The sequence below is a fragment of the Sphingobacterium sp. UBA5789 genome, assembly GCF_002418355.1.
GTDB lineage: Bacteria > Bacteroidota > Bacteroidia > Sphingobacteriales > Sphingobacteriaceae > Sphingobacterium.
Genome location: NZ_DIDX01000003.1, coordinates 115,343 through 173,013 on the forward strand (window position 1 = coordinate 115,343; position 57,671 = coordinate 173,013).

A 57,671-nucleotide genomic window follows, 5' to 3' on the forward strand; every position below is an offset into this window, starting at 1 on the left:
CAGAATTGCATTGATACCAACAGATTTACCTTGTCCGGTAGCACCCGCTACCAATAAGTGAGGCATTTTTGCAAGGTCTGCAATATAGACTTCATTCGAAATGGTCTTACCCAGTGCAATAGGAAGATCCATATCTGTCTTCTGGAATTTCTCGGTTGCCAGTACAGAGCGCATAGATACCATTTCAGGTGTACTGTTCGGTACCTCTATACCAATAGTCCCTTTGCCGGGCATTGGAGCAATGATACGTATTCCCAGTGCTGCAAGACTTAATGCGATATCATCTTCCAGGTTTTTTATTTTTGAAATCCGGACACCCGGTTTTGGAATGATTTCATACAGTGTTACTGTAGGCCCGATTGTAGCTTTGATATGTTCGATCTCGATGCTGTAGTTACGAAGTGTATCTACAATCTTATTTTTATTAGCTTCCAGTTCTTGTTGGTTAATGGTAATCTTACCACTACCATAATCTTTCAAAAGCTCCAGTGGAGGGTATTGATAGCCGGACAGATCCAGTTTCGGATCATATTCCCCAAACTGTGCGACCAGATCATTGGCTGTTATAGGTTTTTCTTCTATCACCTTTTCTACCCGTAATACAGGACTTGCCGGGATATCCTCTTCCACTTGCTCTTCCTCAGCATCCGGATGATCTATCGTGAAGGAGATATGTGGAGTAGAATTCGAGACGACTTCCGGTTCTTCTTCAATAGATAAGGTAGGCTCCTCCCTGCGAGTGTTATTGTTATAAGTCTCTTCTGGTTCTCTGAACTGGTTGAACTCCTGTACCGGAGCTTTATCATTCAGATCGATCGGATCAATAACATACTCTTCGTCTTTGAGTATACGTGTGTTTTTTGGATGGCTTACAGGACTGTTCTCTACATCGTCAGTATCAAAAGCAAGATCTTCATCATATATTTTCTTTTTGGACTGGAAAGTGAATTTCAGATCCAGATTATAGATCAGAATCAGGACGGTCAGATATGCAAAGACGACAATTCCGGCTACACCTGCACTCCCGATCTGCGCTTCCAAAAGTCTGTTGGTCCAGAATCCGAATTTACCTTCCAGAATATGAGGAGTTTTAGCAATAAAGGACTGTAAAAAGCCTAATGTTACTGAAACATAAATAATGGCAATAGAGGAGTAGAGAATAGACTTACCTACAGGAAGTATATTTTTGCGGTATAATAATCTGTATCCCGTTACAAAAAGGATAAAGATAAAGATGAACGAAGCAATACCGAACCATTCGTAAATAAACTGATTCGCCAATAGCGCACCGAATTTACCTAGTTTATTTTGCACTACAGGCAGGTCAATAGCATCGCTGTCAATTTCCTCAGCTGTACTGAACAACGTACTCCAGCTTCCGTTGGATTTTGAAATATAACTCTGATCCTCTTCCCAGGTGAAAAGGTAAGAAACAAAGGCTATCGTGAAAGCAAAGCTCAGGATAAATAAAAATACACCCAATATTTTCATTATCTTCTCCTGTGTTTCACTTAACTGTACAGGTTCCGAAGGTTCTTTGTAACTTTTTGTTTTATAGTTTTTTGGAGAACTTTTAGAGGCTTTCTTTGATGAGTTGTCACCACCATAGTTCTTAAATGTATTTCCTTTATTTAGCATGAAAACAATAATAATGTTCTTAGTACAAACTTAACGATTTTATATAGAAAAAATCAGACCAAAAAACCAATTGTTTTGGTACTGTAGCATTTCCAATGTAATATACGTTTTAGTTATCAAAATGTGGTTTTTGAATAGATAATGCGGTATGAATAGCGTTAAATTTCTTTTAGGTAGTTTCCTTTTATGCTTGTTCTTTTTTGCATCCTGTAGTCTGGATAATGACGACTACGGATATGGTGAATTGTCAGGTACAGGAGCGATCAATGCTGTGCCTCTGGCACTCAAGTTAGATATTGGTCTGGATCAAAATAAGCTCAATCTTTCTAATGAAAGTTTTGATTTCGGAGATTATTTGCCTTATCGTAATGCTTTTCCGGGTAATCGTCTTGTAAGGGTTTTTGACCGTGATAGTATAAACAAAGGCGCACTTGTGTCTAAGCAGGTCGCTTTTGCTCCGGGCAAAATCTATTCTCTATTCGTTGTTGGAAATACAAAACTTGATGTAGTCAGTTACGAAGACAAATCGGATATTCCAGCAAAAGGAACAGCAAATGTACGCTTTATCAACCTCAGTCCGGATGCTCCTGCTCTTAATCTGGGATCTGAAGGGTCGGATACGTTGCTGGTGAAAAATAAGTCTTTCAAGGAAGCGAGTGCCTACCTGACTCTGCAGACAGGAAAAAAATATAAGCTTTTTATTACGTCAAATGTAAACAGGGAGCTCGTCAGTTTTGAGTTTGAACCCAAAGATCAGTCTATATACACCATATGGTCAAAAGGATTAATCAATGGAACTCCTGCAAATGAAAAATTTAAATTCGGATACAAGATTATCCAGCATTTAGAATAAACTTTATACATACAACTCAATACAAACGAAGAAGGGCTCCCAAAATTTGGATAGCCCTTCTTTTATTTTATAGCATTGATTACTCTGCTATGATAAGATAGTAATTCTTCTTACCTCTTTGAGCAATGATATATTTATCGTTGATCAGGTTCTCTGTAGTAAAGGTATTATCCGTTCCGGATACTTTTTCTTTATTTACAGATACACCGCCACCTTCAGTCATTTTTCGGGCTTCACCTTTTGAAGGAAAGATCTGTGTTTTTGTCGCTAACAGATCCAATATGTTGATTCCTTCTGCAAGTTCCCCCTTACTGATTGTAAATTGAGGTACTCCGTCAAATACATCTAATACCGCTTCATGCTCCAGATCGCTTAAGAAATCAAGAGAGCCGTTTCCGAAAAGGAATTCGGATGTTTTGAGTGCTGTCTCATAATCTTTTTCCGAGTGTGTACGGATCGTGATATCTTTTGCAAGTGCTTTTTGCACTGTACGGGTATGAGGAGCAGCATCATGTTCTGCGATGATCGCTTCTATTTCTTCTTTTGGTTTGAGTGTAAAGATTCTGATCCAGTTCTTGGCATCATCATCTGTTGCATTCAACCAGAATTGATAATATTTATAAGGAGTTGTTTTCTTCGCATCCAACCATACAGCACCTGATTCTGTTTTTCCAAATTTCTGACCATCAGATTTTTTAATCAGTTGTGTAGTCAGCGCAAATGCAGTTCCCTGATCCTGGCGACGGATAAATTCTGTACCGGTAACGATATTTCCCCACTGATCCGATCCGCCCATCTGTATTTTACAATTATGATGTTTCCATAGATAATAGAAGTCATACCCCTGGATCAGCTGATAAGAAAATTCTGTAAACGATAGTCCATTTTCACCTTCAAGACGTTTTTTGACAGAGTCTTTAGCCATCATGTAGTTGACTGTAATCAATTTACCGATGTCACGGATAAAATCCAGGAATTTGAAATCCTTAAACCAATCGTAGTTATTGACCATCTTCGCATCCAGTTCGCCTTCGCCAAATGTTAAGAATTTGCTCAGCTGGTGCTTAAGGCTTGCCACATTGTGATTTAAAGTTTCCTCATCAAGTAAATTTCTTTCTGCCGATTTGAATGATGGATCACCGATCATCCCGGTAGCTCCGCCAACCAGCGCAACAGGCTTATGACCTGCGTTTTGAAAATGAATAAGGGTCATGATCTGTGTCAGATGGCCAACGTGAAGAGAGTCACCTGTAGGATCAAAACCAATGTAACCGGATACTTTTTCTTTGTTTAACAACTCTTCTGTTCCAGGCATGATGTCTTGTAACATGCCTCTCCAACGTAATTCTTCTACAAAGTTCATAATAATACGGATAAGAAAATTTTAATTAAGTTGCAAAGATAGTAAGATTAGCTGTATCTTACGTCAAGATTTAAGATATTACACTTTTTGTGTGATTTTATTAAGATCACAATGAATTTTCTCTCGCATTTTTATTTCGAAAGGTATGCTACCCAGCCCGAACGTGTATTGGGCGGAATATTGCCGGATCTGCTGAAGAATGCGGACAAGAAGTATATGTTTCATCCCCAAAGGTTTGAAACTGTATTGCTGGATCATCCACAGTTTAAGCCTATTTATGAAGGCTGGAACAGACATCTGGAGGTGGATCGTATCTTTCACAACTTACCATTTTTTTTTGATCATACCCATCGTTTACGCATTCAGATTCAGGATAGCCTGAGTGGATTGCCTGTTCGCCCTTCATTTTTGGCACACGTTGCACTGGAGCTGATACTGGATCATCTCTTGTTAAAACATCAGGTAATTAATGTAGACCGCTTCTATGAGGATCTGGAAAAAGTACATCCGGATACGATTATTAAATTTCTGAAAATTATAGGGTTAGAAGATACAACTAAATTTATGTCGTATTATGAGCAGTTTGTAAACTCTAAGTACACATATGAATATGCAGATATTACCAGAATATCACATGCATTGTTTAATATTGCAAAACGAATCTGGGATTTTCAACCGGAAGCCGGACATCATCTCAAACTTACAGAAGAGTTGATTATGTATACAGATAAACAACTTACTGATTATAAAAGTGTCTATTTTGAGATTCAGGATAGACTTGCTTTAGCAGAATGATACTAATTAATAAACTTATAAAGTAACCTGAGGTTACCATCTTAAAATTTACAGACAGTATGGGAAATCAACTTTTCAGAAAGAAAAGCATAGATCAGATTATTAGTGATTCTGAACATGGAGGTTCGGGATTATCCAAGATCCTTGGTATCAGGGATCTTGTTTCATTAGGAATAGCTGCGATTGTAGGGGCAGGTATTTTCAGTACAATCGGACTGGCCAGTTTCAATGGCGGACCTGCGGTTTCGCTTCTTTTTGTTTTTGTGGCTTTTGCCTGTGTTTTTACAGCACTTTCGTATGCACAGTTTGCGAGTACGGTTCCGGTCTCGGGAAGTGCTTACACCTATGCCTATGTTGCCTTTGGTGAATTGTTTGCCTGGATTATTGGTTGGGCTCTGGTACTCGAATATGCGGTATCCAATATGGTTGTCGCCATATCATGGTCCCAATATTTTGTGTCCATGCTGGAAGGATTTGGCGTACATGTACCCCGGTGGCTCTCTATGGCGCCAGCCTATGCAATCGAAGCAAACCAGAAAATGCTGGATGTTGGAGTTGATAAACTGACTGGTATAGATAAGCTGGCATTGGAGGCGTATGAAACTGCGCCTCGTATCGGGGATATTCCTATTATCTTTGACCTTCCTGCAGGTATCATCACTTTTCTTGTGACTATACTTGTGTATGTCGGAATCAAAGAATCAAAACGGGCCAGTAATATTATGGTCATGATCAAGGTCGGAATTATACTGGCTGTGATCTTTGGAGGATTATTTTTTGTCAAACCGGAAAACTGGACTCCGTTTGCGCCAAATGGATTGGGAGGAGTTATGAGTAGTGTCGCTGCGGTTTTCTTTGCATTTATAGGATTTGACTCCATTTCTACCACAGCAGAAGAGTGTAAAAATCCACAACGGGATTTACCGAGAGCAATGATATACTGTTTGTTGATCTGTACGGTACTTTATGTCGCTATTGCTTTAGTCCTTACCGGAATGGTCAATTATACCGAACTGAATGTAAAAGATCCGCTTGCTTATGTATTTCAATATGTAGGATTCGATCATATGGCCGGGATTATCTCTGTCACTTCCGTGATCGCCATCACAAGTGCTCTTTTGGTATATCAGCTGGCACAACCGAGAATATGGATGACGATGAGCCGTGACGGACTTTTGTGGAAGAAATTTGCGACTATTCACCCTAAATATAAGACACCGTCATATGCTACAGTTGTGACAGGAATTGTCGTCGCTGTACCCTCTTTGTTTTTTAAAATGGATTTCTTTGTTGACCTGACCAGTGTAGGGACATTTTTTGCTTTTATTCTGGTCTGTGCAGGCGTGCTTTATATGGATCATTCCGGGCTTTCGAAAAAATCAAAATTCAGAGTTCCGTATGTAAACGGGAAATATCTTGTAGGTCTGGGTTTCCTGATTGCGATGGTCTTGTTATTTGTATATGGGCAGGATACGATCACCGAATGGAAATCTATGTCTGCACTTTATATACTGGAGCATAAATCTTTGGTTATTATTTTCTGGTTAGTGTGGATCGGTATGAGTTTTTACGCATTCCGGTTGAATTTTTCTTTACTGCCTACTACAGGTATTCTGATCAATCTGTATCTGATGACTGAACTTGGAGCCAGTAACTGGATTATTTTTATACTGTGGTTAGTGGCCGGATTGATCATCTACTTTATGTATGGTTACCGGCATTCCCGATTGAATAAAGAAGCAAAAGTAATAACTGAATAAAAAACTAAGGGCCTCCAAATCGGAGGCCCTTAGTTTTTTAGTTGATACGATTGATAACAACTTCATGTGTCCTTGGTATGCTGAGCGGTACACGTTCTATCGTCACAAAACTTGCATCCAGACCAAATCCTTTTTCTTCGGACAGACTGAATTTCTTGAGAATTTTATAGATCTCGAAGATAATACGTTCGTGCCATTTCAGATCATTGGTTTTGGATAACACTTTTTCAAGAATAACAAATCTGAAATCTCCGGGTATTTTATATTTTTTCAACGAATCATACTGACTTACAATATCGATCTCATTTCGCTGTACCATCTCTTCCACTACTTTTCTAAACAGCAAACTGATGCGTTGTTCTTCCCTGAATCCCAGTTTAAAGTCTATGCGGATCAATTTGCCCGGAATGATCTGTTCTACTGTATATTCCCGCGTATGTGGATTATCCATCACATCTACGTGCACCAGCCAGTAGACATCTGCTTTCTTAGGCTTTTTATTGATCATAGAATAAATGATCTTGTATTCTATCTCATTCCTGTTGTTTGCACTGGTCAGATAGACTAATTGTGATGCAAAAGTAGGAATAGTAGGATCTTTACTCATTTCTGAAATGATATCATTATAATCCCTGATATTAACAAACTTGACAAAGCGGTTTTTGATTTTTCTGGCATTGTACCAGGCATACATAACAGCTATAAGCGCCAGTGATAAGACGAGCGTCAACCAGCCTCCGTGTGCAATTTTTACAGAGTTACCTGCCAGGAATCCAAACTCGATAAAGAAATAGAAGCCTACAAATAAGAAGATCAGATACTTGTTTACGCGTTTCCATCTCAGGAAGAATCCCATAAGAATGGTCGTTGTGATAAATGTTGCATTGATGGCCAGACCATATGCAGCCTCCATATTGCTGGATTCCCTGAATACAGCAATAATCAGCATACATCCCAACCATAATATCAGATTGATGGATGGTACATATAATTGTCCTTTATGATCACTGGGATAGCGGATGGTGACTTTTGGCCAGATATTCAGACGTACAGCTTCAGAGATCAGTGTAAATGATCCTGATATCATCGCCTGGCTGGCAATAATAGCTGCAATGGTCGCAATAACAACACCATAACCCAGAAACCATTCCGGCATAATCGCGTAAAATGGATTTTTTTCACCAATCTGAGTCCCTGAATGTGCCAGTAACCAGGCTCCTTGTCCGAAGTAATTAAGTAATAAACATATTTTTACAAGTATCCAGCTTATTCTGATGTTAGCTTTTCCGCAATGTCCCATATCCGAGTAGAGTGCCTCAGCTCCTGTAGTACACAGAAATACTCCTCCAATAATAAACAACGCATTTGGTGTGCTTACTATTAATTTGAAAGCATAATAAGGGTTGATTGCTTTTAGCACCTGAGGAGCTTCATCTATGTAGCTTATTCCCAGTATCCCTATGGTCAAAAACCAGGTGAGCATAAGAGGTCCGAATACCTTTCCTACAATGGAAGTCCCGAAACGCTGAATAAGAAAGAGCCCTGAAATAATCACGATTACGATAGGTACCGTCTGAATAGTAGGATTGTTGATGGCCAGACCTTCTATTGCTGAAGATATGGTAATCGCTGGTGTCAACATACCATCGGCCAAAAGGGTGGAAGCTCCGATAATGGCCGGAATGATAAGCCACTTGGCCTGCCTCTTGACAAGAGAGTAGAGCGACAGGATACCTCCTTCACCATTGTTGTCCGCATTCAGCGCAATCAGTACATACTTAACAGTAGTTTGAAGGGTAATAGTCCATACGACACAGGATAATCCCCCGAGGACGAGGTCTGGTTCGATAGTTCCTTTGTTAATAATAGCTTTGAATACATAGAGCGGGGAAGTTCCGATATCTCCAAAGATAATTCCTAAGCTAATCAGTAAGCCGCCGAGGCTTAACTTTTGAACGTCGCTTGCGTTTTTTGTTGACATTCTAAATAAATTTAATGACTAAATCTTCAATTTTTCGCCTGTTAATCAGTATTCTTGATAACAGAATTGAACTGCCAAAGTTTGGTTTTTTTTGTGACAACGTCAAGAGTTGTTAAAAATTGTTAAAGCCATTAAAAATCGTCTGATTAATTAACGATCAGATAAAAAAAAATCTATTTTTGTATGAAGATAATTGAGAAAAAGGTTTATATTTGATTAAACCAATTAACAATACAACTGTCTCAGACATATGATGAAATTTTTTACTAAGATACACATTATTAAAACCCTTACGAACGCACTTGTGCTTATGGCAAGTCTGAGCTTTGCTTGGGGTTCCAATATGGTATTGGCGAGTGATAGTTCATCAAAAAAAATGGGCCATATGTATATGGCATCCAACGCCTCAAAGGCTGCTAAATATTTCAATAACGAATCTTCATACGACTTTGGTATGTCAGCAGCGAAAATTTTTTCTGCAGCAGAGTCTGACAAACTGATCAATAATGTAAAAGTATTCTACAATCCTATTGCTGAACAGGTAACTGTATCATTCAAATTGGGCAAACAGAATACGGTTTCCATAAAGGTAATGGATGCATTGGGGAATGAAGTATTGGGACTGATGAACAATACACTTGAGGCCGGCAATCAGAATCTTGCATTTGAAACCAATGGCAAATTATCCTCAGGCTTTTACTTTGTAAGAGTTGTAGCAGGAACTGAAACAGTCATTAAACGTATATCAGTCAGATAATGATCTGATTTTAGAAATAAGATATCAAGATATATATAATAAAAAAGCGGGACTTCATTTTGAAGTCCCGCTTTTTTATACTGCAGTTTCTTGTTCTTCGATCCAAAGACCGTCGCCTTTGATAATATCGATAAGTTCATCAAGAGCATTTGCTGAGCTTACATTTTTCTTGACCACTTCCTTACCACGATAGAGCGTAATTTTGTCCGGACCAGCACCAACATAGCCGTAGTCAGCATCTGCCATCTCACCGGGACCGTTGACGATACAACCCATGATGGCGATCTTCAACCCTTTAAGATGATTAGTTCGTGCACGGATCATCTGGGTGGTATCCTGTAAATCAAATAAAGTCCGTCCACAGCTTGGGCAAGAGATATATTCTGTTTTGGATATACGCGATCGGGTAGCCTGCAGGATTCCAAAGGATAAGGAAACCAGCTTGTCAAGAGGTGTTGCGGGCGAATCCACCCATATTCCGGAACCTAGTTTGTCAATAAGTAAAGCGCCAAGATCTGTCGCCGCATAGAGCTGAATCTTGGAAATAGGTTCTTCCGGATTCATAATATCCCCAATGGGACCTGAAAATTCTTCCGCCGGATAGGATCTTTTTATAATAACAGGGTTATCGAGTCCTATTTCCTGAAGATTGGAGAAAAACTGACGCTGATCTGCCATCCCGTGAATATGATCCGTTTCCAGAATAAATACAACAGTGTTATCGATGGCTGAATTACCAAAAATTTCGGAATCCAGGTCATTATTTTTTATATAGATCAGATTGAGTACAGGATCTTTGCGGGATGCTGTATTAAATTGCTCCAGATCAAAAACAGGATGTATATTAGTTGGATTAGCTATCGTTAACCAGGTATTGTAATTATAAAGCTGCTTCAGATTGCCTGGCATGGTAAAAGAAGGTAGCTGGTCTCCCAGAAATACAAAATCTACCGATTGTTCCCCCATATGATACTTGTCATTGAGGATATCATAGCGATATCCCGTAGCCGTCAGTATATTCGGGTCTTTCAGGTTAGCGGTGGAAATATCAACAATGACACGGGGAACGAGAGAACCACCGATAAAAGTGTTGACTTCTCTGGATTCGTAAGCTACTGTTTCGGCAGAAGGATTAAGCTGTATTATTTCCCGACTTTGTGTAGTTGCTTCCTGCAACATTTTAGCCCGTTTGCTGTAACGGTTTACGAGAGCTATAGCTACCGGAGCTTCTTTTTCCGGTTCTTCAGTTAATGATACACGTACTGTATCGCCCAGGCCATCTTCTAATAATGTACCAATACCAACGGCCGATTTGATACGTCCGTCTTCTCCGTCTCCGGCCTCCGTGACACCCAGATGGAGTGGATAGTTCATATTCTCGATGACCATTTTCTCAACCAGCATACGATATGCCTGTACCATTACCTGCGGATTACTGGATTTCATCGAAATGGTCAGGTTGTAAAAGTTAAGATCTTCGCAGATACGGATAAATTCCAGTGCAGATTCCACCATTCCCTCGGGAGTATCTCCATAATGGCTCATGATACGGTCAGACAGCGAACCATGATTTGTGCCTATACGCATAGCTGTACCATATTCTTTACAGATATTGACTAAAGGAGCAAACTTTTTATAGATGCGGTCTAGCTCGGCCTGATATTCATCTGCAGAATAAGAAAGCTGATCGAATTTCTTCTTATCCGCATAATTACCGGGGTTGATCCGTACTTTTTCTACGATTCTTGCCGCTACTTCTGCTGCATTGGGTGTAAAATGGATATCCGCAACGAGAGGGACATTATAGCCCCTGTTACGGAGTTCTTTTTTAATATTTGCAAGATTTTCGGCTTCTTTTATACTTGGTGCAGTGATACGGACATATTCACAACCAGCGTCTACCATGCGGATAGTCTGCTCTACAGAGCCCATCGTGTCCATGGTATCTATAGTGGTCATACTTTGGATACGTATAGGATTGTTTCCTCCCATAGGTATATCTCCGATATTCACTTCCCTGGTTACCCATCGGCTGTAATCTGTTTTAGAATTACAATATCCTCCGGGTAAGCTCAATAAATTACTTGTATCCATATTTACCACAAAGTTATGGATTCTGAAGTAATAATTTCGTAAGATTTAGTATTGAATAATCTTGAAAGAGGTAACGCCTGCATCAATTACAATGTTGTATTTTGAAGTTGCCTGTGGATAATTAGCTGTTTCACTGACACCGTCACCTTTTCTCACAAAACCGCTTCCCAATTCAATAGAGGATAGTCCGCTGTCTGAAGTAACCTGACAGGGTACATCTTTAGGGATTCGGATTTCGACAGAAGATGCTCCTGCATCTATATTGATCGTGGAGGTTTCTACAGGTCTTCCTAGTTTCATATTTACAGAGCTCGCTCCTGTGTCAAAATTGATGTTTCTGATTTTAAAAGGAGAGAGGTCCATCTGTACGTCTGAAGCTCCGATATCAAAGTTGAGATCCCAGACCACATCTTTATTCAATTTGAATAATGTTGTATTATTTTTGCTGCGTCCTTTTTTTCTCTTTTTTCCTGTTAAATCAACTGTTGCTGTGCCGTCTTCAGCTGAGTCTGAGGTGAGTTTAAGAAAATAAGAGTCCGAAGAATTTCCTGCTTCAAATAATAAACTGCTCGGCTGACTAGATAATTTCAGATTAGTCGTGCCTATATCAAAATTTGCTTTAGCTACGGAAAGGTTTTTAGGAAGTTGGATGGCGAGGCTCTTACTTGATGAGGAAGGAATTGAATCTTCTAACTCATCTGTGCTGATATGAATATTAGATCCTTTGAAAAATCTGGAAATCAGGCTTTCATTTGGAGTTGTAAAACCGATAAATACCAGAAATCCTAATAGCAGACAGGTAAACCCTAATTTGGCGATCTGTCCGGATTGTCCATTAGGCATAAGCATATTAATACCACCTAAGATAATCAATAATGGCCAGTAACGAATGATTTCAAGCCAGTTGAACTCAATGATGTCCAGGACATCAAGAAGCAATATAATCCCCACAAAAAGAAAGATAAGTCCTGAGGTAATTCTTTTATTGTTCATTATGTTTATATGTTATGTTGTCGATTCTAATTGTTTAACTGAATCAAAATTAAAGTGAAGATGATAAAAAAAACAATGTAATTAGGTTATTTCCTGCATTTATTCGGTAAATGTCTTAAATCTGTCGGTGAAAAATTAATATTCAGGTCTGTAACAGGAATGCCCTTTCAGTGTAACAGGTTTTTGTGGGATTATGCCTATATTCGTTTATATTTTGATATCGCAGGGCAACAGAGTATACGAATCCTTCAGCAGGAGGCGTTTTATAGCAAATAATGTACTAAAGGAAATATATGTTAATTTATCATATCGGAAAATACATTTTACTTTTAAAATCAGTTTTTAAAAAACCCGAAAAGGGAAAGATCTATTGGAAAGAAACCATGTTTGCAATGACAGATATCGGACTTGGTTCGTTAGGTCTGATTGTGATCATATCAACCTTTATAGGGGCTGTAATGACCATGCAGATTGCCTTCCAGCTGGTTTCCGATCTGATTCCGAATTCGATTATCGGACAAATTAACCGTGATTCCAATATTCTGGAATTGGGGCCTACAATCTCAGCGTTGGTCTTAATGGGTAAAGTCGGTTCGTCTATTTCTTCACAGATCGGTTCTATGCGTGTCACAGAGCAGATCGATGCATTGGAAATTATGGGGATCAATGCTCCCGGTTATCTGATTCTGCCTAAGATACTGGCTGGTATTACGATGATTCCGGCTTTAGTTATTGTTGCGATTTTCTGTGCGATATTGGGCGGACTTTTAGGAGGTGCATTATCCGGTGCAGTTAGCACAGCCGATTATATACAGGGTATTCAGGGTAGTTTTAATGGGTTTACAGTATCCGTTGCGATGGTTAAGGCTGTAGTCTTTGGATTTATTATTACCTCAGTGCCTGCTTATAAAGGTTTCTATGTGAGCGGAGGTGCTCTGGAAGTAGGAGAGGCAGGTACGCAGGCCGTAGTGATTGGCTGTATTACTATACTGGCTAGTGATTATTTGATCACAGCTTTAATGTTGTAAGGAAGATGATTGAAATTCAGAATATTCATAAAGCATTTGGTGAGAAAGAAGTATTAAAAGGAATAGATGCTATTTTCGAACCGGGAAAAGTAAGTTTGATCATTGGTGGTTCCGGTTCCGGAAAAAGTACATTACTCAAATGTATAGTTGGACTGCATAATCCGGAACAGGGGCGTGTGTTTTTTGATAAACAGGAATTTACCAAGATGAGTTTTGAAGAGCGCGTGCCTATCCGTAAAGAAATAGGTATGCTTTTTCAGAATTCAGCGCTTTTTGACTCCATGACAGTAGAACAGAATCTGATGTTTTCATTGGATATGTTTACGGAGATGTCAAAAAGTGAAAAAATAGACCGTGCAAATTTTTGTCTGGAAAGAGTCAATCTGAAGGGAACTAATAAATTGTTTCCGGCAGAATTGTCTGGGGGTATGAAAAAACGGGTTGGGATTGCCAGAGCAATCAGTATGGGACCTAAATACCTTTTCTGCGATGAACCCAACTCCGGCCTTGATCCTGAAACGTCTATTCTGATCGATGAATTGATTCAGGATCTGACCCAGGAATACCAGTGTACAACTGTTGTCGTGACGCATGATATGAATTCGGTAATGGGTATAGGCGAATATATTCTGTATTTGTATAAAGGTGAAAAATTCTGGGAAGGTACCAATCAGGATATTCTTCAGTCGGACGTCAAGGAGTTGAATGATTTTGTATTTGCAAGTCCGCTGATGCAGGCAGCCCGCAAAACGATGAAGCATGATGGTTAATGATCTTCGTGTTATAGTTTTGAATGATTAACCGTATCTTTGCTGCAAATTTTTGATTTTGAAAAATACTGAAATACAATTACTGACTCCTCAGCATTGGAAGGATTATGAACTCATCGATTGTGGTGATTTTGAAAAACTGGAGCGTTTTGGTCATCTGGTACTGATCCGTCCCGAACCTCAGGCCGTATGGCCTAAGACACTTTCTGATGCCGAGTGGACAAAAAGATATGATATTCGTTTTAAAGGTCGTTCTGCAACTTCTGGAGATTGGGTGAAAAAAAATCCGAAAGCGCAGGATCGCTGGCATATCGAATATAAAAATAAAGATGCTGCAATTAAATTCAGACTGGGACTTACCTCTTTCAAACATGTGGGTGTTTTTCCGGAACAAGCTGTTAACTGGGATTATATCTCGGAATCTGTACGCTCTTTTAAGACTGATAAACCTAAAGTGTTGAATCTCTTCGCATATACTGGTGGTGCATCATTGATTGCAAAAGCTGCGGGTGCAGATACTACGCACGTAGATTCTATCAAGCAGGTGGTGACCTGGGCTAATGAAAATCAGGAAATTTCAGGTCTCGATAATATCCGCTGGGTGGTAGAGGATGCTCTTAAATTTGTAAAGCGGGAACTTAAACGCGGAAATACATATAATGGTATTATTCTGGATCCGCCGGCTTACGGACACGGTCCGAAAGGGGAGAAGTGGAAACTGGAAGACCATATCATGGAAATGATGAAGGATGTGGTACAGCTACTTGATCCAAAAGAACATTTCCTGATTTTGAATACCTATTCTTTAGGTTTTTCTTCTGTTATTGTGGAAAATCTGATCAGAACTGCTTTTCCGAAAGTGGAAAATCTGGAAATCGGAGAACTCTACCTGCAAGCTACAGCAGGCCCTAAATTACCGTTAGGTGTATTTGGTAAATTCAGAAAAATCGCTAAAGACTAAGCATTTATCATTGTATGCAGCGATGGTGTCATAAATCGCTGCATACAAATACATACTCTTTGAACCTCAGATTGTATTTAACTAAAGGACAGGTTCTCAAGCTCCTGTTCGATCTCATCCAGCTGACTCGCAAATGCAGCTAATTCCGAAGCCTTAAACCCCGTTAAATCTTTTATTAAAGCCCTGTAGTAGTTGATACCCTCCTTTAACTGAGCCTTGAATTTATCCAGATATTTTAACTTTTTGTCCTCCATATCCAGCTTATTCACATCTATGTATTTTCGGATATGATCCATGTAGAGTCTAAGCTCATTGATAAAGAGAATGGGGCGTTCGGCGGATTGAATCAGATTGTCACGACCATAAATATGATTGACCATCTGATCTAATGAAAATATACCTTTGAACCAAAAAGTATTCGGCCCTGGACAAATAGCAACAGCGGCAGACTCTTTAGGCTTAAGGATATCATACTTTAAATATGCAGGAGTTGCAAGACCTTCGCAGAGACATGTTTTTGCTGTAATATCCTGGAATGCACGTTCGTATGCTTCAGTTGTCAATTCCTGCTGATCAAGCTCCTTTAATTTCATGTGCTGATATTCACGGGAAGCTGTACAGATTGGTTGTATAGTGTATGCCGTATTGGAAACGAGGTACTTTTTCTTACAAGGACTACCGGGACGACCTTTTTCAATCCGCTGTATCCGAAGTTTTTCGGCAGAACTTTGTCTGAAATTGTTGAACGGGACACCGAGAGGTGAAGATCCGCTGATGTAAAAATCATCTGCTTTGGATCTGACCAGCGCCTCTAGTGTGTCATCATCTACTGTAGTCGCATCAGGAACCAATAAAAAGGGTGATCCCCATCCAACAGCATCAAATTCATAATGACTCAATAAAAACTGATGTTCTGCAGCAGTACCCACCCCTCCCTGTACTGTATACCTGATATGTGGCGGTTGTTTGCAAATGATATTCTTTGCCTCCCAGTATTTGCGATACGTCTCAAATAACTCTTCTTTTAATTGTTGCTTTTTGTCTTTAAATTCAGCCAGTATGGGACCAAGTAGATAGCCATCTGTTGCAAAAGCATGTCCTCCGCAATTTAATCCGGATTCTACTCTGAACTCTGATACCCACAATCCTTTTTTTGCTAAAAATCTGGCTTGTATCATTGCCGATCGAAAGTCACTTACTTTGAGCGTAATCTTTTTCTCAAAATCCTGTCCCTCCTTTGGCTGGAAGACTTGCAGTTCAGACAAATAGCTATACAGACGGGGGTTCATACCTGCTGATAATACAACAGAAGAATGGAGATCTGAATTGGCAAAACCACGTAACGCTGCCAGAGCATCTGCATATTTTTCATCTAAAGCTTCACCATTAGGAGCATAATTGATCTTATCTACTTTAGACATGATATTGACGTCGATATCTCCAGGCTGAATACAGGAATGCAATTGTAGAGACAGTTGGTTTCTGGTCTTATCATCTGTTTCTTTCAGCATCTGATCGTACTGAGCCTTTATAGGATTATTATCTGGGAGAAGATTAAAGTAACGGGCAACTTCAGAATTGGCTTCCATTAGCTGGGCCCGCATGCCGGCCGTCTGTTCCCTGACAAGTTGTTTTACCAGATTAAGGTATGCTGTAATACGTTTTGCTCTAAAATCCTGATCTTTTTTAGTAATAGGAAGAAAGTCTATATTATTCAGTTTGCTGTAATATGCCCGGATACGTTCTATGAGTTCATCATCCACAATGGAAATTACAGATGAAATACCGTATCTGGCAACCTTGAGCGGGGAATCAATAGAAAAGGCCAATCCCAGTACAGGAATGTGAAAGGAGTGCGTCATTATTCAGTTCTTATTTCGATACGAAATAAGGGATAATTATGCAGGTAAAAAGTAACTGGGTTGCTTAGTAAATAGTGATGTTGGTCATATTTCCCCTGTCCCTATTCAAAAACAACTGTTTTATTACGGTCCAGCATCACTCTATCTTCCAGTAGCAGCCGGATTGTTCTGGCCAGTACAGCTTTTTCGATTTCTTTACCTGCAGTCATCATATCCTGTACAGTATAGGTATGGTTGACTCTTCTGGTATCCTGTACGATAATAGGTCCTTCATCCAAGTCATCTGTTACATAGTGTGCCGTTGCACCTATGATCTTCACGCCTCTGGTATGTGCCTGCCGATAGGGATTAGCTCCTATGAAAGCGGGAAGAAAGGAATGGTGAATATTGATGATTTTACCTTGATACTGCTGTACAAATGTCGGGGACAGAATTCGCATAAATTTGGCCAGGATAATATAATCAAACTCGTATTGATCAATTTGTGCAGTCAATCGGCGTTCAAACTCCTCTTTACTTAAGTTTTCATGTGAAACATGGTGATAGGAGATATCAAATTTTTGGGTAAATCCTTCCAGATCACTATAATTACCTATTACAGCCTGAATATCCGTGTTCCAGGTTTCGAAATGATGGCGAATCAGAATATCGGCCAGACAGTGATGCTCTTTGGTGACCAGTATGATTAATTTTTTTCGCTCTGAAGGATTGATTTTTATGCTGGCATTATCCGGAAGACTTTGTTTTAAAGCAGTAAATAATTCTTCTGTATTTTCGAGTACTCCTGTACAGACAACACGAACGAAAAACTTACCGGCTTCCTCATCCACAAATTCGCGCATCGTTACGATATTCAACCGGTACTGTGCCAGTGTATTAGCTATTTTTGCGACTAATCCAACGTCGTCCTGACATTGGATTAGAATCAATATGGGTTTAGTCATTAAGGTTAGGTTCGATTAGGACTTTACTATACTGCTTCTTTTGTCAACTCAGCTTCCAGATCAACTTCTACACGAAGATTGTTGACAATATGTTTCTGTCTGTCCGGCGTATTTTTTCCCATATAATATTCCAGCAATTGCTGAATTTTATTGTCTTTGGTTAGGATGACCGGATCCAGACGGATATCCTTACCTATAAACAAACCAAATTCGGATGGAGAGATTTCTCCCAAACCTTTGAAACGTGTTATTTCAGGTTTCGCTCCTAATTTTGCAATAGCCCGTTGGCGTTCTTCATCCGAATAGCAATATATCGTTTCCTTTTTATTCCGTACACGGAACAGTGGAGTCTGTAGAATGGCTACATGTCCGGCTTTGACAAGATCAGGGAAGAATTGCAAAAAGAAGGTAAGCAAGAGAAGGCGGATGTGCATACCGTCGACATCGGCATCTGTAGCAATAACAATATTATTGTAGCGAAGGCCGTCCAGACCATCTTCAATATTTAGAGCGTGCTGTAAGAGGTTAAATTCTTCATTTTCATAGACAATCTTTTTAGACATGCCATACGAATTTAAAGGTTTACCTTTCAGACTGAATACAGCCTGGGTCTGTACATCACGTGATTTGGTAATGGATCCGCTGGCTGAATCTCCCTCTGTAATAAAAAGGGTAGTCTCCTGGTTACGTTCATTTTTGTCCGAAAAGTGCACCTTGCAATCTCTTAGTTTGCGATTGTGTAGCGAGGCTTTCTTTGCACGTTCATTTGCCAGTTTCTTGATTCCGGCAATATCTTTACGCTCCCGTTCGGATTGCAGGATCCTTTTTAATAAAGCATCTGCTGTATCCGAATTGCGGTGTAAGTAATCATCCAATGCTTTTTTCAGGAAGTCATTGATAAATGTACGTACAGTAGGACCATCGGGACCAATGCTTTGAGATCCTAATTTTGTCTTTGTCTGCGATTCGAAAACAGGCTCCTGAACTTTTATAGCAATCGCTCCGATGATAGAGGAACGAACATCGGCAGCATCGAAATCTTTTTTGTAAAATTCACGGATCGTTTTTACTAAAGCTTCTCTGAATGCGGCCTGATGAGTACCTCCCTGTGTAGTATGCTGACCATTGACAAAGGAGTAATACTCTTCTCCATATTGCTGGCCGTGTGTCAGCGCTATTTCTATATCTTCACCCTTCAGATGTATGATAGGGTAACGCATAGATTCTGTATCTATATTGCGCTCTAAGAGATCTTTAAGTCCATTTTCAGAGATGAATTTCTGACCGTTAAAATTGATAACCAGTCCTGAATTCAGAAAGACATAATTCCAGATCATATTTTCTACAAATTCCATACGGTATTTGTAGTTTCTGAAGATACTGTCATCCGGATAGAAGGAAACTGCAGTACCATTTCGTTGAGTGGTCTCTTTCTTTTCATCAGTGACCAACTCGCCTTTGCTGAATTGAGCTATCCGTGTTTCACCCTGACGGTAAGATTGTACTGTGAATTGTGTGGATAGGGCATTTACTGCCTTAGTACCAACTCCGTTTAGTCCTACAGATTTCTGAAAGGCTTTACTGTCATATTTACCTCCGGTATTGATCTTTGATACGACGTCCACTACTGACCCGATAGGAATACCACGACCATAGTCTCTCACAGATACCTTGTTTTCATTGACCGATATGTCAATAATCTTACCTGCTCCCATTACAAATTCATCGATAGAGTTATCCACTACTTCTTTGAGTAGTACATAGATACCATCATCATACGCTGATCCATCTCCCAATTTACCAATATACATTCCGGGACGTAGACGGATGTGTTCCTTCCAGTCCAGGGATCGTATGCTGTCTTCGTTATATGTAGTCATAAGGTCTTGAAAATCTTGAAAGCAAAAATATAAAAAAATAAATCGAATACAGGGTAGTAAAGCTATAAATAAAACAGAGAAGACAGGTTGTCAAGTCTAATGATTAACTGACATCCGTTTAGTTTATCTTAATACCTGGATAAAAGTCCATCAATTCCTTATTCCTTAACGGAAATAAATGTCTCAACTTCGGCATTATCGCCATCATAGTATTTTTTGCCATGTATGGTAAAGTCAGCTTTATAAGCCCGTTTTGAATTAAGTTCTTTATAAGCCCAGATTTCCAGCCAGGTATTAAAGACCGCTTCAGGCATTTTACCATTTGAAACAAACTTCCGGTAAGATGCAGTTTCAATGGTCAGTCCCACAAAACCCTCCGGAATGGATTCCAAAGAGCTAACCGGTAATCCAATGATAGTGGTGTAAAGGCCGGTAAAGTCTGATTCATAATCTGTGTAAACAGCATAGATTTCTTCACTTACTCTGTTCGGAATCTGTTTTTGAATCTCTTCGTTCCAAAATCTGCCCCATAAAGCTTCGATATCTTTTGCAGCCTGTCCGTTTGCATTTGCCGTTTTTGTTGAAATACCGATTACATGAAATTGTGGAATTGTTTGGTCGTCCATAGTTTTAGAAATATTTGTTTGAATTTGAGATTGTGCAGTTCCTGATAGTACCATAAACGTTAAAATAAGGGTGCTGTAGAGATTTTTCATTGTTTTGTTGTTACAGCACAAATGTATAATGCACTATTGACAACACTATGTCAGTAGTCTCTGATATTTTTGTATTGAAAACTTTTGTATATTTAGTAGTTAGACATAATTTTATCCGATGACACTCGACGAACTGACTCTTGAATTATTAGCAGAAAGAGCATTGGCACCATTTGACAGTAAGGGGCTGGTTAATTGGGCTGTATGTGTTTTGGAATTGGGATACGAGAGTGAAAATCTATTTATTTTGGCTGGGTTAGATTTTGAGAACACAGAAGAAAGAGAAAAGTATTTTTTGAAAAGTATCGCAGATTTGAAACTTGATGTTGTACAACCGGATGATGAATTAATAGAAAAATATGCGATGACAATCGCAAAGAGAGCAATTACCGGAAAAATCAGTATAGAATATGCATTTGATCAAATGGTAAAAATTGAGATGGCAACTGAATACGATATTAAGTATAGAGCCTTCTACGAAATAGATGAAGATCTGGATTATTTGAAGTATGATAATTCCACTTTGTTTAATGCCGGGCTGACTATTGAAAACTCAAAAGAATTTATTTTAAAAGAGTTTGAGTTTTTTGTAAAAATGGAAAGCTTAAAAATTCCACAGGAAGAACAAAACAAGGTGTATTGCGAAAAGTGTAAAAAACTAACTATTCCGGCTACTAAAATTAAATATCAGCTCAGGCGCCCCTTTAAATACAAGGTTTGGGCATGCGGATTTTGTGGCTATCAAAATATAAAATTCAGCAATGATCATAAAGTAAAAAGGTTACTAATTGAAGAGTATGAGAGAAAGTGAAAAAATCCATTCCTATCCTAATCAGCTAAAAAACGCTAATAAGTGGAAGTAGTTAAAGCAATAAAAGTCCCAGTAATAGCAGATGCTGTTTCGAGTCCTGATGTTTATTACGGTGACGGCATTACGGGAATTTATTTTGAAACGGAAGATGAACAATTCGGAAGAATAACGTTTCATAACCTTGATGCAATAAAAATCTGTCGTGGAGAACTGATGCCCTACAAATACAATTATGAAAATAACGGGAGTGCTATCATCTGGATTTACAAAATAGAAAACTCACAATGGCTTGCGGAGCGGTATAAATATGAAAATCAACACTACTGCAGTTCATACGAGTTCGGGGGAAATGTAAACGAGATGTTAACAGATTTTGGTCATTACTTGTTTTTATTTCATGACGAATTTGTAGAAATTATCGCAAGAGGGTTCTGGTTTGAAAAAGCAGAAAACAGTTTGTTCAAACAACCGCTTCAGGCTGGGCATCCTTTTTGAATTTGCCTGAAACCGAAATTAAATTATTTGAAACTGCAGGTATACATTATAAAGTTATATTCAATACCTCTTCACTCGACCAGCTCATTAGTGACAGTCAATTTTGTGAGCAAAGGTTGATTGAAATTGCAACTGAATTTGCAGGAAAATATTCAATCAATTATACCTTGGTGCTTATGAAAAGACAAGGGACGTTGATAAGTGTATTGCGTCCGTGTTTCGGACATTCGGATTTTGAAAAAGAGGGAATAGCTACGTTTGAAGATATAAAACCATTTATTGATCAGGAGATGGTAAAAATCTCCGAACGCAGAAAATAAATGGCCTACAAAGGTACAGGGTGCAAAAAACCTTTTACTTTATTCAGATAAAAACGTATATAAAACAGCATTATATAGGTTATCAGAACCCAAACATTTTATAGCTACATTCAAAAGGCAATTTGGTGTTTCGCCAGGGATGATGAGAGGACTCTTTGTTAAGAGTTTTTTTATTCAAATGTACTTATCAACTTCTACCTTTCTTTTTCTTCATTCTTTTAGTTAACTATTCTTCTTCGCAGTTCTCGCCCTGTATTATTTTTCAGTTTTACTACTAAAGTCTGGCTATATGAATGTGACATTCAATGATAGGGCGTTGCGAAATAAACTGTAGGTAAGCCTAAAAATATTTATGATTTTCACGAACACTGCGGGCAAATCCCCGGAACGGTAAAATTTACTTCATTTACTTTATACTGTTGAGGTAATGTAAATGAGGGCTCAACATCTTCAATACAGGTTGCAGATTTACAGATCTGAGAGCTAAAGCGTATATGGTTATGATGATGTATTGTTTCGTGATGATGGCAACTTGCATTACCCCTCCGTCATTATTCACAACCTTATATACCAAATCTTCTTCTCCTAATCTATCCAATACATGATAAATAGTATCTCTGTCACACAGACCGTTCAGTACTGTTTGTATCTCGGAGTTTTAGCCGTCGTATTCCTTGTTTGTTTCACTTTATTGAAAATTTTATTGCAACAATGTTGCAATAATAAATATAAATATTATTTTAGCAACAACATTGCATTAAAACAGTGTTTGAATAACATCAAATTTGATACAAATATTTATGATAGCAATTGAAAGCACAAGCAAGTCATATAAAGGAAAGCAGGTTGTAAACGAGCTTTCCCTATCTGTAGCCGCTGGCGAAATCTACGGATTGTTGGGATCGAATGGAGCGGGAAAATCTACGACGCTGAATATGTTGCTCGGATTTCTTAAACCCGATAGCGGTGCAACTCTCATCAATGGTATAGACACGACCACCGATGCCGAACGTGCAAGAAAGCAGACCGGCTATATTCCCGAAAATGTCAGTCTTTATCCTTACCTCACAGGTCTGGAGAACTTAGACTATTTCTGCAAACTGGCGGGCATTGCGTACAACAAAGCTGAGCTTTCGGACATTCTTTCCATCTGTGGCTTACAGGCAGATGCTCATAATAAGAAAACCGAAACCTATTCCAAAGGAATGCGGCAAAAAGTGGGCATTGCCATTGCTTATGCCAAAAAAGCAAAAGTGTATTTACTGGACGAACCTGCGAGCGGATTAGACCCACTGGCAAGTAATGAGCTTTCCGCTTTACTCAAAAGACTGGCTGATGAGGGAGCTGCTGTACTAATGGCTTCTCACGATATTTTCAGGGTTAGGGAAACCTGCAACCGCATCGGTATACTCAAACACGGTGTGCTGGTCAAAGAAATGAACACCTCAGAAGTTACCGCCAATGAGCTTGAAAAAATTTACCTCGACTACATGCAGGATTAACCGCTAATACTTTATTATGAAACAGATTATTCTCAACGAATGGAAAATGTTGCTTCGTTTTCGGGTATTAGCTTACTTAACCCTGTTTTTTATTACAGGTATAATCGTAGTAACTTATTTGGGCGTTGTTCAGAACAATAAGCAGCAAGAACAGCAACGGGAAGCAAAAGAGCATATCCGCAAGCAATGGGAAAGTATTAATGCAATGAACACACACAGTGCAGTACACTACGGCTCTTACGCCTTTAAATCTCCTACCGCACTAAGTAATATAGACGAGGGTATCAATACCGTAACGGGCAACGTACTTCGTCTTGAAGGACACGTACAAAACGAAATTGCATATTCGGAGGCATCACAGTCTTTGTCGGTTTCAAAATTCGGAAAGCTAAAACCGGCTTTGCTATTGCAATACGTGATCCCGCTTTTTCTCATTTTCATTGCTTTTACATCCGTAAGCAATGAAAAGGAAAGTGGACGGCTTAAACTATTGGTGTTTCAGGGAACATCACTGCCCCGGCTTATTTTCGCCAAAGCCCTGAGTGTTTGGTTTTACGGGCTTTTGTTGCTTCTTGCAACGGTCGGCACACAGGCAATTATCAATGCAAAGGGTATGAATACAGACGGTATGGCAAGAGCAGCTTTGTTGTTGCTGACTTATACCATTTACTACTATATCATTGCCTTGCTGACCACGTGGCTTTCGGCAAGGCTGAAAACCAATGCTGCTTCCTTGTCGTCTATGCTTACAGTATGGGTATTATGGACGGTATTTCTTCCAAAGATCTGGGGAAATACGGTTGACAAGTTATACCCCTTGCCAAGCCGTCAGGAATTTAAAGCAGCAATGCAGGAAGACCGTTCCAAAGGACTGGACGGACACAACCCCTCTGACCAAAGAGCGGAAGAATTTAAAAACAAAGTGCTTGCTGAATATAAGGTTGATAAAGTGGAAGACCTGCCTATCAATTATGACGGACTGCGGATGCAGACAGATGAAGAGTACGGCAACAATGTTTGGGACAAGCATTTCGGGAATAACTATGCCATACTTCAAAAGCAGAAAAGCGCTTATCAGCTATCAGGTATTTTTAATCCTTTCGCTTCTCTGCAAAGTGCAAGTATGGGCATAAGTGGTAGTGATATGTATCATCATCTGGACTTTTTACAACAGGCAGAAAACTATCGCAGGGATTTAATCAGAACATTGAATGAAAAGCAAGCGTACGGCGGTTCTAAAACAGGTGACTGGGGCTGGAAAGAAAATAATGACTTCTATAAATCGGTAAAGGATTTTGAATACAGTACACCGGTTATCGGAAAGGCAGGTGATCACTACAGAGTTGATGTACTGTTACTGCTATTATGGGCATTACTGACCTCTTTAACCGTAGTATTCACTGCAAAGAAAATAAATCTGGTATGAGAAAATTCATCGCAATAATACAATATGAGTTCAGACATTTTGCCCGAAGTCCGTTCAAGATAGTTTCGCTGATATTATTCATGGGGGCAGCAGTTTATGGACTGCATAACGGTTATGCTTTGTTTGAAAGTCAAAATAAAGAAATTGAGAATATAGAGGTTAAAAACAAGAAAACCATAGCCGAAGTAACAGGTTGGTACGATGCAGGAAAAAAGGGCCCGGACGACCAACCGTGGATAGACGTTACTACGCCAGTGCAGGCGATATGGTATGCTCCGTCATCTGTTATCAAAAAACCTGCACCTCTTATGCCTTTCAGCACAGGACAGGCAGAGCAGTTCGGGTATTACAAGCAGGTAACGAATTGGAGCAGCACTTTTGATGCCGATCTTGCTGAAGAAATAGCCAACCCCGAACGCTTGGCAGTAGGTACAGTGGATTTCAGCTTTGTGGTACTTTACCTGTTGCCTGTTTTAGCCATTATCCTGTTGTTCAATATTGGAGGGTTGGAAAGAGATTTGGGGTTTGACAAACTGATACAGGTCAACAATTCCTCGTCCCGCAAATTGCTGGCGGCAAGGTTTAGTTTTTATTTTCTGTTGATTATCGGCATACTGTTCATTCTGATGCTGATATATGCCTTACGCACTGGTGCGTTATCAGGTATTTTTATATCCCTGTATTTATGGATATCAGGCTATTCGCTGCTATGGTTCCTTATATTTTACTTTATCAACCTGAGGGGGAAAGGAAGTTCCAATCAGGCTATAAAAATGGTGTCTGTGTGGCTGTTGTTCTGCGTAATCATCCCAGGTAGCCTGCATCAGGTAGTATCACTGAAATATCCGGGCAGCTATATGACGGATTACTTGGATGCAAGTCGGGAGGAAACGTATAAAATATACGACCTATCGGCCGTTACCATAAAGCAAAGGTTAGTGACTGCATATCCCGAACTTGCACAAACTGTACATGGAAAAGACACCGTAACCGATGAAAGCATTATTGGCAATTCTTCAAGCGGGCTAACCAATAGATTGATGAAAGAGGCTACCTTAAAGGTAGAAAACGATAACGAAAACAGGAACCGTTTTATACGGAATACAAGTTGGTTCAATCCCGTAAGTTGGTTTCAGAACAGGATAAACTCGTTATGCGGAACAGATTACTATGCTTACCGCCAATTCAGAGGCGATATACAGGCAATCATTGATAAGAAAGTCGAACTGTTATTACAGGACAGTTGGAATAGAGAAACCGTCAATAAAGAGAAATTCCTTGAATATGTAAACGCCTTAAAAAACAACAATTGAAAATGCGACTTGTAAAACTGCCAAACAACGTTTGCAAATAAAATATAAAGCGATAAAAATTTATAAAATCAAATAAAAATGGAGCAAAAAACATTCACTTCGGAAATGGTAGAAGCCACACTACAACTATGGTGCGATAATGTGGTAGCAGTAGGGAAAGTTCATGTTGAAAATGGCAATGTAGAAGAATTTGCCAATCAACTATTAACTGACAATTACGATTACGATAAGGGTAAAGTCTTGTTCAAACCTACATTGGCCTATGGGCAACATACTTTCAGACCGACAAAAGAGGGGGCGCTTGCATATTTTATTGGTGGGAACAGCAACTTTCCCGATGATAAAGGTTTCAAGTTAAAACCTTGGGTAAAAGTTTGGTATAACAAGTTCGACTACATCCTGCATAATGATATTGCAGTCGTTCAATGCAATATTCATTTTATAGGGGCGGACGATAGCCACATTTTTGTTAACAAAAGTTTTGTTTTCAAAATTTGTGAAGATGGTAAAACCCGGATAATCTTGCATCAATCTTCTCTGCCTTATAGTAGATGACAAATTTTAAATAATCAAATGGTAACATTTTATTTATGAGTAATATTTTATTTATGGTTTGTCCGACTGACCATATAGAAATGATTATCTCCAATAGTTTTAAGCGATATTTCTTTTATACATCATTAGGGAACAGCTTTGAATTTGACGATTATACTATCGGACAAATAAAACTCTTAATATCTGCAAATGATATCAGGGAGGTTATTTACATCTGTTGTAGCGACAATAGGATTGTCAAGGATGCCATAAGTAAACAACAATATCGTAATATATCAGGATTGAGAAATTTTTATAACAGGCTTAAAAGCCATAAAACCAAAAGCTTCTTGTTCGAAACGGAAAAAGACCATTTGCAATGGATTCTATCAGAACATTTAAACTTTCAGATTAACACATTGAAAGAGAAACTAAAAGGTGCTGATGATATAAAGATTAAAGGTTTAATATATGACAGAGAGCTGCAAAAAATCAAAAATATTCTTAATCCAATCTTTTCAAGACAATCTTTACATATGAATTAGAAGAAACTCAAAATTGACAAATAGAATCGCTTCTTCATTATTAGGTAAGATGAAAATTAGGCTTATAATAAATCGTGAAATCTATTTGTCAATATTTATAAAATAATAGTATGGAATAGATGACAAGAGATAAAAATGCTAAAAAAACATTCATATTTCCGATAAGACTATATCAAATCTTCATTTCTCCAATGTTAGGGAATAACTGCCGGCACACGCCCACTTGCTCACCATATACTAAAGAAGCTATTTCAGAATGGGGTGTATCAAAAGGAATAGGATTAGGAATAAAAAGAATAATCAGGTGTCATCCTTGGGGTACTCAAGGTTATGACCCTGTGCCTAAAAAATAATGAAATGGAAAATAGCTTATTAGAAAAATACGAAACAGAAGGGGATTTACACGCGATGACTTCTATTGAAACACCTTTGCGTCCTGATGCTTTTGAAAAATCAGATGATGAAAAAATAAAAAATATTCAACATCATTTCCAATGTATTATGGAAGAATTAGGTTTGGACATTAACGACGACAGCCTGTGTGGTACGCCATATCGTGTAGCCAAAATGTATGTAAAAGAATTATTTTACGGGCTTAATCCGACTAAAAAACCCAAGTTGTCTGTCTTCGATAACAAGTATCAATACAACAAAATGCTGGTCGAAAAGGATATTTCTTTTACTTCGACTTGCGAACATCATTTTCTTCCCATTATTGGAAAAGCACACGTGGGATATATTTCAAGTGGCAAAGTAATCGGTCTTTCAAAGATAAACCGTATCGTTGATTATTATGCACATCGCCCGCAAGTGCAGGAACGAATGAATATCCAGATTTTTAAAGAATTACAAAAAGCATTAGATACCAATGATGTAATCGTAGTGGTAGAAGCGGAACATCTTTGCGTGTCCACCCGTGGAGTGAAGGACAAAACCAGCAAAACCAGCACCATTGAATACGGAGGAGTATTTGAAAACGAGCAAATCAGAAACGAATTTTTTAAAATGATTGGATAAAAAAGTTGTATAGCATATTGCTTTTATAAATGCTTGTTCGATAGAGATATAGGACTCAATGACCCTTACCTCAAGCACCGCAAAAAACATCCGTTTAAAGATGCTTTTTTGCGGAGCGTTGATAATTGTAGCTTCAACTATTCTGACCAAAGGATTCTTTTAGTGAGTCAATCTTAAAACTTTAATTCCTTTTCAAGTCTGGATTTCAAAAGATCCCACCTTTTATCAACAAATTCAACAAACTGTTTGAAATCAGTGATCTTTGGCAAAATTTGTTTTTCATAATTGATCTCATTTGTACTTGCCCATTCTTGAAATGTTTTACTGCTTTTGGATTTATTTTCATTCCCATCAAGCATCTGCAGGTTTACAATTCCATTATAACACCAGTTATCTGTATAGTAATGAGCATTTTCCTGTGTCAGATCGATCTGGTGTTTCTTTAGATTTTTAGATAAAAACTGGCTTTGTGGGAAGATATGATCTTTATGGAAGTCATTATTCTTATAGTCTAAATGAGGGTAGAGCAAGGCAAGTATCGGGAAAGCATATCTGTCTTCATATGGGGTGTACAATAAATTTTCAATAGCTTCATCATCCATTGTAATTGACTTTCGTGTCTTAGCCAGCTTTTTGGCAATAGCCTGAGCAGGAAAAATTTGTGTTCCATTATTAACTTCTTCTTTAATAACATCTCTGATCTGTTTTAGAACGGTATCCGCCTGACCACCGAAAATGCGCTTTAATAGTACAGTATGAAACCAACGTTTTATAAGCTCCCGGTCTTCCTTGTAGACGACCTTTGAAATAAATTGTTTGGTACGGTTGCTGATAAACAGATAATGAATAATAGGTAATAAAGCATTTTTTGAAGTTAGTGTTCTTTCTGCATACCCAAAATCTTTTACGAGTTCTATAGCTTCTACAATAGCAGCTCTTATTTCTATCCAATTTTCTTTGAACTCTCTGGCATTTTCTATTGAGAAATTCGTCACTCTGAATTTAATATCATCGCTAAAAATTAAAAGATATGCCCGGATAATAATATCCTTATCAATTAAGATCTCCGTAGAATCCCATACTTCATCTATCAGGTTATTAAATTCATCGCGGGCTGAAACTGTATGAGAGGTCCATCCTGAGATAATGGTGGACATGATTAAATCTGAATATGATAATTTTTCTCCACCACTATTTATCCGGATAAAGATATTTAAAGCTTTGTCATAGTCCTGTTCCAGTTCGAGATAATAATTGATTAAAGTCTTTACATGGATTACATCCAATAGCTTCGTGAGTGTATTGATAATGTATTCATTGGTATCCCATTCTTTTTCCTTTAAAAATTGGTTAAGTTCATAAATGCCGTTAAGAGACAATATCTTCCCTGTTTCAAACCATATTTTATCTGAGTTCTGCAATTCTTCTTTTGTCAAAAATCGAAAATCATATACTGCGCCATCCTCATTGTCATCATCATCGACGGAATGTTCGTTAAGACATAAATACAGTTTTCTTGTAGGAAGAGAATGTTCGTTATCCTTCCATGCAAAATTTTTCTTTTTGTATGCATAAGAGCCTTTCAGGCCAATGTAAAGAGCCGTTAATCTCTGTTGTCCGTCAAGAACAGCCTCAAAGTCAGGAATAGAAGAAGTGTTTACCTCATCACAATGTGTATTATATTTTTCCCGATATGTTTTTAAGATACTGTAATATCTGTGATCAGTTTTGTTTTCGCCTTGTACTTTCCACATAAGCAATGAGCCAATCGGATAGTTCCTCATTAGACTATCAAAGAGCAATTCTATCTGTCTGGGATTCCACACAAATTCTCTTTGAATAGCGGGCAGTAAATACTGATTATAATCAATCTTATCGATTGCTTGTTTTATTGAGATAGGAGGGTAATAACTCATATTATTTTTATTTTCAACAAACCTACAATCCTTGATCCGGCTTTTTTTACGGGAATCCGTAAGCTATTAAAAAGCGTTAACTATCCTCACTTTATCTATCAATTTTTTACTGTAAGTTGTTCTTTCGAAAATAAATTTTACAACAGATAGCTTTAATTGTGTAAAAAAATTAAATGTAAACGCATGTAGATTTGTGACTGAGTCAATTGTTTGTTTCGTAACTTAAAAACAAGATAATGTTTTACAAATACAGTACACACAAATTAGGAATATTAGTTTCCTTGTTAAGCATTCTGATCACAGCATGTGAAAGCAAACCTAAAAAAGAAGAAGCTGCTGCTCCGGCTGCTGCCGGCAAGTTGCCTGTAGACGTAATTGTTGCACAGGAGCAGGAACTCGATCAACAGGAAATCTTTGTTGGTACCCTGATGCCTTATCGCGAGATTGCAGTTGTAAGTGAAATTGCACAAAAGATAACCAAAGTAGCCTTTAAAGACGGCAGCTATATCAGTCAGGGAGCGGTACTTTATACACTCAATGACTCTGATATCAGATCGCAAATCAGAAAGGTAGATGCAGAGCTCAAACTTGCCCGGCTAACCAAAGACCGGATGACAAATCTTCTGAAGACAGAAACTGTAAAACAACAGGAATACGACGAAGCGCTGATGCGACTTAGTTCGCTTGAAGCACAACAGGATTATCTGCAGACTGAGTTGGCAAAAACTGTTATTCGTGCGCCATTTTCAGGTAAAGTGGGTATTACAAAAGTGCATTTGGGTGCATATGTATCACCAGGTACATCTTTGGTCGATTTACAGGATCAAAGCAGTCTGAAGATAAATTTTACACTTCCTGAAAGATATCTGTCATTGATAAAAACAGGAACAGCTATTCAATTCAGTACGGGGTTGTCGGAAGAGCAATACAATGCCAGTATTACTGCTACTGAACCGGGAGTGGATGCAGAAGGTAGAAGCCTACAGGTACAGGCCATTACCAGTAATAATGGGGAGAAATTCCGTGCAGGACAATCCGTCAGGGTATATTTTAGTACTGAACAAAAGGGTACTACCGGTGTCATGATTCCTACTGAGGCATTGATGCCCGGTGAGAAAGGATATAATGCATTTGTGATAAAAGGTGGTGTAGCCAAACCGGTACCCGTGATTATAAGCAACAGAACTGAAGCAGAAGCCATTATTACCTCTGGTATACAATCAGGTGACAGCATTGTGGTCTCCAATATGCTGCGTGTCGGAGATGGTACTCCGGTACAGGCTGTCGTAAAAAAATAACCCATCTCAATTTGCAAAATCATGAGTATAGCATCTTTAAGCATAAAAAAACCGGTTTTAGCCGGTGTATTTTCCCTCCTTATCGTTATTCTTGGTATCGTGGGATGGAAACAGCTCGGTATCCGGGAGTTTCCGCTCACGGAACCACCCGTCATTTCCGTCGTTACGTTTTATCCGGGAGCGAGTCCCGATGTAATCGCTTCCAAACTGACCCGGCCTATGGAAGAATCCATTGCCGAGGCAAACGGAATACGTACCATTTCCTCTGAATCCAGAGAGCAGGTCAGTGTTATTTCTATAGAATTTAATCGTGAAATAGACATCGAAGACGCCTTGAACGATGTAAGAGATAAAGTGTCCAAAGCCCGGAAACAACTTCCGGCAGATGTGGATCCCCCCATTGTACAGAAAGCATCCTCACCCGATAACCTCGTCGCTTTTCTCGAAGTAGAAAGTGATACGAAAGATATAAAGGAAGTTAGCCATATCGCTTCTACCGTTATCAAAGATCGTGTTCAATCCATTCCGGGAATCAATAATGTAGCCATCGTTGGAGAACATAAATACGCTATGCGATTACGATTTGATCCCCTAAAACTAGCTGCCTATAAACTTACTCCGGAAGATATACGGCAGGCACTGCTGCGGGAAAATATTGATGTTCCGTCCGGACGTGTGGAAGGAAATAACAGTGAGTTGAGTATACGTACACTTGGCCGGCTGACTACAGAAACTGAGTTTGAGGACATGATCGTCAAACAGACCAAAAATACAGTGATCCGTCTGAAAGATGTAGGTTCTGCAGAATTAGGAGAAATGAACGAGCGCACCGCTATTATCAATGAAACCGGTAACCTCAATCGTGTAGGTATCGGTGTAGCCATACAGATACAGCGTGGTGCTAACGCTATCCAGGTGGTAGATGAGTTTTACAAACGCCTCGATCAGCTGCGCAAGGATATACCATCTGAATATCGTCTTATTGTGGGGTTTGACTTTACACAATCTGTACGTGATTCTATCAAAGAAGTAGAAGAAACCCTCTTTATTGCCTTTGGTCTCGTAGTTATCATCATCTTTCTGTTCCTCAGGGACTGGCGTTCGACTATTATTCCTGTCATTGCCATTCCGGTATCTATACTGTCTGCATTTTTCATTATGTATATTTCGGGCTTTTCTATAAATGTACTGACTCTTCTGGGGCTTGTGCTTGCTATAGGGCTGGTCGTGGATGATGCCATTGTTGTTCTTGAAAATATTTATAAAAAAATAGAAGAAGGCATGCCTCCCGTACAGGCCGCTTTCAAAGGCTCCAAGGAAATCTATTTCGCTGTAATCTCTACCACCATTACATTGGCAGCCGTATTCTTACCCATTGTCTTCATGGGCGGTATCAGCGGGCAGCTTTTTAAAGAATTTGCCATCGTTGTATCCGGTTCAGTACTGGTATCCGCATTTGTAGCGCTTACACTGACGCCTATGCTGAGTGCTTATTTTCTGAAAAAGAAAGAAGGACCAGGCTGGTTCCATCGGGTAACAGAACCTTTCTTCGTTAGTATGAACAATGGATATGCGCGATTGCTGACTGCTTTTATGCGGGTTCGCTGGATGGCATGGGTTTTTCTTATTGGTACCAGCTTGCTTATTTATTTTGTAGGCAAAAAACTGCCTTCAGAATTGGCTCCCATAGAAGACCGGTCCAACATGAATCTTATTGCTATAGCGCCCGAAGGTGTTTCTTTCGATTATATGAAAAAGCACATGATAGAGGTAGGTAAATATGTCAACGATTCTACAGATGGATTGTACCAGACTTATTCTATGGTGGCCATCTCCTTCATTCCGGCTCCGGCTCCTGTAAATGTGGCTGTACAGAGTATTTACCTTAAAGATCCGAAAGAAAGAAAGGCCAGCATACAGGATTTATATAATCAGTACGGAGCGGCATCCGCCAATTTCAGAGGATTCCTCTTATTTCCGTATCTGCCACCTACTATCGGTTCTCGCTATGGTGGAGGTATGCCCGTACAGTTTGTTTTGCAGGCACAGGATCTGGATACCCTTACTGCTGTACTTCCTAAGTTTCTGAATGCTGTACGTCAGAGTAAAAAACTGATGTTTGCAGATGCCGACCTGAAAATAAACAAACCTGAAATAAAAATAAACATTGACAGGCAAAAAGCAGCCCTGATGGGTGTTTCCATAGAAGAAGTGGCTCGCACTTTGCAATTGTCGCTATCCGGTCTTCGTTATGCATACTTTCTGCGTAATGACAGGCAGTACGAAGTTATCGGACAGATAAAACGCGAATTGCGGAATGATATCACTGATCTCAATTCCATCTATGTGCGCTCCAATACAGGGCAACTCATCCCGCTGAACAACCTCATTACCACCGAGGAAGCCGTAAGCCCGGCAGCTATATACCGTTACGACCAGTTTACCTCTGCTACGGTATCCGCAGCTCCTGCTCCGGGCGTGAGTCTTGCTGAAGGAATTGAAGAAATAGAACGTATTAAAACCGAGGTGTTGGGCGAAAACTTCAAAACGTCATTAGCCGGCCAGTCTCGTGATTATAGAGAAAGTCAGGGTAATATAGCTTTCACACTAATTCTCGCTCTGGTAATTATCTACATGATTCTGGCCGCACAATTTGAGAGTCTGCGTGATCCGCTGACCATTATGCTTACCGTACCGATGGCGGTTACAGGCGCCGTCCTCAGCCTCCATTGGTTCGGTCAAAGCCTTAATGTATTCAGTCAGATCGGGATCATTACGCTTGTAGGACTCATTACTAAAAACGGAATTCTGATTGTGGAATTTGCCAACCACCTCAAAGATACAGGATTGTCCAAATATGATGCAGCCATACAGGCAGCTGAACAGCGGTTCCGCCCTATTCTGATGACTTCACTGGCCATGATATTTGGTGCATTACCGATCGCACTAACGGCTAACAGCCGCCAGTCTCTGGGAATTGTTATCGCAGGTGGACTTGTGTTCTCAGGCATACTGACCTTATTTATTATTCCGGCAGTATATTCTTATTTATCCAGTAGTAAACGCAGAAAAGAAGTAATAGAACTGGATGAAGCTGAAATGGCAATTGTTGATAATAACGACAGATAAAATTGCCGGATTATCACCGCGCAGCTGATCCGTCATTCAGCTGTGCAGGGTGATACACATAAGATTTGACAAAATAATCGGTAGATCCATTATGACAATAAATATTTTCACCATGAAAAAAGCATCACATATACTTATAATGACGCTACTGCTGCTCACCGGCAGCACACCATTACTTGCTCAGAAAAAGGCGCTGTCTCTTCAGGAGGCGCTGACGATGGCAAGGGAGGGAAATAAAATACTACAGGTGCAGATACTGGAAGAGAAGAATGTTACCGAACAAACCCGCGAAAGCAAAGGGCGGATGATGCCCGATATTTCGGCAGGAGTGGCCTATTCTTATTATTTTGATCGTCAGAATATCTTTCTTCCGGGTTCATTTGCCGGAACAAGTAAACCTGTACAGGAGGTTGCTGTGGGAGGTAAAAATACCTTTAACGGATTTGTATCTCTGTACCAGCCTATTCTGGATCCGGTCTCACACAGATTGATCAAAGCATCGGAAATCAATGAAAAGATTCAGTCGGAAAAGACTGAAGATATAATGAGCCGGGTTGCACTTGGAGTTTCGACACGCTACTTGGATATATTAATGATGAAGCGTCAACTTATTCTTTTGGAACAAAGCTATGAACGCAATGTGACAGCACTGAAAGATTCACGTGCATTGCTGGCACAGGGCAGAGGTCTCAAGTCAGATACGCTACGTAGTTTTATTGCCGTAGAAAACCTAAGATCTTCTGTTTCATACCTTAAGAACAATATTGAAGTCTCAGGTATAGAACTTAAAAGACTGATCGGTTTGGAAGAACCAGAGGAGCTGGAGCTGACTGATGAACTGGAATCCAATGTGAAGGCAATCGGAACTGAGTTTCTGACTGTCAGCGAAGCACTAGATATTGCGGAAACTAACCGAAATGATCTGAATGTGCAGCAACTTGCCATAGATCTGCAAGAGCAGAAACTATCAGCTACCAAAGCCGAATTACTACCTAAACTTGCCGTGATCGGACAATATCAGGTACAGGCACAAGCGGATAATCTGAAATTTAATGATTATGTCTGGCCCAGGACTTCTTTCCTGGGATTGCAATTGAGTGTGCCAATTTTTAACGGGGGCCGTAGTAAATCCAGAATCAGTCAGTCCCGAATACTGGCAAAACAAGAACAGGTACGGCTCAATGACTTGAAGGACGAGGTGAAAACTACCCTTGCAAGCATTATCAGTAAATGGAAAGAGGCCTCTTCTCAGTTAGAAATCCAGGTAACAACGGTACAGTCAGCCGAATTAAACCATCAGATGACGGAAGACCGTTTTAAAAATGGATTAGGATCCCGCCTGGAACTGACAGACGCTGAGCTTGCACTCACGCAGGCTAAAATTAATTATCTGCAGGCCGTCTATAATCTGCGGATACTGTATACGGAGTTACAACATGCGTTGGGATTGCTGAGTCTATAAGGGTGATAAAACTTATAGTGAATAAAAAATGAATTGAAAGGTTAACTAAAAATAATATGAAAAATACGTATTCAACAGAACAACCAACACCTTACAGCAAAAGATGGGCTGCACTTTTCCTGTTATGTACCGCTCAGTTTTTAGTAATAATGGATACCTCTATTATTGGGGTAGCACTGCCTGCTATACAAGATGATCTAGGGTATACACAAACCGGATTGCAATGGATTTTTAATGCATATGTTATTCTGTTTGGTGGCTTTTTACTATTAGGCGGACGATTATCAGACTTGTTTGGAGCACGCAAAATATTTATGTGGGGTTTTGTCATCCTGACTTTAGCTTCTTTACTGGCAGGAGTGGCCTGGTCAGAAGCCACACTCAATATAGGCAGAGCTTTACAGGGAGTTGGTTCTGCGTTCATTGCTCCGGCAGCACTTACATTGGTTTTATCTAAATTTACAGACCCGAAAGAGCTTAATAAAGCACTTGGATTCTGGGGGGCATCTGCAGCGGCTGGAGGTTCTGCCGGAGTTTTTCTGGGAGGAGCAATTACCGAATGGCTTTCCTGGCACTGGATATTCCTTATCAATATTCCGGTAGGAATCATTGTTTTATTACGTAGCAAAAGCCTGTTATTTACCGGGCAAACGCGAAAAGGGAAAGTGGATGTGGCCGGAGCTATTCTCGCAACAGCCTCTCTGATTCTTATGGTCTATGCTATCGTCTCTTCTGAGAGTGAGGGATGGGGTTCGGTTCATACTATCGGCCTTTTAATATTGTCAATAGCATTATTATTTGCTTTTTATATCCTTCAAAAACAGAAAAACGATCCTTTGATGCCCTTATCAATTTTCAAAGTGCCAAATCTTTCGGCAGGAAATATTGTGATGGCTTTATTGGCTGCTTCATGGATACCACTTTGGTTTTTTCTCAATCTTTACTTACAGCAAATATTACATTATTCTGCTTTCAAGAGCGGACTTGCCCTGTTGCCAATGACGCTGGCCATTATGTTTCTGATGGTTGGCGTTACCGGAAAACTGGTGGCAAAATTTGGATTTAAATCCAATATGATTTTAGGTCTGCTAATACTTGCTGCATCGCTAATTCTGTTTAGTTTAGTGCCGGAGGACGGAACATTTGTTGCCAATGTGTTGCCCGCTTCTCTATTGGGAGCTGTAGGTATGTCACTTACCTATATTCCCGGAACAGTGGCTTCTATGTCGGGTGCAAAACCGGAAGAAACCGGTCTGGCATCGGGATTGGTTAATACAAGTTATCAGGTTGGCTCAGCTTTGGGGTTAGCTATTATCGTGGCTATTTCGGCAGCCAAGACAACAACTTTAAAAATAGCAGGTGAAACAGATGTCGTTGCACTGAATGTCGGTTTCCAAACGGCTTTCTTCTCAGCTGGAGCTGTGTGTATTCTCGCGGCCATTATCGCAACATTGTCCATAAGGACAATGAAGTAGGTATATGCCGCTACTGTATATATATTAGTTTTTTTATTGTTAATTATCAGCTTTAAACCCCACTTTGTTAGGTGGGGTTTTATTTTGAAATCTAGGCAAAATATGATAGATTTTTATTAAATAAACGATATAGAGTTACCAAACGAATAAAAGGCCAGGATAACAAATTGGAAGCTTTTTAAAGTTTTTCAAATTCAAATGACAGCATAGTGCTGTCTCCTGATACTAATGCATGGAGGTTTTCTCCGTTTTTCCAGTATTTTATCTGTTTCGGAAAACTCAGGGAATCGTTTTTGCATGTAAATGAATCCGTACTGATATCTGATACTCTAAACTTCGTAAACTCTTTTTCTTCAGGAGCTTTTACCAATAAATTCCAATTCCCGTTTGTTTTTATAAGTTGCATTTGTTCCTGACTGATGGTGTCTTTATCTCGTAATGTAAATCCAATACCGTGATATGCAGAGTCATCTAATTTTTCCCAGCTTTCTAATGTTGTTTTACCCTTTTCTTCATTTGTTCGCTGCCAGTTTCCTGAAATCCAGTCAAAGTTAACTGCCTTTGCAGGACTATTTTGTTTACTGACGCACATCGTAAAAACAAAGGCCGAAAGTATAATAGCTAAATATTTCAATGAAATTTTCATTTTTTATAACGTAATGAGTTCGTTTTCTAAAAGGTATTCTTTTCTGATTTTTTGGTTGATTTTATGCAAAAGGGAAGTTAACAGATCATTAGCCTCCTCAGGTTCTGTTTCCTTCAGTAGTTTAGCTTTTACCAAAGAAAAATAGATATGTTCGTCCGGTAATTGCTTTTTAATTTCAGAAAGAAGAATAAGAGCTTCCTTCGTTTTTCCGCTGCGACTTAAACAAAAGCAATAATTTAGTTTTACAATAGGTGATTGCGATACCTGAAGTATTGTTTCGTACAATTTGGCAATATCTGTCCAGTCATTTGAGGTTAAGGGATATGTTGACATATACTTGCTGATAATGACAGCCTCAAGATAAATCCGGTGGATAGCGTTTGGTTTTCTGAGATAATGGAAACCAGAGTCTATTAATTGCTTATTCCATTTGTTACGGTTCTGGTTAAAAAAAGAAATAAACTTTTGATTATCTATCCGTGCAGGTATGCGAGCAATATGAAAACAAAATAAAGCTAATAAATTGCTGGTTGAATCATACTGATACTGATTCAGTAACAATTTAGTCAGCGAAAATGCTTCTATACATAAGTCTTCATTCACTATATTGGCCGTTTTTTCATTAAAAGAATCAAATCCAATATTGAAGACTCCATAAAGAATTTCTTCTATAACCGGAATAGTCTGTTGCTGTGCTGTAACAGAGTTTACGTCAATTGTCCGGCTATAGAATTCCAGTTGAAGGATTTTTTTTGTCCGGTTTATACTTTTATAAATGGCTTCCTGATTGATCAATGTACTGTCGCTTATTTCAACTATGCTCAAACCAAAAATATTTTTAAGTATAAAAAGTATTTTGGTCTGGTTTGACACACTTTTCAATGACGCAATAAAGATTATCGTTTGGAGGCGCAGATCTTTTTCATTTCCGGTTGCTGTGTCTTCTTCACTATTTCCCGCAGAAGGAATATTGTTCGCTTTCTGTTGGTTCCTAATCTGATTCAGGACATCATTTCGGGCTACAATAAAAAACCAGTTCTCTTTATTATTAGGAATTTTGTTTTGCTCCCATATCTTCATAGATTTCAAAAATGAATTCTGAATCGCATCCTCAATTTCAATGACGTAATCAGTGCCAAATTGATATAACAATCCAGAGAACAGTTTTCCATATAATGCTCTGTAATTCGTTTCTTCTTCGGGGGGTAAATTATTCCTCATAATCTTCCATTTCCATGACAGGTCGTATTTCAGTAGTTCCGCCATACAGATGTGTAGGACACTCTTTGGCTAAGTCTACAACCGTTTGTAAATCGGCTGCCTGCAAAAGATAGTATCCTCCAATAATCTCTTTGGACTCCAGATAAGGCCCGTCTTTTATTACACAATCTTTTCCGGTAATCAGAATACCTTTTTCATGTAATCCGTCACCGGAAATTAAATGTCCTGCTTCAGCCAGTTTATTTGCCCAATTCATATGAGAATTAGCTAATTCCTGCATTTCTGTTGACGATAACTCACTGATTTTTTGAACATCTTCGTGAAGTAGTAATAAGAATTTTTTCATGATCAATTGTTTAGAATTTCATTAAAGACATTTTACCATTTCCGTTTTGGACATTTTTTGAAATATTTTTTTAGTATAATTCCGGAAAGCCTTTTGTGGCTAAAAAATAAGATGTTTTATTCATAATCGATATATTCAGGATGTCCGGAATCACCAATTAACGATGTGATTGGGAGGGTTGTTTCAATCCTCTGATTAATGAAGTGATTAGAACAATAGTATATGCCCACATCAGCCAGGAGCCAAATGTCGCCGCTCTGCTGGCCGGCATATTTGGAAATATACAATCAAAAAATTGAATTACAAAAGTGTCTATAAGCATTCCGGGCAATACTAAAAGTATTCCTGCAACTATGTTTTCAAATCCTGTTAATCGGAATCTTTTACAGGTAAGTACAGTGATCAATCCCAATACTGGTACTACTATAATATATAAAATGGTAAGTATTGTAGTGGATTCGGTAATAAAAAAGAATTGTCCGGCTACTCTGAAGGCAATAGTTGCAAGTAGCCAGATTAGAAATCCTATTCCGAGTACAGTGATGAAAGAGCGTTTTTGCAGAGATGTCATATTTTTTAATTTTTAGGATTGCTGTCATACACTAAAATGAAGCTTGAGTCAGACAGAATGAAAAGAGTTAAACCTGATTAATTCTCTCCTTAGAAAGGAGAGGTGCCCGCAGGGCAGAGAGGTTTACACCATTTAGTAAAGTCAGCTTAGCGCAAAGCATAAAAGCAAACATCCGCTTGCGACCTAAAAAAGTTTGCCTGTACTCTATTGTTTATTAATTATCTCCAATTCCTGATGAGTTGCAGCCTTATTCTATCTGTTTGGTATAAACCGTTCAAAGGATTGCCAATATTTGTCTTTATAGATGTTATATTTTACATCTAACTTATTTGAGTATTTTTTTGACTGTTCGTACAATACTTTGGAAGGTTTTCTGAAGTCATGACAGGCAAAGTAAATTTCTCTTGAATTGTCAGCCGTTTGCCTGCCGATATTCAGGTAACCGTCACTATCTTTTAGTTCTGATATTACCTGATCTTCAAATTGGTTGAGCAGTTCATAAGTGTTTTTATCTGGCATGCCGTTATTGTTACTCCCTTTGTAATTGATTTCAATTGTCAAAATCCATGGATGTGATGCTTTACTGTTCCACTGCAGTAAGGTCGAATTGACAATTGCTATCAAAGGTAATCCGTTATTAAGTTCAGCTTCCAGACTGGCATAACTGTCGTTTTCGGTATTGTAGCGAATTCCGCTATACTTTTCAACAAATTCTTTTTCTCTCCAAATCAGGTAGTCTTTCAGTTTGGTAATAGGAATAAGTTCTTTTTCTGCCCGTTCTTTAGAAATTACTATGGCATTGTCTATTGTAGTGACTGCATTTAATTCTCCGAGATAGTTATCAAGGAAAATAAATGTTCCATTTATAAGGATTGATTTGTCTCCTTCATTGTAATTGTTGTGAATGATTACAATGTCAACCTCATCAGGATAACTTGTATGGTCAATAGCGTAAAACGAAAGGTTTTCACTGTTAAATTCATAGCCACCCATTTTTATACCCAGGTTTTCGATGTCAACAGCCGGTTTTAGTGCGGTAAATTTCCAATGAGGTATTGTTGGTGCTGCATTTACAAGTTCTTCAACAAATACAATGTTTTGTATTATTCCGTCCGGGGTAAACACCAACTCTGCTGTATTATCGTTGAGCATCCCCGCTAAAAAGTAAAAACCATCTTTGACTTCACCTAGCTTTTGTGATAATTTGTCGAAAAAATCCTTTTCGGGATTTTTGCCGCTTTTGATAATGTTATGAAATGTCTGTTCGTTCGCTTGAAACCAGGTCCAAAACTCTTGATAGGTTTTAACGGTTTCTTTTTTGTTGCCGAATATGTTTTTTAGAAAACTCATTTGTGTTTGTTATTGCTGTGTATTTACTGTTCGCTTCGTCTTTAGGCCATCGTGATTATAAATACAATGAATTTACTCAAAATATTCAAATATACAGTTAAGTCGTTGTCTTTTTTATTTACGTCAATTACTTGGTTTTTGTTATTTTAAGATATATATGGTATTGTCTCATTCAATAAAATGGAGTGATGAATAATGCTGGTCAGTTCCTTTACTGGTATCTCGCGTATCGTGTTTAATTCTAAACGCGGACCTGTTTTCTTCTTCTGTTATTATCAGCTGTAAACTGTATAATATAAACAGGAAATAACGTAACATTCTGATAAATATAACTTTGCAACTTTGCGCTCTAAAAGAAACAAAAAACCATGAATGTAAATGTTAAATGGCGCAATGTGTATATTTTGTTTATATCACAGGCTCTATATCAGACGGTTTCGATACTGGTAATCACATTGTCAGGTATTATTGGTATGCAAATGGCTCCGGATAAAAATCTGGCAACATTGCCTGTTGCCATGACTACGATTGGTGCTGCGGTCATGATGATACCCGCTTCTCTGATTATGAAGAAAATTGGTCAGCGGAAAGCATTTATGATCGGTACAATACTTGGCGCTTTATCGGGAGTAATATCCTGGTATGGAATTATTCAGCAGTCCTTTTGGATATTCTCTGCGGGTAATATGTTGTTGGGAACTTATCAGGGATTTACACAATACTACCGTTTTGCAGCAGCAGATTCTGTTCCGGAACATGCGAAAAGTAAGGCTATTTCATGGGTAATAGGTGGAGGTATTGTTGCCGCTTTTGCCGGACCTAATCTGGCAAGATTTACGCAGGATATCGGTACGATACCTTATGCGTATTCTTACCTCTCTACTATCCTGCTGAGTATAGCAGCTTTGGGAGTAGTATCTCTTTTAAAAACCAGAAAGACAGCTGTTGTACAAAACAATAAGCCGTCAAAAACGGGACGCCCGTTAACTGAAATCATTAAAAATAAAAATACTCTACTGGCTTTATTTTCTTCTGCCACTGCTTTTGCCGTAATGGGCATGTCTATGACAGCGACTCCAATAGCTATGCATGGTTTTGGACATTCGTCTGCTGATACGGCAACTGTTATTCAATGGCATGTATTAGGTATGTTTTTGCCTTCTTTTTTTACAGGTACGCTAATTCAGAAATTTGGTGCATACCGTGTTATTATGGCAGGAATATTTATTCTGTTAATATACCTGATTGTTGCTCTTTCAGGAACACACTTTAACAATTTTATTGTTGGATTGTTTATTGTTGGCTTAGGTTGGAATTTTCTGTTTATTGGCGGTTCATCTGTTCTTACAAAAGTGTACAGACCTGAAGAAAAAGAAAAAACTCAGGCTTTCCATGATTTTACTGTCTTTACGGTAATAAGCATTACAAGTTTTTTTGCAGGGAGTCTGTTCAATCATTGGGGCTGGATGGGGTTAAATCTGGTACTACTTCCACTGCTCATCATTACTTTGGGAGTTGTTATTCGAGTTGTCAGAGGGAATGGTAATCCCTAAATATTATAACTCTATTCGGTAATATCGTAACAGTAAAAGTTCCTAATTACGGACATTTGTATGATAAGAAATGTAAATTATTAAATATGAATACACATCCGCATAAAGATCCGGCGAAAGTAAAGATGACTTTCGAACCTGAAATAATCGAGGCCAACAAACCCGCATTTTTTGTTATATCAATTACCGAAGATGGTAAGAATGTTCCTCTGGAAGTCGTTCATACGATGAAAATGCATCTTTTGGTTGTTAATGAAGAATTAACATGGTTTGATCATATTCACCCTGAAAAACAGGCCGATGGAACTTATTATATTGCAGAGACTTTTCCATCGGCAGGGAAGTATATTTTTTTTATTGATTACAAACCTGTCGGTCTTCCTGCAAGCGTGAGTATGAAACTTGTTGGTGTTCAAGGCAGGCGCCTTCATCAGGTTCTGGAGCAGGAACCAAAGTTGGTGTCAATAGTTGAAGGTTATACCATAACATTATTAAATGGGGAGAAGTTAAAAACGAATACGGCAATGAGTCTGCAATTTTCTATAGAAAAAGAAGGCAGAATGCTTACTGAAAAAGATATGGAGCCTTATCTTGGGGCAAATGCTCATATCGTAATGATTAGTCAGAAAGATAAGGACTTCCTTCATATCCATCCCATGTCCGACGATCGCTTCCCTATATATGCAAAAACCTATATTAAAAAATCAGGTTTGTATAGAATGTGGGTACAGTTCAAAATAGAAGGGAAGGTGCATACTGCTGATTTTACTGTATTGTCTTCAGAGGGTGATGAAGATGTGGATAGCAACAATAGTCATGTGGCTCATCATTGATGTATTCCATTTTTGATATAAAAATCTAACAATTTTCTATTTTAATAAATCAAATCCGGTATAATTCATGCCTGACATTGTGCCGGAAATAGACCGGGCTGAATTTATATTCAGCCCGCCTGTTTTTATTACCCGGGATAATATATTTAAGCATACTGTTAAGAGGTTTAAAGTAATAAGTGTAATTGTACTTCTCATTTTAATGTTTATAATGTTCTAAATACGCTTCTCTGTAATTATAGGGTTTTGCATTCGGATCCGGTACAAAATTTATCGATCGGCCTCCATATCCGCCTCCATCTCCACTGTATTTTTGATTTTCAAAAGACGCAGGAAATTCAAAAGAGTTGATGAGATCAGGATTCATTCTGATCTTTAATTCATCGCATTCCTCTTTGGTTATTTTTTTAAAGTTGTCGACAATAAACGAACAGTACATATCATATACTATACCAGCATATTCCATAGGTGACATTGTCTCAGTGAATCCATTGTAACTACAGGAGATACTAATTTCTTTTAGTTTGTTTCCTCTCAGAGAGGGGCGAAACTTTATACTTTCCGTATCATAGACAGAGCCGTAGAAAAATTTGTGACTTTTCTTTATCGGACCAGGAAACAAGGTAATATTAAGGCTGTTTTTCTGTAATAACTTTTTTGGAGCAAGGATATTAGTCTCTATAAACTCCCATACATACTCACTTATTCTATAATCAACTCTCGGTCTTTTAAACATAATTTCGGATTTGTCAATACCATCATTCTCATCTGTATGACTCCAAAACCTTTTAACAGATATTGTCCTTTCCACTTCTTCCTTAATACCGGGACTATCCGCAAGTTCTCTGATATACGTAGAAAAATGTTTTAATAGTAATCTGAAATCATCTTCGTTGTTGCTGAACAGAACACAGGTTTCGCTGTCACTATCGCTTCCTGTTTCCCCAGTAAACTGAACTTTGTTCGTGATTAGTTTTTTAAGAATAAAATCTGACCAACCATAACCATCCGCAATATATTTTAACTGTTGCAGCTTTTTATTGATATTCTCGAAGACTTTTTCCGAGGTTGAAAATTCTAAAGAATAATTTAACACTTCTTCTCCCTTCTGCAAAACAATTGAAATGTTAATTTCAAAAGGCTGATAATCTGAACATTCCCAGATGTTATCCTGTATTTTATTTTTGATGTCTTTAGGGATTTTTATTTTTTCGAGATGCAGATTGGATAAATTCATATTTAAAATTAGTTTTTATGCGTGCAGCTTATATTGGTGTTACTACTCTGAAATTCAACTCTCTAATATCAGAAATTAATAGCAGAGCTACAAGACGCAGAACTGTTAAAAAGATTAATAAGAAATCCTGTAACAGATGGGTTTGTTCTACAATATTATCCCCCGTTTATAGTAAAAAAGCCAGCCCCAAGAATGGAACTGGCTCTTTAAAATATATTAAAAATAGAAAATGGCTAGAAAATATATTCAATTGATCCTTTTAAACTATCTGCTGCAGATTTGAAGGATTCTGTTTTTACAACCTTTTCATTTACTTTGATTTCTAAAGTGATTTCTCCGTTTCCGGCAGAAGCGAAAGCTAATTTTGCCTTCTCGCCTGGTTTAGAAATTAATCTTGGAACAGATTTATGGAAAGGAACTTGTCCATTTGTTTTTACAGAGTCTTTTCCTGTACTATCTGTAAAAGTCAACTTACCTGTCTTGATATCCTTGGATTTGGAAGTGATGCTATAAGCAATTTTCACATTTTTGGGATAGGTGGATACATTGTTGTCGTCTTTATCACAAGAATACAATAAAGAAATACTTAATAATACTGTAAGAGCTGCTAAAATACCTGATTTGAAATTCATCTTTTTCATTTCTTTTTTGTTAGAAGTTTAAAATTAATTAGATGACTGCCGGCAAATCATTTTTCAATAATCTAAACGCAAACAACTTGATTTTTGCTACAAAAAAAATTTGGTAAGATAATAATGTATTATGTTTTAAAATTAATTATCTCATAATCAGTTATTTGTGATTTTATTCTCTCCTTGCTATTGCGTAATTAAAAATATGCTCTACATTTGTAGAATGAATTCTAACAACATAGAAACGAGTTTATCCAAAAAGGAAGAAGAGTTGATGGATTATATCTGGCAATCGGGAAAACCATTTCTGAAAGATATCATCGAATGTTATCCTGACCCTAAGCCAGCTACGACAACGATTGCAACGTTGCTGAAGCGTTTGCAGGATAAGGGAGTAATTGATTATGAGACGTTTGGCAATTCGAGGAGATATTTTCCGTTAATTAAAAAGGATGCATATTTTTCAAATCAGATGAGCGGAATGATTAAGCAGTTTTTCAATGATTCAGCACTTCAGTTTGCCTCTTTTTTTACGACTTCATCCAACCTTAGTGATAAAGAGCTGGAAAGTTTAAGAAAAATAGTAGACCAAGAACTTAAAAAAAGAAAAGATGATTGATTTTGTTCTGAAATTCCTTGCGACCTCCACAATATTTATTGTGTTATATTTTGTGTTGCTACAGTATGTGAAGTCTTTTAAAATCAACAGATTGTACCTGCTATCTTCTCTGATTTTGGCATTAATGATTCCTTTCTTTGTATTTGAAGTAGAGGAACCCGCGATGGCAATTCCATTGATAGAAGAGATACCAGCAGTACAGTATGAGGCACCGATAGAGCCGCAGGAAGATTTCGTTGAATCTACCCAGTATGTTAATGTAGAGGCAGTTCCTCCTCCGGTAGACAATTCAAGACCACTTATCTATGATGTTATTATAGGTGTAATGGCTCTTTATTTTATCGGTGCTGTGGTCATGGCTATTCGTTTCAATAGAAATCTGAGGAGATTATATCGTAAGATTGTCAATGCAGAACAAATAAGAGAAGACGAGGTAACGATTGTTTTGCTGGATGAACCAATATCTCCTTTCAGTTTTTTCAGATTTCTTTTTGTAAACAGAGATGAATACCGCAGTGGTCTGGAAAAGGATATTCTTCGTCATGAAATGGCCCATATCAGACAGAATCATACCTGGGATGTCATATTTATAGAAACATTACTCGTTTTCTTCTGGTTCAATCCGGCCTTGTATTTTTACAGAAAAGCTATCCAGACAAATCATGAATTTTTAGCAGATGAGGCTGTAGTATCCACAGGAAACCATTTTAATTATTTGTCCTTACTAATTAATACCGTTTCTCAAAAACATATAACCACATTGGTGAGTCCGTTTAACCATTCATTAATTAAAAAGAGATTACTTATGATTACCCGTAAACCCTCACAGTTGAGATCCCATGCATTTCAATTGTTCAGCGTACTGATATTACTGGCAACAATTGCAATATTCAGCGAACGCACATATGCAAAAGCAGAAAACTCTTCTATTGCAGATAATACTTTTTCAGATACAAATCCAATTTCAGGAGTATCCCATGAAGTATGTACAGATACTATCATTCAGAATGCTTTGCAAAGAGATACTATTGTGGATTCTCTGCAGGCTCTGGATCCACTGGCTATAAAACCTGCAGCATCGTTAAATGTACAGAATCCTGTAAATCTTAATCTGAACTTTGACTCATTGGGTCTTTCAAAAGATCTGGCTTTTTTATCTTCTCCGGAATTTATAAACGGTATTGTTGATGTTGAAGGTTTAAGTAAAATGATCAGCGAGACTGTAGGATCAAAAGAGTTTACTGCTAATCTGCAGAAGTTAACAGATAAAGCCATAAAGGACTCTGATTATTACGATTCTCCTGAATTCAAAACACATATTAAGAAAATAGAAAAGGATGCAGCTAAAATAGAGGCTTATTATAATTCCCGTAAGTTTAAATCAAATATTAAGAAAATAGAGAAAGATGCTGCCAAAATGGAAGCAAAATATAATTCCCCTGAATTTAAAGCACATATAAAGAAAATAGAGGATGATGCAGCTAAAATAGAGGCTTATTATAACTCCCCTGAATTCAAAGCAAAGATTGCAAAAATAGAGCGTGAAGCGGAGGAAAGTGCCCGTAAGGCTGAAGATGCAAGGATCAATTCTCCTGAGTTCAAAGCAAAGATTGCAAAAATAGAACGCGAGGCTGAAGAACGTGCCCGCAAAGCAGAAGAGGCGAGAATTAATTCACCTGAGTTCAAAGCAAAGATGGAGAAGATCGAACGTAAAGCGGAGGAACAAGGTAGAAAAGAGGCAGAAAAAGCAAGAAAAGCTGCAGAAGCCAGAGCATTAAAAACCAACTAGATCATCAGATTATTATAGTTTCAATATACAAAAGACATTGTTTTATATGTTTATGTTGGCGCGAGGCTTAACGAGAAAGAGGGGAAAAATTCCCCTCTTTTCTTTTATCTTCCAAAGTCATCCTGTACCCGGACAATATCATCCTCATCAGAAGGATTGTCAACATCTGTATGTTGCCAGATTTCTGCCAATACACCATATTCGGATAATCCTACCAGACGGTGGCGTTCTCCCTGACGAAGTTTAATGCTTTCGCCTGTTGTAAGTTTTTTAAGTTCCTGCTCATCATCTGTATCACTTGTCACTACACCTACAGTACCTTTGATTACTCTCCAGATTTCTGCACGACGGTGGTGGTATTGCCATGAAAGACGTTTTTCCGGAGCAACGATCAGAATTTTAGGACTTAATTTGCCGGAAATCTTAAGATCCTGTACATTCAGACCTTCAAAATATTCATCTGCAAACTGCTGTGCCTGATCTTCATTTATCACAAAAAAACCTCCCCATGGACGGGTTTGATCTTGTTTTTCGATGCCAAATCCTTTATCTGTAAGGATTTTCTCTATTTCACTGAATAATTCGGCTTTATCTACGTATTCCATTTTTATTGATTTACTTAAAAGGGTGAAGTTAGGATTTTTTTTAAAAATATGTATCAACTATTGTTACTTTCAATTCACAAATTAATATCTACCTTTGCGGACGTTTTTAGTAACTCAATTTATGAAAAACAGGTTTTTGGGCTTGGTGATACTACCAGTCCTGGTGAGTTGTTCCGCAGGTCAGGATAAAATTAACACACAGATTAAGATTATTGACAATATTGAATCCCATATCATTATTCCTACACATCAGCTTCTTTGTGAGCGTGTCAGTGATTTGCAGGGAGCGATCCAACGTATTGAAATAGGTAATGATATTTCCCTTTTGCAGGCAAGAGATGCCTGGGTAGAGACCCGTGAATTGTGGGAACAGGCAGAAGGATATGCTATAAAAGAGAGTAAGATTGTACGCATTCGTCAGCGGATGGATGAAAGTACATATCCTTTATCCCAACAGCAGCCTGACAGGATCAATAGAGGTGAATTTCAGCAGATAGAATACATTCTATGGGGTGCAGATGGTATGCGTATGGCTGCTGATCTGACAGAGACTGATCTGGCATCTTTACTTACTATTTCTGATAGTATGGTTGTGCAGACGAATCAATTGCTTGCGTTTGCAAAAGAAACAGCATGGACAAAGGCAAAGTTAAAAGCTAGAAATGAAGAACAACGTTCTCAAATCTGTCAGCAACGTATAAAAGACTATGTGGGCGGTATGATAGGAGTGACGCAGCAAATTTTAGATACTAAGATTACAGAACCTGATGCTCCGATATTCGCTGTTCAGATAGAAGAGCCCTATAGTGATAATACTAAATCTGATATCCTGAATAATATTATTGCTATCGAAAATCTGTATACAGGCAGATTGGATCTGCATAAAGGCGCTGGAATAGCGGCCGTTGTAGATCGTCAGGATAAAGTTCTGGATGAAACTTTACGTAAGTCCATAGAAGATTCCAAAAAAGCTATCAATGCATTGCCCGAATCCTACAGTATGGCCCTGTCCAATGACAGAGATGCGGTGCTGGTGGCTAAGGTAAAGCTGCAAACCCTTCAGGAACTGCTTAAAGACCGTTTATTGCCATTGGTCTCTCAGATCTGAGATAGACAGTTTTTATTTGTTATTTTTGTAAAAGATACCTTGTCATATGGTATCTTTTATTTTTTATGATTATTCCGATTATTTTTTCTCATGAGTGAATTACCTTTAGATAAACAAAATACAGCCTTTATGCAGGCCGTAGCTTTCGTCAATCAAACGAACCAAAATCTTTTCCTGACAGGAAAGGCTGGTACGGGAAAGACGACATTTCTACGGTATATCAACAAGCATTCGTATAAGAAGATGGCTATTACTGCACCAACGGGAGTTGCTGCGATGAATGCCGGAGGTACGACGCTGCATGCGCTATTCTGGTTACCGTTCGGAGTCTTTCTGGAGGATTATGAGATGAACTGGAGTGCAGAGGATAATAATATTTATAATAAAAGCCGTCTGTTCAGTACGATAAAACTTACCAAACAGAGAAGAGCTATTCTGCAGGAGCTGGAGCTGTTGGTGATCGACGAAGTGTCGATGGTGCGTAGTGACACCCTGGATGCCATAGATGTAATATTGAAGTCTGTGAGACGTGATCAGCGTCCTTTTGGTGGCGTGCAGGTACTGTTTATCGGGGACTTATACCAGTTGCCTCCGGTGGTTCGTGATTTTGAATGGTCGGTTTTGAGAGGTACGTATTCCAGTCCGTTCTTTTTTGATGCCAAAGTAATGCGTGAATATCCGCCTGTTATGCTGGAGCTTAATCATATTTATAGACAAAAGGATGATTCGTTTATTAATTTGCTGAATAATATCCGAAATAATCAGGTGTCTAAAGATGATCTGGAACAACTGAATGTGCATTATAAAGCTGATTTTGAGCCTGCTTCTTCTGATCAATATATTACACTGACTTCTCACAATCGGCTTGCTGATACGATCAATCAGGAAGAATTGGTGCGGTTGCCTGGTAAGATGCTTAATATAAAAGCTGTTATCAAGGATGAATTTCAGCAGGGATCGTATCCTACAGATGAGACACTGACTCTGAAAATAGGGGCGCAGGTCATGTTTATTAAAAATGATACTGGTGATGACCGTAAATATTTCAACGGAAAAATCGGTACTGTCAAAGAAATCAATCTGGATAAACAATACGTGGTGGTATCATTTCCGGATGGCTCTGATGATGTAATGGTCAAAAGAGAAATATGGGAAAATATACGGTATAATTACGATAAGGGTCAGGACGAGATCAATTCTGAAGTACTGGGTACATTTTCTCAATATCCGTTGCGTCTGGCCTGGGCAATTACGATTCACAAGAGTCAGGGCCTGACATTTGAGAGAGCTATTATTGATGCAGGTACTTCATTTGCTGCGGGACAGGTATACGTTGCACTCAGCAGGCTGACAGGTCTGGAAGGTTTGATACTCAAATCTCCAATTCCTGCACATTCCATTCGTACAGATTTTCAGGTTGTGTCGTTTATGCAACGTATGCTTCCGGAGGGAGAACTGCCGGCTGTTCTTGAACAGTGTCAGAAAAATTATCTTGGTCAGATATTACTTAACAGTTTTCGCTGGACTGCATTGATTGATGAGACTGTAGCATTACAAATGTCTCTGGCCGACCGTAATATAGATGATAAAGCAGGAGCAGAACATTATTTTGTTCAGCTGGTAGCTGATCTGCGAAAACAAGAGAAAGTGGCACATTCATTTATCAATCAACTCTATACGTTGCTTAGTGATAAGTCCAGTCTGGATTATACGCGTATATGCGAGCGTACAAAATCTGCAGTGCAATGGTTCCAGTCTAAAATTGATGATGAATTAATTAAACCTACGTTTGCACATATCAATGCCTGGAAAATCAAGAAAAGGACAAAGAAGTATATTGATGAACTGAGCAGTCTGCATCTTGATTATAAACGTAAACTTGATCAGCTGTTACATTGTCTTACGATTGCGGAGACGCTCATGAGTGACGGAAATATCGGAGAGGCTGTCACGCAGATGGAGAAATTTGAAAAATCCAAAGATGACCAGGTTAAGACGGCTACAGAAGACACAGAAACAAAAGATCTGACCAAATTAGATACAAAACAGATCACATTGGAAATGTATCAGGACGGACATTCTATAGAAGAGATAGCTCAGAAAAGAGGTATGGTTGCCGGAACAATATATGGTCATCTGATTAATTTTATAGGGGATGGCGTCGAGGCACATGAGCTTATCGAACAGGATAAACTGGATTTAATCATTGAAGTAATCCGTAAACATCCGGACGCTTCAGCTTCCGAACTTAAGAGTATTTTAGGCCCTTCAGTAGATTATCCTGATATCCGTATCGGACAAAAAGTGTTAAGTGTAGATTAAACAAAAATTATCACTTATATTTGCCGGGTAATATGACGGAATCTGAGGCATATTCCTGATCTAACATGTAATTATGGAAAAGAAAAGTGGTCCCAGCAAATGGATGATGTTTATTGCTATGCCTTCTCAGATGGGGATCACTGTTTACCTGTTTTACATGTTGGGTACCTGGCTGGATAAAAAATACGGTTGGGAGAATGAGGTAGCTATGAAAGTGTCCACATTTACAGGTGTAATTGTATCCATCTATTATTTTATAAAACAAGCAAATCGATTGAGTAAGAATGACTAAAAATATACGCTATTTTATACTGCTACTGATAGTTGGGTTTGTGTTGTATGGATTGCATTATGCCGTATTAAAAGGGTTGGATCTGCAGGATGTATGGCAGCAGACGGATTATAAGCTGTGGGGATTTTATCTTGTCGGTGGAATTTCATCTTTGATCATGTTAATTGTTGTTATTATTATCCATAATATGATGCCCAATAGCGTAGGGTTTGTGTTTTTGGGATTACTTACCCTTAAGATGATCGTTTCATTTCTATATGTGAATAAAGGCTTAAATCAGCAGCCCGAAAACTTTATCGAATATAATTTTTTGGCTGTGTTTTTTCTTTTTATCGTGTATGATGTATTCATGGCGTATAAAGTTATGAATCAAGAGAATAAACAGTAATTTATATAAATAAAAAAAAGTTTCATTTAATCGCAAAAGATGATAAATAAAATCGTATTTTTGCGCAAAAATTAACGAGAAAACATGGAGAGTCTAAGGAGAACGCTTCTTATTTTTACAGCAGTATTATTCACATTCAACCCTTTCCTGGCGGGAGCTAGCGAAGGAGGAGATGAACCAAAGTCGCAATCTGAAGAGATCAAAGAATACAGTGAGCACCATTTGCAGGATGATTATTATTTTTCTTTGTTCACAGATAAAAAAGCGGATAAGGTATATGGTTTTCCGCTTCCTGTTATCCTAATCGATAACGGATTAAAAGTTTTCTCTTCCGCTGCATTTGATCACGGTCATGCAGTAGTTGAAAAAGATGGTCAGTATTATAAACTTTTTCACAACAAGATCTACAAGACAGACGCTGCAGGAACATTGACGATGGATGAAAAACATCATCCGACCAATGCTAAACCTTTAGACTTTTCAATTACGAAAAATGTCGTAGGTCTGTTGTTAGCAACACTTCTGTTGTTCTGGGGATTTTTGAGTCTGGCTAAAACATACAAAAAAGGAGCAAATACACTTCCAAAAGGAGTAGGACGTGTGTTGGAGCCACTAGTATTATACGTACGTGATGAAATGGCTATGCCTAATATCGGTGCACGCTACAAAGAGTTTATGCCTTACCTGTTATCTGTGTTCTTCCTGATTTTTCTGTTGAACTTGTTGGGATTGACACCGTTAGGTTTTAATGTGACGGGTAACATTACAGTAACATTATGTCTGGCCTTATTTACCTTCTTTATCATTCTTTTCAAAGCAAATAAAAACTACTGGAAACATATTTTCTGGATGCCGGGTGTACCAGTTCCGTTTAAAATAGTTTTGGCACCTATCGAGTTACTGGGTATGTTTACCAAGCCATTCTCTCTGATGCTGCGTTTATTTGCAAATATTACTGCAGGACACTCTGTTGTAATGGGGTTGATTGCAATTGTTTATTTGTTTCAAACCCAACTGACGGTAGGAGGTAGTATTGGTGTCTCTATGTTACTGACACTTATTCTAATGCTTTTGGAGTTATTAGTAGCATTCCTTCAGGCATTTATTTTTACCATGTTGTCTTCACTGTTCATAGGTATGGCAGTAGAGGAACACCATGACCATCATTAATCAGAATTTTTTTTAAATTTTTATATAATTAAATTGTTATGATTCCAAATTTAGTAGGTGCAGGTTTAATCGTTATCGGTGCAGGTCTAGGACTAGGTAAAATCGGTGGTTCCGCAATGGAAGCTATCGCTCGTCAGCCAGAAGCAGCATCAAAAATTCAAACTGCAATGATCATCATTGGTGCCCTAGTAGAAGGTTTAGCATTCGGTGCTTTAATCTTAGGTAGATAATCCAATGTTACAGTACAAGCACCATTTGCAACGGTTGGTTGCAAGCGGTGCTTCTTCAGGTAAAAAAAGAAAAAATTAAAAAGAAATAATATTTTATAATATATACAAATGGAAGCATTAATTAATCAGTTTTCGTATGGTCTGTTTTTTTGGCAACTGATCATATTATTAATAGTAATCTTTATCTTAGGTAAATTTGCTTGGAAACCTATTGTTAATGCTCTGGATGAGCGTGAGACAGGTATTTCTAACGCGTTAGCAGCTGCTGAGAAGGCAAAACTGGAAATGACTCGTTTGACAAATGAAAACGAGCAGTTATTGAAAGAAGCGCGTGCTGAGCGTGATCTGATTCTGAAAGAAGCAAAAGAACTTAAAGAAAAGATCGTTATTGAAGCCAGAGATCAGGCACATGCGGAAGGTAAGAGATTAATCGCACAAGCTAAACAGGAAATCGATACGCAAAAAACTAAAGCGCTGGCTGAAGTAAAAGCACAGGTTTCTGAACTGTCTATTGAGATCGCTCGCAAAGTGTTAAGCAAAGAATTTGAAGACCAGGGTAAACAGCAGGCATTAGTTGCTGATTTGCTTAAGGATGTTAAATTGAACTAATCATTCATTCAGGTTTTCAAATTATAATTTATAACTATGTCAGTATTTAAAGTAGCATCTAGATATGCAAAGTCGTTAATCGACTTGTCGCAGGAACAGGGTCAACTGGAGGAAGTGAAATCCAATATAGATCAATTTGTATCTGTGTTGAAGGAAAATTCTAGCTTGCGTGCTGTCTTAGCAAATCCGATTATTACCTGGGATAAGAAATATGCCATCCTTGAACAAATCTTTAAGGATAAATTCGGTGCTTCCGTACTGGCATTTTTCAGAATCATGATCTTCAAAGGCCGTGGTGAAATCCTTTATAATACAGCACAGGAATTTTTACGTGAATACAATACAATCAAAGGTATTGTAGAAGCGACTGTTATTTCGGCGGCACCTCTTTCAGCAGAGAATCTGGACGCATTGAAAAAAGTGATTACAGAAGAGCTAAATGCACAGGTCTTGCTGACAAATAAAGTTGATGCTTCCCTTATCGGAGGTTTCATCGTAAAAGTAGGTGATAAGCAGATCGATACCAGTATCGCACGTAAACTGGATGATTTAGAAAGATATTTAACTGCTCAGTCGGTATAACGATTGAACTTGATAATAAAACAAAAATAAAAACCCCTTATAAAAATTACAATGATAGAGGTAAGACCAGATGAAGTTTCGGCAATCTTGAGAGAACAATTGTCAGGCTTTAAATCAGAAGCCGAACTCGAAGAAGTGGGTACAGTCCTTACAATAGGTGACGGTATCGCTCGAATCTACGGCTTAACTAAAGTACAGTCAGGAGAGTTGGTAGAGTTTGATAACGGATTACAAGGTATCGTGATGAACCTGGAAGAAGACAACGTAGGTGTTGTACTTTTGGGCTCTTCGGAAGATGTGAAAGAAGGAGATACTGTAAAACGTACCGATCGTATTGCATCCATTCAGGTGGGTGAAGGACTTTTGGGTCGTGTTGTAAATACGTTAGGTCAGCCTATTGATGGTAAGGGACCTGTTGTAGGTGAGACATACGAAATGCCTATCGAGCGTAAAGCTCCCGGTGTTATCTACCGTCAGCCCGTAACGGAGCCATTACAGACAGGTATCAAAGCTATTGATGCGATGATTCCTATTGGTCGTGGTCAGCGTGAGTTGGTTATCGGTGACCGTCAGACAGGTAAAACTGCTGTATGTATCGATACCATCCTTAACCAAAAAGAATTTTACGATGCAGGTCAGCCTGTATTTTGTATCTATGTAGCTGTAGGTCAGAAAAACTCCACTGTAGCGAACATCGTTCGTGTATTGGAAGAAAGAGGCGCTATGGCTTATACTGTTATTGTCAATGCTTCTGCGGCAGATCCTGCTCCAATGCAGTTCTACGCGCCAATGGCCGGAGCTGCGATCGGAGAGTTTTTCCGTGATACAGGTCGTCCTGCATTGATCGTATATGATGATTTATCTAAACAAGCGGTAGCTTACCGTGAAGTATCTTTATTACTTCGTCGTCCACCGGGCCGTGAGGCTTACCCTGGAGACGTTTTCTATCTTCACTCCCGCTTATTAGAGCGTGCTGCAAAAATCAACTCTTCGGATGAGATCGCACGCAATATGAATGACCTTCCGGCTTCTATCAAGCATTTGGTAAAAGGTGGTGGTTCACTGACAGCTCTTCCTATTATCGAAACTCAGGCAGGTGACGTATCCGCATATATCCCTACCAACGTAATCTCGATCACCGATGGACAGATCTTCCTGGAGTCTAACTTATTCAATGCTGGTATCCGTCCGGCTATCAACGTAGGTATCTCGGTATCACGAGTTGGTGGTAATGCACAGATCAAATCCATGAAAAAAGTTTCGGGTACTCTAAAGTTAGATCAGGCTCAATACCGCGAGCTGGAAGCTTTTGCTAAATTCGGTTCGGACTTAGATGCAGCTACTAAAGCAGTAATTGATAAAGGTGTACGTAACGTTGAAATTTTGAAACAAGGTCAATTCTCTCCAGTACCTGTTGAAAAACAAGTAGCGATTATCTATGCTGGTACAAAAGGTCTTTTCCGTAGTGTCCCTGTAAATAAGGTTCGTGCTTTTGAAGAAGATTACTTGACTCAATTGGAACAACGTCATCCGGAAGTATTAGCAGCTTTGAAAGCTGGTAAATTCTCAGATGAATTGACTGATGTGTTAGAAAAAGTTGCTAAAGAATTAGCATCACAATATTAATAAGATATGAGTAACGAGTATTGAGTATAGAGTCTTATACTCAATACGCAATACTCAGTGCTCAAATCTCAATTATAGTATGGCAAATTTAAAAGAAGTAAGAAACCGTATTACGTCGGTATCATCGACGCAGCAGATCACAAAGGCCATGAAAATGGTGTCAGCCGCTAAATTAAAGCGTGCTACCAACGCTATTGTGCAGCTACGTCCGTATGCTACCAAACTAAGAGATATTCTGGCAGATGTATCTGCGAGTGTAGAGGGAAATGATTCTCCTTTTACAAAAGATCGGGAGCCGAATAAA

The 57,671-nt window shown here is 38.6% G+C and carries 53 protein-coding genes (2 of these 53 running past the window's edge); 35 read left to right on the top strand and 18 right to left on the bottom strand.

Translation table 11 applies throughout. The features are described 5' to 3' along the window. A protein-coding gene (locus B4B65_RS06720) for an FtsK/SpoIIIE family DNA translocase (RefSeq protein WP_293914503.1) crosses the window boundary here: on the bottom strand, window positions 1-1,638 show its 5' portion. 984 nt of this gene lie to the left of the window's left edge; 1,638 of the gene's 2,622 nt are visible here — the first part of the coding sequence; it begins with the start codon at window positions 1,636-1,638; the stop codon falls past the left edge of the window. Between the two features lie 148 nt (window positions 1,639-1,786). Between B4B65_RS06720 and B4B65_RS06725 the strand changes: the two genes are divergently transcribed. Next, complete coding sequence (locus B4B65_RS06725; protein WP_293914505.1) at window positions 1,787-2,491, top strand: DUF4397 domain-containing protein; 705 nt, start codon at window positions 1,787-1,789, stop codon at window positions 2,489-2,491. A gap of 79 nt (window positions 2,492-2,570) precedes the next feature. Here B4B65_RS06725 and tyrS read toward each other — a convergent pair whose 3' ends face one another. Beyond that, entirely contained in the window at window positions 2,571-3,854 is a 1,284-nt protein-coding gene (gene tyrS, locus B4B65_RS06730; RefSeq protein ID WP_293914507.1) for a tyrosine--tRNA ligase, read from the bottom strand. 111 nt (window positions 3,855-3,965) lie between these two features. Here tyrS and B4B65_RS06735 point away from each other — a divergent pair, with 111 nt between their 5' ends. Together B4B65_RS06735 and B4B65_RS06740 are read left to right on the top strand one after the other, a co-directional pair. Beyond that, on the top strand, window positions 3,966-4,649 hold the full coding sequence (locus B4B65_RS06735; RefSeq protein ID WP_293914509.1) for a hypothetical protein: 684 nt from the start codon (window positions 3,966-3,968) through the stop codon (window positions 4,647-4,649). Between the two features lie 59 nt (window positions 4,650-4,708). Continuing rightward, the gene (locus B4B65_RS06740) at window positions 4,709-6,409 is read left to right on the top strand and encodes an amino acid permease (RefSeq protein WP_293914511.1); all 1,701 of its coding nucleotides are present in this window, start codon (window positions 4,709-4,711) and stop codon (window positions 6,407-6,409) included. A gap of 37 nt (window positions 6,410-6,446) precedes the next feature. Here B4B65_RS06740 and B4B65_RS06745 read toward each other — a convergent pair whose 3' ends face one another. Continuing rightward, complete coding sequence (locus tag B4B65_RS06745) at window positions 6,447-8,390, bottom strand: KUP/HAK/KT family potassium transporter (protein WP_201680455.1); 1,944 nt, start codon at window positions 8,388-8,390, stop codon at window positions 6,447-6,449. 250 nt (window positions 8,391-8,640) lie between these two features. Between B4B65_RS06745 and B4B65_RS06750 the strand changes: the two genes are divergently transcribed. After that, window positions 8,641-9,147, top strand: coding sequence for a T9SS type A sorting domain-containing protein (locus B4B65_RS06750; RefSeq protein WP_201680453.1), 507 nt, complete (start codon window positions 8,641-8,643; stop codon window positions 9,145-9,147). Window positions 9,148-9,222: 75 nt separating this feature from the next. Here the strand turns inward: B4B65_RS06750 and ispG are convergent, their stop codons facing one another. Beyond that, window positions 9,223-11,241: a (E)-4-hydroxy-3-methylbut-2-enyl-diphosphate synthase gene (gene ispG, locus B4B65_RS06755; protein WP_293914514.1), complete on the bottom strand. Its 2,019-nt coding sequence runs from the start codon at window positions 11,239-11,241 to the stop codon at window positions 9,223-9,225. 45 nt (window positions 11,242-11,286) lie between these two features. After that, on the bottom strand, window positions 11,287-12,234 hold the full coding sequence (locus B4B65_RS06760) for a LiaI-LiaF-like domain-containing protein (protein ID WP_293914516.1): 948 nt from the start codon (window positions 12,232-12,234) through the stop codon (window positions 11,287-11,289). Between the two features lie 293 nt (window positions 12,235-12,527). On the opposite strand from B4B65_RS06760, the gene B4B65_RS06765 reads away from it, so the two are divergent. The 3 genes from B4B65_RS06765 to B4B65_RS06775 are packed head-to-tail and all read left to right on the top strand — an operon-like array spanning window position 12,528 to window position 14,993. Then, on the top strand, window positions 12,528-13,262 hold the full coding sequence (locus B4B65_RS06765) for an MlaE family ABC transporter permease (protein ID WP_002992825.1): 735 nt from the start codon (window positions 12,528-12,530) through the stop codon (window positions 13,260-13,262). A 5-nt stretch (window positions 13,263-13,267) separates the two neighbouring features. Next, complete coding sequence (locus tag B4B65_RS06770; protein ID WP_115170483.1) at window positions 13,268-14,032, top strand: ABC transporter ATP-binding protein; 765 nt, start codon at window positions 13,268-13,270, stop codon at window positions 14,030-14,032. Window positions 14,033-14,084: 52 nt separating this feature from the next. Beyond that, on the top strand, window positions 14,085-14,993 hold the full coding sequence (locus tag B4B65_RS06775; protein WP_293914522.1) for a class I SAM-dependent methyltransferase: 909 nt from the start codon (window positions 14,085-14,087) through the stop codon (window positions 14,991-14,993). Window positions 14,994-15,070: 77 nt separating this feature from the next. Here the strand turns inward: B4B65_RS06775 and B4B65_RS06780 are convergent, their stop codons facing one another. From B4B65_RS06780 to B4B65_RS06795, 4 genes are all read right to left on the bottom strand, one after another. Then, window positions 15,071-16,855 carry a hypothetical protein gene (locus tag B4B65_RS06780; protein ID WP_293914524.1) on the bottom strand — a complete coding sequence of 595 codons (1,785 nt, stop codon included), beginning with the start codon at window positions 16,853-16,855 and terminating at the stop codon, window positions 15,071-15,073. A 101-nt stretch (window positions 16,856-16,956) separates the two neighbouring features. Further along, the gene (gene purU / locus B4B65_RS06785; protein WP_293914526.1) at window positions 16,957-17,799 is read right to left on the bottom strand and encodes a formyltetrahydrofolate deformylase; all 843 of its coding nucleotides are present in this window, start codon (window positions 17,797-17,799) and stop codon (window positions 16,957-16,959) included. A gap of 26 nt (window positions 17,800-17,825) precedes the next feature. Beyond that, the gene (locus tag B4B65_RS06790) at window positions 17,826-19,679 is read right to left on the bottom strand and encodes a DNA topoisomerase IV subunit B (RefSeq protein ID WP_201680440.1); all 1,854 of its coding nucleotides are present in this window, start codon (window positions 19,677-19,679) and stop codon (window positions 17,826-17,828) included. Window positions 19,680-19,837: 158 nt separating this feature from the next. After that, window positions 19,838-20,305 (bottom strand): GyrI-like domain-containing protein, encoded by a 468-nt coding sequence (locus B4B65_RS06795; protein WP_293914529.1) that lies wholly within the window; start codon window positions 20,303-20,305, stop codon window positions 19,838-19,840. 208 nt (window positions 20,306-20,513) lie between these two features. Here B4B65_RS06795 and B4B65_RS06800 point away from each other — a divergent pair, with 208 nt between their 5' ends. From B4B65_RS06800 to folE, 10 genes are all read left to right on the top strand, one after another. After that, on the top strand, window positions 20,514-21,206 hold the full coding sequence (locus B4B65_RS06800) for a hypothetical protein (protein WP_293914531.1): 693 nt from the start codon (window positions 20,514-20,516) through the stop codon (window positions 21,204-21,206). Window positions 21,207-21,248: 42 nt separating this feature from the next. Further along, window positions 21,249-21,701 (top strand): hypothetical protein, encoded by a 453-nt coding sequence (locus B4B65_RS06805; protein ID WP_293914533.1) that lies wholly within the window; start codon window positions 21,249-21,251, stop codon window positions 21,699-21,701. 176 nt (window positions 21,702-21,877) lie between these two features. Next, entirely contained in the window at window positions 21,878-22,021 is a 144-nt protein-coding gene (locus tag B4B65_RS06810; protein WP_293914535.1) for a hypothetical protein, read from the top strand. 785 nt (window positions 22,022-22,806) lie between these two features. After that, on the top strand, window positions 22,807-23,523 hold the full coding sequence (locus B4B65_RS06815; RefSeq protein WP_293914537.1) for an ABC transporter ATP-binding protein: 717 nt from the start codon (window positions 22,807-22,809) through the stop codon (window positions 23,521-23,523). A 16-nt stretch (window positions 23,524-23,539) separates the two neighbouring features. Beyond that, a complete protein-coding gene (locus B4B65_RS06820) occupies window positions 23,540-24,949 on the top strand; it encodes an ABC transporter permease (protein ID WP_293914539.1) in 1,410 nt (469 codons plus the stop codon). Beyond that, on the top strand, window positions 24,946-26,262 hold the full coding sequence (locus B4B65_RS06825; RefSeq protein ID WP_293914541.1) for a DUF3526 domain-containing protein: 1,317 nt from the start codon (window positions 24,946-24,948) through the stop codon (window positions 26,260-26,262). The genes B4B65_RS06820 and B4B65_RS06825 overlap by 4 nt, the downstream gene beginning before the upstream one ends. Before the next feature lie 78 nt (window positions 26,263-26,340). Beyond that, entirely contained in the window at window positions 26,341-26,817 is a 477-nt protein-coding gene (locus B4B65_RS06830; RefSeq protein ID WP_293914543.1) for a hypothetical protein, read from the top strand. A 35-nt stretch (window positions 26,818-26,852) separates the two neighbouring features. Beyond that, window positions 26,853-27,341 carry a hypothetical protein gene (locus B4B65_RS06835; protein WP_293914545.1) on the top strand — a complete coding sequence of 163 codons (489 nt, stop codon included), beginning with the start codon at window positions 26,853-26,855 and terminating at the stop codon, window positions 27,339-27,341. 119 nt (window positions 27,342-27,460) lie between these two features. Continuing rightward, window positions 27,461-27,694: a membrane protein insertion efficiency factor YidD gene (gene yidD / locus B4B65_RS06840; protein ID WP_293914547.1), complete on the top strand. Its 234-nt coding sequence runs from the start codon at window positions 27,461-27,463 to the stop codon at window positions 27,692-27,694. Window positions 27,695-27,698: 4 nt separating this feature from the next. After that, on the top strand, window positions 27,699-28,358 hold the full coding sequence (folE, locus tag B4B65_RS06845; RefSeq protein ID WP_293914549.1) for a GTP cyclohydrolase I FolE: 660 nt from the start codon (window positions 27,699-27,701) through the stop codon (window positions 28,356-28,358). 173 nt (window positions 28,359-28,531) lie between these two features. On the opposite strand, the gene B4B65_RS06850 is transcribed toward folE, so the two are convergent. Next, a complete protein-coding gene (locus B4B65_RS06850; RefSeq protein ID WP_293914551.1) occupies window positions 28,532-30,274 on the bottom strand; it encodes a DUF262 domain-containing protein in 1,743 nt (580 codons plus the stop codon). Between the two features lie 236 nt (window positions 30,275-30,510). Between B4B65_RS06850 and B4B65_RS06855 the strand changes: the two genes are divergently transcribed. The 4 genes from B4B65_RS06855 to B4B65_RS06870 all read left to right on the top strand — a co-directional run bounded on the left by B4B65_RS06855 (window position 30,511) and on the right by B4B65_RS06870 (window position 37,638). Further along, window positions 30,511-31,572 (top strand): efflux RND transporter periplasmic adaptor subunit, encoded by a 1,062-nt coding sequence (locus tag B4B65_RS06855; RefSeq protein ID WP_293914553.1) that lies wholly within the window; start codon window positions 30,511-30,513, stop codon window positions 31,570-31,572. A gap of 21 nt (window positions 31,573-31,593) precedes the next feature. After that, on the top strand, window positions 31,594-34,701 hold the full coding sequence (locus B4B65_RS06860; RefSeq protein WP_293914555.1) for an efflux RND transporter permease subunit: 3,108 nt from the start codon (window positions 31,594-31,596) through the stop codon (window positions 34,699-34,701). Window positions 34,702-34,813: 112 nt separating this feature from the next. Then, on the top strand, window positions 34,814-36,163 hold the full coding sequence (locus B4B65_RS06865) for a TolC family protein (RefSeq protein WP_293914557.1): 1,350 nt from the start codon (window positions 34,814-34,816) through the stop codon (window positions 36,161-36,163). A gap of 56 nt (window positions 36,164-36,219) precedes the next feature. Then, the gene (locus tag B4B65_RS06870; protein ID WP_293914559.1) at window positions 36,220-37,638 is read left to right on the top strand and encodes an MFS transporter; all 1,419 of its coding nucleotides are present in this window, start codon (window positions 36,220-36,222) and stop codon (window positions 37,636-37,638) included. Window positions 37,639-37,816: 178 nt separating this feature from the next. Here the strand turns inward: B4B65_RS06870 and B4B65_RS06875 are convergent, their stop codons facing one another. The 5 genes from B4B65_RS06875 to B4B65_RS06895 form a co-directional block, all read right to left on the bottom strand. Then, complete coding sequence (locus B4B65_RS06875) at window positions 37,817-38,284, bottom strand: DUF6265 family protein (RefSeq protein WP_293914561.1); 468 nt, start codon at window positions 38,282-38,284, stop codon at window positions 37,817-37,819. A gap of 3 nt (window positions 38,285-38,287) precedes the next feature. Continuing rightward, window positions 38,288-39,505 (bottom strand): DUF6596 domain-containing protein, encoded by a 1,218-nt coding sequence (locus B4B65_RS06880; RefSeq protein WP_293914563.1) that lies wholly within the window; start codon window positions 39,503-39,505, stop codon window positions 38,288-38,290. Beyond that, window positions 39,495-39,851, bottom strand: a complete 357-nt coding sequence (locus B4B65_RS06885; RefSeq protein ID WP_293914564.1) for a YciI family protein — start codon at window positions 39,849-39,851, stop codon at window positions 39,495-39,497. Before B4B65_RS06885 ends, B4B65_RS06880 begins: the two co-directional genes overlap by 11 nt. A gap of 157 nt (window positions 39,852-40,008) precedes the next feature. Further along, window positions 40,009-40,422 (bottom strand): DUF5367 domain-containing protein, encoded by a 414-nt coding sequence (locus B4B65_RS06890; protein ID WP_293914566.1) that lies wholly within the window; start codon window positions 40,420-40,422, stop codon window positions 40,009-40,011. Window positions 40,423-40,674: 252 nt separating this feature from the next. Further along, on the bottom strand, window positions 40,675-41,772 hold the full coding sequence (locus B4B65_RS06895) for a DUF695 domain-containing protein (protein WP_293914568.1): 1,098 nt from the start codon (window positions 41,770-41,772) through the stop codon (window positions 40,675-40,677). A gap of 368 nt (window positions 41,773-42,140) precedes the next feature. Here B4B65_RS06895 and B4B65_RS06900 point away from each other — a divergent pair, with 368 nt between their 5' ends. Both B4B65_RS06900 and B4B65_RS06905 read left to right on the top strand, forming a co-directional pair. Further along, entirely contained in the window at window positions 42,141-43,325 is a 1,185-nt protein-coding gene (locus B4B65_RS06900) for an MFS transporter (RefSeq protein ID WP_293914570.1), read from the top strand. A gap of 86 nt (window positions 43,326-43,411) precedes the next feature. Continuing rightward, a complete protein-coding gene (locus B4B65_RS06905; RefSeq protein WP_293914572.1) occupies window positions 43,412-44,158 on the top strand; it encodes a hypothetical protein in 747 nt (248 codons plus the stop codon). A 199-nt stretch (window positions 44,159-44,357) separates the two neighbouring features. On the opposite strand, the gene B4B65_RS06910 is transcribed toward B4B65_RS06905, so the two are convergent. Together B4B65_RS06910 and B4B65_RS06915 are read right to left on the bottom strand one after the other, a co-directional pair. Beyond that, entirely contained in the window at window positions 44,358-45,395 is a 1,038-nt protein-coding gene (locus tag B4B65_RS06910) for a hypothetical protein (protein WP_293914574.1), read from the bottom strand. A 233-nt stretch (window positions 45,396-45,628) separates the two neighbouring features. Further along, window positions 45,629-46,036 (bottom strand): hypothetical protein, encoded by a 408-nt coding sequence (locus B4B65_RS06915; RefSeq protein ID WP_293914576.1) that lies wholly within the window; start codon window positions 46,034-46,036, stop codon window positions 45,629-45,631. A gap of 214 nt (window positions 46,037-46,250) precedes the next feature. Here B4B65_RS06915 and B4B65_RS06920 point away from each other — a divergent pair, with 214 nt between their 5' ends. Both B4B65_RS06920 and B4B65_RS06925 read left to right on the top strand, forming a co-directional pair. Further along, window positions 46,251-46,646 carry a BlaI/MecI/CopY family transcriptional regulator gene (locus B4B65_RS06920; RefSeq protein ID WP_002992866.1) on the top strand — a complete coding sequence of 132 codons (396 nt, stop codon included), beginning with the start codon at window positions 46,251-46,253 and terminating at the stop codon, window positions 46,644-46,646. Then, window positions 46,639-48,435: a M56 family metallopeptidase gene (locus B4B65_RS06925; RefSeq protein WP_293914579.1), complete on the top strand. Its 1,797-nt coding sequence runs from the start codon at window positions 46,639-46,641 to the stop codon at window positions 48,433-48,435. The genes B4B65_RS06920 and B4B65_RS06925 overlap by 8 nt, the downstream gene beginning before the upstream one ends. Window positions 48,436-48,539: 104 nt before the next feature. Here the strand turns inward: B4B65_RS06925 and B4B65_RS06930 are convergent, their stop codons facing one another. Further along, window positions 48,540-49,040, bottom strand: coding sequence for a phosphoheptose isomerase (locus tag B4B65_RS06930; RefSeq protein ID WP_293914580.1), 501 nt, complete (start codon window positions 49,038-49,040; stop codon window positions 48,540-48,542). A gap of 121 nt (window positions 49,041-49,161) precedes the next feature. Between B4B65_RS06930 and B4B65_RS06935 the strand changes: the two genes are divergently transcribed. From B4B65_RS06935 to atpG, 10 genes are all read left to right on the top strand, one after another. After that, on the top strand, window positions 49,162-50,148 hold the full coding sequence (locus B4B65_RS06935; RefSeq protein WP_293914581.1) for an imelysin family protein: 987 nt from the start codon (window positions 49,162-49,164) through the stop codon (window positions 50,146-50,148). Window positions 50,149-50,238: 90 nt separating this feature from the next. Continuing rightward, window positions 50,239-52,470: a helix-turn-helix domain-containing protein gene (locus tag B4B65_RS06940; protein ID WP_293914582.1), complete on the top strand. Its 2,232-nt coding sequence runs from the start codon at window positions 50,239-50,241 to the stop codon at window positions 52,468-52,470. A gap of 73 nt (window positions 52,471-52,543) precedes the next feature. Continuing rightward, complete coding sequence (locus B4B65_RS06945) at window positions 52,544-52,762, top strand: AtpZ/AtpI family protein (RefSeq protein WP_293914584.1); 219 nt, start codon at window positions 52,544-52,546, stop codon at window positions 52,760-52,762. After that, window positions 52,755-53,150: a hypothetical protein gene (locus tag B4B65_RS06950; RefSeq protein WP_201680396.1), complete on the top strand. Its 396-nt coding sequence runs from the start codon at window positions 52,755-52,757 to the stop codon at window positions 53,148-53,150. Before B4B65_RS06945 ends, B4B65_RS06950 begins: the two co-directional genes overlap by 8 nt. An 84-nt stretch (window positions 53,151-53,234) precedes the next feature. Beyond that, complete coding sequence (atpB, locus tag B4B65_RS06955) at window positions 53,235-54,320, top strand: F0F1 ATP synthase subunit A (RefSeq protein ID WP_201680394.1); 1,086 nt, start codon at window positions 53,235-53,237, stop codon at window positions 54,318-54,320. Window positions 54,321-54,358: 38 nt separating this feature from the next. Beyond that, complete coding sequence (gene atpE / locus B4B65_RS06960) at window positions 54,359-54,550, top strand: ATP synthase F0 subunit C (RefSeq protein ID WP_002992877.1); 192 nt, start codon at window positions 54,359-54,361, stop codon at window positions 54,548-54,550. A gap of 108 nt (window positions 54,551-54,658) precedes the next feature. Next, complete coding sequence (locus B4B65_RS06965; RefSeq protein ID WP_002992878.1) at window positions 54,659-55,159, top strand: F0F1 ATP synthase subunit B; 501 nt, start codon at window positions 54,659-54,661, stop codon at window positions 55,157-55,159. Window positions 55,160-55,195: 36 nt separating this feature from the next. Next, entirely contained in the window at window positions 55,196-55,741 is a 546-nt protein-coding gene (atpH, locus tag B4B65_RS06970) for an ATP synthase F1 subunit delta (protein WP_201680393.1), read from the top strand. A gap of 51 nt (window positions 55,742-55,792) precedes the next feature. Continuing rightward, window positions 55,793-57,367, top strand: coding sequence for a F0F1 ATP synthase subunit alpha (gene atpA, locus B4B65_RS06975; RefSeq protein WP_003011810.1), 1,575 nt, complete (start codon window positions 55,793-55,795; stop codon window positions 57,365-57,367). 79 nt (window positions 57,368-57,446) lie between these two features. Beyond that, window positions 57,447-57,671 carry the start of an ATP synthase F1 subunit gamma gene (gene atpG, locus B4B65_RS06980; protein ID WP_201680391.1) on the top strand. It continues 669 nt past the right edge of the window, so the window shows 225 of its 894 coding nt (coding positions 1-225); the start codon lies at window positions 57,447-57,449; the stop codon falls past the right edge of the window.

What these genes read in the sequence shown, in the direction of transcription:
- yidD (WP_293914547.1), top strand. Translation starts at nt 27,461, where the DNA reads ATGACAAGAGATAAAAATGCTAAAAAAACATTCATATTTCCGATAAGA.
- B4B65_RS06950 (WP_201680396.1), top strand. Translation starts at nt 52,755, where the DNA reads ATGACTAAAAATATACGCTATTTTATACTGCTACTGATAGTTGGGTTT.
- atpA (WP_003011810.1), top strand. Translation starts at nt 55,793, where the DNA reads ATGATAGAGGTAAGACCAGATGAAGTTTCGGCAATCTTGAGAGAACAA.
- B4B65_RS06945 (WP_293914584.1), top strand. Translation starts at nt 52,544, where the DNA reads ATGGAAAAGAAAAGTGGTCCCAGCAAATGGATGATGTTTATTGCTATG.
- B4B65_RS06725 (WP_293914505.1), top strand. Translation starts at nt 1,787, where the DNA reads ATGAATAGCGTTAAATTTCTTTTAGGTAGTTTCCTTTTATGCTTGTTC.
- atpB (WP_201680394.1), top strand. Translation starts at nt 53,235, where the DNA reads ATGGAGAGTCTAAGGAGAACGCTTCTTATTTTTACAGCAGTATTATTC.
- B4B65_RS06855 (WP_293914553.1), top strand. Translation starts at nt 30,511, where the DNA reads ATGTTTTACAAATACAGTACACACAAATTAGGAATATTAGTTTCCTTG.
- B4B65_RS06865 (WP_293914557.1), top strand. Translation starts at nt 34,814, where the DNA reads ATGAAAAAAGCATCACATATACTTATAATGACGCTACTGCTGCTCACC.
- B4B65_RS06890 (WP_293914566.1), bottom strand. Translation starts at nt 40,422, where the DNA reads ATGACATCTCTGCAAAAACGCTCTTTCATCACTGTACTCGGAATAGGA.
- purU (WP_293914526.1), bottom strand. Translation starts at nt 17,799, where the DNA reads ATGACTAAACCCATATTGATTCTAATCCAATGTCAGGACGACGTTGGA.
- ispG (WP_293914514.1), bottom strand. Translation starts at nt 11,241, where the DNA reads ATGGATACAAGTAATTTATTGAGCTTACCCGGAGGATATTGTAATTCT.
- B4B65_RS06790 (WP_201680440.1), bottom strand. Translation starts at nt 19,679, where the DNA reads ATGACTACATATAACGAAGACAGCATACGATCCCTGGACTGGAAGGAA.
- B4B65_RS06740 (WP_293914511.1), top strand. Translation starts at nt 4,709, where the DNA reads ATGGGAAATCAACTTTTCAGAAAGAAAAGCATAGATCAGATTATTAGT.
- B4B65_RS06825 (WP_293914541.1), top strand. Translation starts at nt 24,946, where the DNA reads ATGAGAAAATTCATCGCAATAATACAATATGAGTTCAGACATTTTGCC.
- B4B65_RS06940 (WP_293914582.1), top strand. Translation starts at nt 50,239, where the DNA reads ATGAGTGAATTACCTTTAGATAAACAAAATACAGCCTTTATGCAGGCC.
- folE (WP_293914549.1), top strand. Translation starts at nt 27,699, where the DNA reads ATGGAAAATAGCTTATTAGAAAAATACGAAACAGAAGGGGATTTACAC.
- B4B65_RS06860 (WP_293914555.1), top strand. Translation starts at nt 31,594, where the DNA reads ATGAGTATAGCATCTTTAAGCATAAAAAAACCGGTTTTAGCCGGTGTA.
- B4B65_RS06900 (WP_293914570.1), top strand. Translation starts at nt 42,141, where the DNA reads ATGAATGTAAATGTTAAATGGCGCAATGTGTATATTTTGTTTATATCA.
- B4B65_RS06735 (WP_293914509.1), top strand. Translation starts at nt 3,966, where the DNA reads ATGAATTTTCTCTCGCATTTTTATTTCGAAAGGTATGCTACCCAGCCC.
- atpH (WP_201680393.1), top strand. Translation starts at nt 55,196, where the DNA reads ATGTCAGTATTTAAAGTAGCATCTAGATATGCAAAGTCGTTAATCGAC.
- B4B65_RS06750 (WP_201680453.1), top strand. Translation starts at nt 8,641, where the DNA reads ATGATGAAATTTTTTACTAAGATACACATTATTAAAACCCTTACGAAC.
- B4B65_RS06875 (WP_293914561.1), bottom strand. Translation starts at nt 38,284, where the DNA reads ATGAAAATTTCATTGAAATATTTAGCTATTATACTTTCGGCCTTTGTT.
- B4B65_RS06910 (WP_293914574.1), bottom strand. Translation starts at nt 45,395, where the DNA reads ATGAATTTATCCAATCTGCATCTCGAAAAAATAAAAATCCCTAAAGAC.
- B4B65_RS06920 (WP_002992866.1), top strand. Translation starts at nt 46,251, where the DNA reads ATGAATTCTAACAACATAGAAACGAGTTTATCCAAAAAGGAAGAAGAG.
- B4B65_RS06765 (WP_002992825.1), top strand. Translation starts at nt 12,528, where the DNA reads ATGTTAATTTATCATATCGGAAAATACATTTTACTTTTAAAATCAGTT.
- B4B65_RS06780 (WP_293914524.1), bottom strand. Translation starts at nt 16,855, where the DNA reads ATGACGCACTCCTTTCACATTCCTGTACTGGGATTGGCCTTTTCTATT.
- B4B65_RS06930 (WP_293914580.1), bottom strand. Translation starts at nt 49,040, where the DNA reads ATGGAATACGTAGATAAAGCCGAATTATTCAGTGAAATAGAGAAAATC.
- B4B65_RS06745 (WP_201680455.1), bottom strand. Translation starts at nt 8,390, where the DNA reads ATGTCAACAAAAAACGCAAGCGACGTTCAAAAGTTAAGCCTCGGCGGC.
- B4B65_RS06925 (WP_293914579.1), top strand. Translation starts at nt 46,639, where the DNA reads ATGATTGATTTTGTTCTGAAATTCCTTGCGACCTCCACAATATTTATT.
- B4B65_RS06885 (WP_293914564.1), bottom strand. Translation starts at nt 39,851, where the DNA reads ATGAAAAAATTCTTATTACTACTTCACGAAGATGTTCAAAAAATCAGT.
- B4B65_RS06915 (WP_293914576.1), bottom strand. Translation starts at nt 46,036, where the DNA reads ATGAAAAAGATGAATTTCAAATCAGGTATTTTAGCAGCTCTTACAGTA.
- B4B65_RS06770 (WP_115170483.1), top strand. Translation starts at nt 13,268, where the DNA reads ATGATTGAAATTCAGAATATTCATAAAGCATTTGGTGAGAAAGAAGTA.
- B4B65_RS06895 (WP_293914568.1), bottom strand. Translation starts at nt 41,772, where the DNA reads ATGAGTTTTCTAAAAAACATATTCGGCAACAAAAAAGAAACCGTTAAA.
- B4B65_RS06965 (WP_002992878.1), top strand. Translation starts at nt 54,659, where the DNA reads ATGGAAGCATTAATTAATCAGTTTTCGTATGGTCTGTTTTTTTGGCAA.
- B4B65_RS06795 (WP_293914529.1), bottom strand. Translation starts at nt 20,305, where the DNA reads ATGGACGACCAAACAATTCCACAATTTCATGTAATCGGTATTTCAACA.
- tyrS (WP_293914507.1), bottom strand. Translation starts at nt 3,854, where the DNA reads ATGAACTTTGTAGAAGAATTACGTTGGAGAGGCATGTTACAAGACATC.
- B4B65_RS06760 (WP_293914516.1), bottom strand. Translation starts at nt 12,234, where the DNA reads ATGAACAATAAAAGAATTACCTCAGGACTTATCTTTCTTTTTGTGGGG.
- B4B65_RS06905 (WP_293914572.1), top strand. Translation starts at nt 43,412, where the DNA reads ATGAATACACATCCGCATAAAGATCCGGCGAAAGTAAAGATGACTTTC.
- B4B65_RS06835 (WP_293914545.1), top strand. Translation starts at nt 26,853, where the DNA reads ATGAGTAATATTTTATTTATGGTTTGTCCGACTGACCATATAGAAATG.
- B4B65_RS06800 (WP_293914531.1), top strand. Translation starts at nt 20,514, where the DNA reads ATGACACTCGACGAACTGACTCTTGAATTATTAGCAGAAAGAGCATTG.
- atpE (WP_002992877.1), top strand. Translation starts at nt 54,359, where the DNA reads ATGATTCCAAATTTAGTAGGTGCAGGTTTAATCGTTATCGGTGCAGGT.
- B4B65_RS06870 (WP_293914559.1), top strand. Translation starts at nt 36,220, where the DNA reads ATGAAAAATACGTATTCAACAGAACAACCAACACCTTACAGCAAAAGA.
- B4B65_RS06820 (WP_293914539.1), top strand. Translation starts at nt 23,540, where the DNA reads ATGAAACAGATTATTCTCAACGAATGGAAAATGTTGCTTCGTTTTCGG.
- B4B65_RS06880 (WP_293914563.1), bottom strand. Translation starts at nt 39,505, where the DNA reads ATGAGGAATAATTTACCCCCCGAAGAAGAAACGAATTACAGAGCATTA.
- B4B65_RS06935 (WP_293914581.1), top strand. Translation starts at nt 49,162, where the DNA reads ATGAAAAACAGGTTTTTGGGCTTGGTGATACTACCAGTCCTGGTGAGT.
- B4B65_RS06810 (WP_293914535.1), top strand. Translation starts at nt 21,878, where the DNA reads ATGAAAAGACAAGGGACGTTGATAAGTGTATTGCGTCCGTGTTTCGGA.
- B4B65_RS06850 (WP_293914551.1), bottom strand. Translation starts at nt 30,274, where the DNA reads ATGAGTTATTACCCTCCTATCTCAATAAAACAAGCAATCGATAAGATT.
- B4B65_RS06830 (WP_293914543.1), top strand. Translation starts at nt 26,341, where the DNA reads ATGGAGCAAAAAACATTCACTTCGGAAATGGTAGAAGCCACACTACAA.